Annotated in this window: 51 protein-coding genes (1 of these 51 running past the window's edge); 10 read left to right on the top strand and 41 right to left on the bottom strand. The window is 62.8% G+C overall.

Going from position 1 to position 57671, the window contains the following annotated elements:
- Positions 1-250, top strand: partial view of a GAF domain-containing protein gene (locus tag Q1M07_RS00370; RefSeq protein ID WP_300449199.1) — the 3' end only. It extends 674 nt beyond the left edge of the window; 250 of the gene's 924 nt are visible here — the last part of the coding sequence; its start codon lies beyond the left edge, outside the window; its stop codon occupies positions 248-250.
- Here the strand turns inward: Q1M07_RS00370 and Q1M07_RS00365 are convergent, their stop codons facing one another.
- The 6 genes from Q1M07_RS00365 to Q1M07_RS00340 form a co-directional block, all read right to left on the bottom strand.
- Entirely contained in the window at positions 251-1264 is a 1014-nt protein-coding gene (locus Q1M07_RS00365) for a septal ring lytic transglycosylase RlpA family protein (protein WP_300449198.1), read from the bottom strand.
- A 41-nt stretch (positions 1265-1305) separates the two neighbouring features.
- Positions 1306-2412, bottom strand: a complete 1107-nt coding sequence (rodA, locus tag Q1M07_RS00360; protein ID WP_300449197.1) for a rod shape-determining protein RodA — start codon at positions 2410-2412, stop codon at positions 1306-1308.
- Positions 2413-2415: 3 nt separating this feature from the next.
- Entirely contained in the window at positions 2416-4311 is a 1896-nt protein-coding gene (gene mrdA, locus Q1M07_RS00355; RefSeq protein WP_300449196.1) for a penicillin-binding protein 2, read from the bottom strand.
- Between the two features lie 89 nt (positions 4312-4400).
- Positions 4401-4922: a rod shape-determining protein MreD gene (gene mreD, locus Q1M07_RS00350; protein ID WP_300449195.1), complete on the bottom strand. Its 522-nt coding sequence runs from the start codon at positions 4920-4922 to the stop codon at positions 4401-4403.
- 4 nt (positions 4923-4926) lie between these two features.
- On the bottom strand, positions 4927-5859 hold the full coding sequence (mreC, locus tag Q1M07_RS00345; protein ID WP_300449194.1) for a rod shape-determining protein MreC: 933 nt from the start codon (positions 5857-5859) through the stop codon (positions 4927-4929).
- 48 nt (positions 5860-5907) lie between these two features.
- Positions 5908-6951 (bottom strand): rod shape-determining protein, encoded by a 1044-nt coding sequence (locus Q1M07_RS00340; RefSeq protein WP_300449193.1) that lies wholly within the window; start codon positions 6949-6951, stop codon positions 5908-5910.
- 104 nt (positions 6952-7055) lie between these two features.
- Here Q1M07_RS00340 and gatC point away from each other — a divergent pair, with 104 nt between their 5' ends.
- The 3 genes from gatC (at position 7056) to gatB (ending at position 10387) form a co-directional block, all read left to right on the top strand.
- Positions 7056-7352 (top strand): Asp-tRNA(Asn)/Glu-tRNA(Gln) amidotransferase subunit GatC, encoded by a 297-nt coding sequence (gatC, locus tag Q1M07_RS00335; RefSeq protein WP_300449192.1) that lies wholly within the window; start codon positions 7056-7058, stop codon positions 7350-7352.
- On the top strand, positions 7349-8833 hold the full coding sequence (gene gatA / locus Q1M07_RS00330) for an Asp-tRNA(Asn)/Glu-tRNA(Gln) amidotransferase subunit GatA (protein WP_300449191.1): 1485 nt from the start codon (positions 7349-7351) through the stop codon (positions 8831-8833). The genes gatC and gatA overlap by 4 nt, the downstream gene beginning before the upstream one ends.
- Positions 8834-8926: 93 nt before the next feature.
- Positions 8927-10387 carry an Asp-tRNA(Asn)/Glu-tRNA(Gln) amidotransferase subunit GatB gene (gene gatB / locus Q1M07_RS00325; RefSeq protein ID WP_300449190.1) on the top strand — a complete coding sequence of 487 codons (1461 nt, stop codon included), beginning with the start codon at positions 8927-8929 and terminating at the stop codon, positions 10385-10387.
- Positions 10388-10430: 43 nt separating this feature from the next.
- On the opposite strand, the gene Q1M07_RS00320 is transcribed toward gatB, so the two are convergent.
- Entirely contained in the window at positions 10431-11060 is a 630-nt protein-coding gene (locus tag Q1M07_RS00320; protein ID WP_300449189.1) for a hypothetical protein, read from the bottom strand.
- On the bottom strand, positions 11044-11703 hold the full coding sequence (gene pyrE, locus Q1M07_RS00315) for an orotate phosphoribosyltransferase (protein WP_300449188.1): 660 nt from the start codon (positions 11701-11703) through the stop codon (positions 11044-11046). The genes Q1M07_RS00320 and pyrE overlap by 17 nt, the downstream gene beginning before the upstream one ends.
- Before the next feature lie 43 nt (positions 11704-11746).
- Between pyrE and Q1M07_RS00310 the strand changes: the two genes are divergently transcribed.
- From Q1M07_RS00310 to Q1M07_RS00295, 4 genes are all read left to right on the top strand, one after another.
- Complete coding sequence (locus Q1M07_RS00310) at positions 11747-12547, top strand: exodeoxyribonuclease III (RefSeq protein ID WP_300449187.1); 801 nt, start codon at positions 11747-11749, stop codon at positions 12545-12547.
- Positions 12548-12685: 138 nt separating this feature from the next.
- Positions 12686-13006 carry a YqjD family protein gene (locus tag Q1M07_RS00305; protein ID WP_300449186.1) on the top strand — a complete coding sequence of 107 codons (321 nt, stop codon included), beginning with the start codon at positions 12686-12688 and terminating at the stop codon, positions 13004-13006.
- A gap of 15 nt (positions 13007-13021) precedes the next feature.
- Entirely contained in the window at positions 13022-13429 is a 408-nt protein-coding gene (locus Q1M07_RS00300; protein WP_300449185.1) for a phage holin family protein, read from the top strand.
- Positions 13410-13730 carry a YqjK-like family protein gene (locus Q1M07_RS00295; protein ID WP_300449184.1) on the top strand — a complete coding sequence of 107 codons (321 nt, stop codon included), beginning with the start codon at positions 13410-13412 and terminating at the stop codon, positions 13728-13730. Before Q1M07_RS00300 ends, Q1M07_RS00295 begins: the two co-directional genes overlap by 20 nt.
- A 58-nt stretch (positions 13731-13788) precedes the next feature.
- Here the strand turns inward: Q1M07_RS00295 and Q1M07_RS00290 are convergent, their stop codons facing one another.
- The 16 genes from Q1M07_RS00290 to Q1M07_RS00215 all read right to left on the bottom strand — a co-directional run bounded on the left by Q1M07_RS00290 (position 13789) and on the right by Q1M07_RS00215 (position 30887).
- Positions 13789-14520, bottom strand: a complete 732-nt coding sequence (locus tag Q1M07_RS00290; RefSeq protein ID WP_300449183.1) for a uracil-DNA glycosylase family protein — start codon at positions 14518-14520, stop codon at positions 13789-13791.
- Positions 14487-15746, bottom strand: a complete 1260-nt coding sequence (locus Q1M07_RS00285; protein WP_300449182.1) for an AmpG family muropeptide MFS transporter — start codon at positions 15744-15746, stop codon at positions 14487-14489. The genes Q1M07_RS00290 and Q1M07_RS00285 overlap by 34 nt, the downstream gene beginning before the upstream one ends.
- Positions 15746-16369: a methionine biosynthesis protein MetW gene (gene metW, locus Q1M07_RS00280; RefSeq protein WP_300449181.1), complete on the bottom strand. Its 624-nt coding sequence runs from the start codon at positions 16367-16369 to the stop codon at positions 15746-15748. The genes Q1M07_RS00285 and metW overlap by 1 nt, the downstream gene beginning before the upstream one ends.
- Positions 16366-17493: a homoserine O-acetyltransferase gene (locus Q1M07_RS00275; RefSeq protein WP_300449180.1), complete on the bottom strand. Its 1128-nt coding sequence runs from the start codon at positions 17491-17493 to the stop codon at positions 16366-16368. The genes metW and Q1M07_RS00275 overlap by 4 nt, the downstream gene beginning before the upstream one ends.
- The gene (gene ptsP, locus Q1M07_RS00270) at positions 17493-19235 is read right to left on the bottom strand and encodes a phosphoenolpyruvate--protein phosphotransferase (RefSeq protein WP_300449179.1); all 1743 of its coding nucleotides are present in this window, start codon (positions 19233-19235) and stop codon (positions 17493-17495) included. The genes Q1M07_RS00275 and ptsP overlap by 1 nt, the downstream gene beginning before the upstream one ends.
- Before the next feature lie 7 nt (positions 19236-19242).
- Positions 19243-19512: an HPr family phosphocarrier protein gene (locus tag Q1M07_RS00265; protein ID WP_300449178.1), complete on the bottom strand. Its 270-nt coding sequence runs from the start codon at positions 19510-19512 to the stop codon at positions 19243-19245.
- Positions 19513-19534: 22 nt separating this feature from the next.
- On the bottom strand, positions 19535-19927 hold the full coding sequence (locus Q1M07_RS00260) for a PTS fructose transporter subunit IIA (RefSeq protein ID WP_300449177.1): 393 nt from the start codon (positions 19925-19927) through the stop codon (positions 19535-19537).
- Between the two features lie 70 nt (positions 19928-19997).
- On the bottom strand, positions 19998-21035 hold the full coding sequence (locus Q1M07_RS00255; protein ID WP_300449176.1) for an FAD:protein FMN transferase: 1038 nt from the start codon (positions 21033-21035) through the stop codon (positions 19998-20000).
- Positions 21017-21970 (bottom strand): glutathione synthase, encoded by a 954-nt coding sequence (gshB, locus tag Q1M07_RS00250; RefSeq protein ID WP_300449175.1) that lies wholly within the window; start codon positions 21968-21970, stop codon positions 21017-21019. The genes Q1M07_RS00255 and gshB overlap by 19 nt, the downstream gene beginning before the upstream one ends.
- The gene (gene gshA / locus Q1M07_RS00245; protein WP_300449174.1) at positions 21961-23271 is read right to left on the bottom strand and encodes a glutamate--cysteine ligase; all 1311 of its coding nucleotides are present in this window, start codon (positions 23269-23271) and stop codon (positions 21961-21963) included. The genes gshB and gshA overlap by 10 nt, the downstream gene beginning before the upstream one ends.
- Before the next feature lie 95 nt (positions 23272-23366).
- Positions 23367-24599, bottom strand: coding sequence for a class I SAM-dependent methyltransferase (locus Q1M07_RS00240; protein ID WP_300449173.1), 1233 nt, complete (start codon positions 24597-24599; stop codon positions 23367-23369).
- 32 nt (positions 24600-24631) lie between these two features.
- The gene (locus Q1M07_RS00235) at positions 24632-25042 is read right to left on the bottom strand and encodes a CreA family protein (RefSeq protein ID WP_366983854.1); all 411 of its coding nucleotides are present in this window, start codon (positions 25040-25042) and stop codon (positions 24632-24634) included.
- A gap of 160 nt (positions 25043-25202) precedes the next feature.
- Positions 25203-27539, bottom strand: a complete 2337-nt coding sequence (locus Q1M07_RS00230) for a DNA topoisomerase IV subunit A (protein ID WP_300449172.1) — start codon at positions 27537-27539, stop codon at positions 25203-25205.
- A 2-nt stretch (positions 27540-27541) separates the two neighbouring features.
- Positions 27542-29491, bottom strand: coding sequence for a DNA topoisomerase IV subunit B (parE, locus tag Q1M07_RS00225; RefSeq protein WP_300449171.1), 1950 nt, complete (start codon positions 29489-29491; stop codon positions 27542-27544).
- Between the two features lie 233 nt (positions 29492-29724).
- The gene (locus Q1M07_RS00220; protein ID WP_300449170.1) at positions 29725-30282 is read right to left on the bottom strand and encodes a hypothetical protein; all 558 of its coding nucleotides are present in this window, start codon (positions 30280-30282) and stop codon (positions 29725-29727) included.
- Between the two features lie 44 nt (positions 30283-30326).
- Positions 30327-30887 carry a cob(I)yrinic acid a,c-diamide adenosyltransferase gene (locus Q1M07_RS00215; protein ID WP_300449169.1) on the bottom strand — a complete coding sequence of 187 codons (561 nt, stop codon included), beginning with the start codon at positions 30885-30887 and terminating at the stop codon, positions 30327-30329.
- 49 nt (positions 30888-30936) lie between these two features.
- Here Q1M07_RS00215 and hyi point away from each other — a divergent pair, with 49 nt between their 5' ends.
- Positions 30937-31791: a hydroxypyruvate isomerase gene (hyi, locus tag Q1M07_RS00210; protein ID WP_300449168.1), complete on the top strand. Its 855-nt coding sequence runs from the start codon at positions 30937-30939 to the stop codon at positions 31789-31791.
- Position 31792: 1 nt separating this feature from the next.
- Here hyi and Q1M07_RS00205 read toward each other — a convergent pair whose 3' ends face one another.
- Together Q1M07_RS00205 and aceK are read right to left on the bottom strand one after the other, a co-directional pair.
- Positions 31793-32692, bottom strand: coding sequence for an SdiA-regulated domain-containing protein (locus Q1M07_RS00205; protein WP_300449167.1), 900 nt, complete (start codon positions 32690-32692; stop codon positions 31793-31795).
- A gap of 18 nt (positions 32693-32710) precedes the next feature.
- Positions 32711-34477, bottom strand: coding sequence for a bifunctional isocitrate dehydrogenase kinase/phosphatase (gene aceK / locus Q1M07_RS00200; protein ID WP_300449166.1), 1767 nt, complete (start codon positions 34475-34477; stop codon positions 32711-32713).
- 351 nt (positions 34478-34828) lie between these two features.
- Here aceK and icd point away from each other — a divergent pair, with 351 nt between their 5' ends.
- A complete protein-coding gene (icd, locus tag Q1M07_RS00195; RefSeq protein WP_300449165.1) occupies positions 34829-36058 on the top strand; it encodes an NADP-dependent isocitrate dehydrogenase in 1230 nt (409 codons plus the stop codon).
- Positions 36059-36102: 44 nt separating this feature from the next.
- On the opposite strand, the gene Q1M07_RS00190 is transcribed toward icd, so the two are convergent.
- The 15 genes from Q1M07_RS00190 to Q1M07_RS00120 all read right to left on the bottom strand — a co-directional run bounded on the left by Q1M07_RS00190 (position 36103) and on the right by Q1M07_RS00120 (position 57572).
- Positions 36103-38469 carry a GspE/PulE family protein gene (locus Q1M07_RS00190; RefSeq protein ID WP_300449164.1) on the bottom strand — a complete coding sequence of 789 codons (2367 nt, stop codon included), beginning with the start codon at positions 38467-38469 and terminating at the stop codon, positions 36103-36105.
- A 14-nt stretch (positions 38470-38483) separates the two neighbouring features.
- A complete protein-coding gene (locus tag Q1M07_RS00185; RefSeq protein WP_300449163.1) occupies positions 38484-39251 on the bottom strand; it encodes a 3',5'-cyclic-nucleotide phosphodiesterase in 768 nt (255 codons plus the stop codon).
- A 94-nt stretch (positions 39252-39345) separates the two neighbouring features.
- The gene (locus Q1M07_RS00180) at positions 39346-40023 is read right to left on the bottom strand and encodes an FHA domain-containing protein (protein WP_300449162.1); all 678 of its coding nucleotides are present in this window, start codon (positions 40021-40023) and stop codon (positions 39346-39348) included.
- Between the two features lie 9 nt (positions 40024-40032).
- Entirely contained in the window at positions 40033-40869 is an 837-nt protein-coding gene (locus Q1M07_RS00175) for a Stp1/IreP family PP2C-type Ser/Thr phosphatase (RefSeq protein ID WP_300449161.1), read from the bottom strand.
- Positions 40870-40971: 102 nt separating this feature from the next.
- The gene (locus Q1M07_RS00170; RefSeq protein WP_300449160.1) at positions 40972-41931 is read right to left on the bottom strand and encodes an ornithine cyclodeaminase family protein; all 960 of its coding nucleotides are present in this window, start codon (positions 41929-41931) and stop codon (positions 40972-40974) included.
- A gap of 177 nt (positions 41932-42108) precedes the next feature.
- Positions 42109-43002 carry a succinate--CoA ligase subunit alpha gene (gene sucD, locus Q1M07_RS00165; protein ID WP_300449159.1) on the bottom strand — a complete coding sequence of 298 codons (894 nt, stop codon included), beginning with the start codon at positions 43000-43002 and terminating at the stop codon, positions 42109-42111.
- A gap of 9 nt (positions 43003-43011) precedes the next feature.
- Entirely contained in the window at positions 43012-44172 is a 1161-nt protein-coding gene (gene sucC, locus Q1M07_RS00160; RefSeq protein ID WP_300449158.1) for an ADP-forming succinate--CoA ligase subunit beta, read from the bottom strand.
- 56 nt (positions 44173-44228) lie between these two features.
- On the bottom strand, positions 44229-44780 hold the full coding sequence (locus Q1M07_RS00155; RefSeq protein WP_300449157.1) for a DUF2889 domain-containing protein: 552 nt from the start codon (positions 44778-44780) through the stop codon (positions 44229-44231).
- Positions 44781-44874: 94 nt separating this feature from the next.
- Positions 44875-47307: a tetratricopeptide repeat protein gene (locus Q1M07_RS00150; RefSeq protein ID WP_300449156.1), complete on the bottom strand. Its 2433-nt coding sequence runs from the start codon at positions 47305-47307 to the stop codon at positions 44875-44877.
- Between the two features lie 164 nt (positions 47308-47471).
- On the bottom strand, positions 47472-49901 hold the full coding sequence (locus Q1M07_RS00145) for a response regulator (RefSeq protein ID WP_300449155.1): 2430 nt from the start codon (positions 49899-49901) through the stop codon (positions 47472-47474).
- A 321-nt stretch (positions 49902-50222) separates the two neighbouring features.
- Positions 50223-53048, bottom strand: coding sequence for an ATP-binding protein (locus Q1M07_RS00140; protein ID WP_300449154.1), 2826 nt, complete (start codon positions 53046-53048; stop codon positions 50223-50225).
- 59 nt (positions 53049-53107) lie between these two features.
- Positions 53108-54817, bottom strand: coding sequence for an ABC transporter substrate-binding protein (locus tag Q1M07_RS00135; RefSeq protein WP_300449153.1), 1710 nt, complete (start codon positions 54815-54817; stop codon positions 53108-53110).
- Positions 54818-54975: 158 nt separating this feature from the next.
- The gene (locus Q1M07_RS00130; protein ID WP_366983849.1) at positions 54976-55731 is read right to left on the bottom strand and encodes a class III cytochrome C family protein; all 756 of its coding nucleotides are present in this window, start codon (positions 55729-55731) and stop codon (positions 54976-54978) included.
- Between the two features lie 8 nt (positions 55732-55739).
- On the bottom strand, positions 55740-56315 hold the full coding sequence (locus Q1M07_RS00125; protein ID WP_300449151.1) for a hypothetical protein: 576 nt from the start codon (positions 56313-56315) through the stop codon (positions 55740-55742).
- Positions 56316-56318: 3 nt separating this feature from the next.
- Positions 56319-57572 carry a 2Fe-2S iron-sulfur cluster-binding protein gene (locus Q1M07_RS00120; protein WP_300449150.1) on the bottom strand — a complete coding sequence of 418 codons (1254 nt, stop codon included), beginning with the start codon at positions 57570-57572 and terminating at the stop codon, positions 56319-56321.
- Positions 57573-57671 lie beyond the last annotated feature (99 nt).

Below are 57671 nucleotides of genomic sequence, written 5' to 3'. Positions count from 1 at the left end.
ACAACTGCAGGAACTCCTCGGCGTTCTGCAGAGCGAGCTGCATTCAGCTGGTGACGGGGACGACATGCGCGAGCTGTGCCGGCTACTGGTCGGGAAGGAGCGCAGCGAAGCCGTCCTCAGCGAGATCATCAATGGCGAGGGCAAAGCGATCCCGGTCGAGTTCACGGGCCAGATCGTCGAGCTCCAAAAAGGCAAAGCGATCGTCCAGGGAGTCTTCCGGCCACTGGATTCGGCGACCAGCGGCGCCTGATCAGCGCGTTACGAAAGTCGGCTTGTAGCCCAGCGCCAGGCGAATCCGCTCGGCCACTTTTTCGGCCTCGACACGACTCGGGTAAGGGCCCAGATGAACACGGTGCATGCCGCCACCGGCATGGATCAGAATTCCCTCGCTGAGCCACTCCAGTTCGCGCGTCAGATGGGAACGCAAACTTTCGGCGTTCTCGACACTGGCGAAAGCGCCGAGTTGCAGGAAGACTCCCCGCGCGGCAGCCGATGACGACGCTGCCGCGGGCGTTGACGTCGATTCCCGCGCTGCAGACGGCGCGGCCGCCTTGTCAAGTCCCAGCTGCGTTGCCAGAAGCCCTATCTCGTCGCGCTCCGTCGACGCACCGACAGTCTTGAGCGAACCGGCGAGCGGCGCCAACTGGGCGTAGCTCATCGTCGATCCTCCTTCCGGCAAGATCGACTCGACGTCGACCAGGGCGCTGCCATTGTCCACGTAGCCGAGGCGATAGGCAGCGAGGTAGGAGAGGTCGATGACGCGATCGGCGTGGAAAGGGCCACGGTCGGTGACACGCACAACCACGGACTTGCCGTTGCCGACGTTGGTCACCCGCGCGTACGAGGGGATGGCCAAAGTCGGGTGAGCGGCGGTCATCGAGAACATGTCGTAGGGCTCGCCGATCGACGTCTTCTGGCCATGGAATTTCTTCCCGTACCAACTCGCCACGCCGCGCTCCCGATGTGGTCTGAGGCTGGTCTGCGGTTCATAGGCCTTGCCCAGAACGATATATGGACGATTGGCGAAGCGGTGCAGCGGCTCCAATCTCGGCTGGGCATCGGGAATTTCGTCCAAGTTGTCGGGAATCTGGTCGCCCGGTCCGTCGTCCTTGTAATAGGCGCCGCCGCGTTTTTGAACGACCGTCGACTTTCTGGCCGTCTTGCCGACGGTGGGTGGCGCCTCTGCCGTCCGCGCCGACGGTTCCGGCGGCCTCGGCGGCTGGCCGCCGCAGGCGACGAGCAAGCTGGCAGACAGCCACGCCACCCCGCAGCGCCAGTGAGCGGCGAAACGCGCTTGCCGGTGCCTCATTGCCTGACCAGCATGCGATGCGTCTGGATGCTCATCAGGATCCCGATGCCGATCGACAGCGTTACCAGTGCGGTTCCACCGTAACTCATGAACGGCAGGGGAACGCCGACCACGGGCAGAATGCCACTCACCATCCCCATGTTGACAAAAGCGTAGGTAAACAGGCTCAGGGTGATCGATCCGGCCATCACGCGGGCGAAAAGCGTCGAAGCATTGGCGGTGATCATCAGGCCACGACCGACCAGCAGAAGGTACAGCATGACCAGGACGGCGTTGCCGAGCAAACCGCGCTCTTCGGCAAAAACGGCAAAGATGAAGTCGGTGTGCCGCTCGGGGATGAACTCGAGGTGCGTCTGGGTACCGGCCAGCCAGCCCTTGCCGAAACTACCACCGGACCCTATGGCAATGGTCGACTGAATGATGTGATAGCCCGAACCCAGCGGATCGCTGCTCGGATCGATCAAGGTCAGAATGCGTTTGCGCTGATAGTCGTGCAGCAGGGTCCACACGAAAGGCGCCGCGGCAGCGGCAGCGCCGGCGAGTCCGATGATCACCCGCCATGGCAGGCCGGCAAAAAAAAGGACGTAGAAGCCGGCCGCGCCGACGAGAATCGCCGTTCCAAGGTCAGGTTGCTTGGCGATCAGCGCAAACGGCAGCAGGAGCAACAGGCCGGCGACTACATAGTGGCGAAACGTCAACAGCGCCTCGTGCTTATGAAAGTACCAGGCAAGCATCAGCGGCACGCCGAGTTTCAGGAGTTCGGACGGCTGGATGCGCGTGAAACCGAGCGACAACCAGCGCCGCGCACCATTCACCTTGACCCCGAAAATGAAGACGAGAATCAGCAGGATCACGCCGAGGATGTAGAGCGGGACACCGAAGCGCATCAGTTTCTGCGGCGGCAACTGCGCCACAGCCCACATCGCGCAAAGCCCCACCGCCATGTTCAGCGCTTGCCCCAGGACGCGATTGCTGGCATCGTAAGTGGCGCTATAGACCGTCGCCAGCCCGGTGGCCATCAATGCTGCAGTCACCAGCAGCAAGGGCACGTCCAGATGTTCGACCAGACGCTTTCGAGCACGCAGCAGAAACGAATGGAGCATCGGCTAATCGTCCTCCACATCGTCTTCGGGAGCGGCGCCCTTGGGCAGTTTACCCAGCAGGTAGTAATCGAAAACCATGCGCGCGATCGGCGCCGCCGACTGGGCACCGAAGCCGCCGTTTTCGACCAGCACGGCAAGCGCTATTTTCGGCTGATCGACCGGCGCGAAAGCGATGAACAGCGCATGATCACGCAACTCCTTCTTCACCCTCGAAGCCTTGTAGTCGGCGCCCTTGAGGCTGAAAACCTGCGCCGTTCCGGTCTTGCCGCCGGATACATAGCCAGCACCGGCAAAGGCGCGCGCGCCAGTACCCTGGGTATTGACTCCAACCATTGCCTTCTTGATCACCTCTACATGCTGACGCTTCCACGGCAGAACACGTAACGGCTCGGGCTCGATCATCGTTTTCTCGCCGCTACGGCTATCCGTAATGTAGCGCACAAGGTGCGGGCGAAACATCACGCCGTTGTTGGCGACGGTGGCCATCGCCTGCGCCAGCTGAATCGGCGTGTACGCGTTGTAGCCCTGACCGATGCCGATCGACACCGTTTCGCCGGCGAACCACTTCTGTTGCTCGGGTCGCCTGAAACGGCGCTTCTTCCATTCGGGCGAAGGCAGGACTCCCTCCGATTCGCCCTCGATGTCCACCCCGGTGCGCTGTCCGAAACCCAGCTGGCCCATGAAACGTGCGATGCTGTCGATCCCCATGTCGTTGGCCAGCACGTAGTAGTAGGTATCGCAGGAATGGACGATCGACTTGTACATGTCGACCTGTCCGTGGCCGCCTTTCTTGTCGTCGCGAAACTGATGTCCACCGAAGTTGAAGAAGCCGGGGTCGGAGATCGTTTGTCCGGGTGTGCGCTTGCCGGTCTCGAGTGCCGCCAGCGCCATGAATGGTTTGAAGGTCGAGCCCGGCGGATACGCCCCGTTGAGTGCGCGGTTGAGCAAGGGTCTGTCGGGCGAGTTGTTGAGTGCATCCCAGTCGTCGGTGCGAATGCCGTCGATGAAGAGATTGGGGTCGAAAGTGGGCGTGGACACGAGCGCCAGGATGCCACCGGTCGACGGCTCGATCGCCACCAAGGCGCCGCGACGGTCGCCGAATGCCTTTTCGGCCATCTCCTGCAAACGACTGTCGAGCGTCAACGTCAAGTTGTTGCCCTGCACCGGTGCTGTCCGCGAGAGGTTCCTGATCGCCCTGCCGCCGGCGTCGATCTCGACCTGCTCGTAGCCCGTCTCGCCGTGCAACTCGAATTCATACTTCTGCTCGATACCGGTCTTGCCAATGTGGTCGGTGCCCTTGTAGTTTGCTGCCTGCTCGCTTTCTTCGATGACTTCCATGTCACGCTTGTTGATTCGGCTGATATAACCGATGGCGTGCGACGCTACCGCGCCAAGCGGGTACTGGCGGAAGAGGCGCGCCTTGACCTCGACGCCGGGAAAACGGTAACGATGAGCGGCAAAGCGGGCCACTTCTTCCTCACTGAGGCGCGAGCGAATCGGCAGGCTTTCGAACGTCTTGCTCTCTTCGAGCAACCGGCGGAAACGTTTGCGATCCTTGGGCTGGATTTCGATCACCTTGCTCAGGCCATCGATCGTGGCATCGAGATCGTCGACCTTGGACGGCGTGATCTCGAGCGTAAAGGCCGAGTAGTTGCGCGCCAGGACGACTCCCTTGCTGTCGACGATCACCCCCCGATTGGGAACGATGGGAACGAGTGAGATCCGATTGTCCTCGGCGCGCGTCGTGTAATAGTCGTGCTGAACGACCTGCAGGTGGAAAAAGCGGCTGACGAGCAGGACGAACGCAGCGACCACCGCGACTCCGGCCAGCGCGACCCGGAAGCGGAAACGGTCGAGTTCCCGATCCGGTGCGTTGAGCGACGATTGACCAGCGCGCAAGCCTGGACCCTCAAGGACGGCAAGGCACCGGCGACCGCCGATACGAAACCCGCCGCCGAAGTCGGCCGGCGCGAAGCAGGTTTAGCGGACTACAGAGGCCGATTGGCATCGCGATCCACCGGTTGGTGCTGCGGCAGCAGGAGAAGGAAGGTCAGCAAGGGCCACAACAGTGCGGCCAGCAAGGGTCCGAGAAAGTAGACCAAGCCTGGAAAATCGGCACCGACCAGGGTGCGCACGCAAAGCTGAACAAACTGCACCAGCAGCAGCAAGGGAAAGACGTGCAAGGCTTGCTGTCCGAGCGGAAACCACAGAATTCGCCTTGACAGTGACGACCCGCCGTAAGCCGCGAGAACATAGGCCAGTGCGTGCTGCCCAAGCAGACTGGCGTCGGCAACGTCCATCGCCAGACCGAACAGAAAGGCCAGACCCATGCCCACGCGGCGCGGCTCGCGAACGCTCCAGAAAACGATCACCAGGGCCAGCCAGTCGGGCACGCCGGGCGACGCGACCGTGGGCAGAAAATTCAGCAGCAGTGCGATCAGCAGGCTGACACCGATGAACCACGGCCGAACCGGCAGCAGGATACGCGACGATGAGTAACTGGTCTGCACTTGCTCAATCCCTTTTTATGCGCTTCTTCTTCGCCGGCCCCGACTTCGCCCCGGGCTTGGCATCCCGACGCGCGGCCTCGCGCGCCAGTTCCTCGGGCAAGGCAAGAGCCGGGCGCGGCTCGAGGACCATGACTTCGCTGAAATTCTCGACGCCGGCGAGCGGCATACAGAAGATCCTGGCGAACGAGTAGGAGGTGTCGCGTTCGATGTGCACCACCTTGGCGACCGGGAAACCGGGCAGGAAAACGCCATCGAGACCTGATGTCACCAGGACATCGCCATTCTGGACGTCGGCGTTGGCCGGCAGAAAACGTAACTCGAGTTGTCCGTTCCCGAGACCGAAGACGACCGAACGCAAACCGGTACGCACGATCTGCACCGGGACCGCCTGTTCCTTGTCGGTAATCAGGGTCACTTCGGCGACGAAGGGGTATACCCGAGTCACCTGGCCGACGATACCGGCATCATCGATGACCGGCTGCCCGGCGACCACCTTGTCCTGCTGACCTTTGTCGACGACGATGCGCCGCGAGTACGGATCACGCGCCGCGTAAAGAATCTGTGCCACTTGGCCGCTTGCCTGCTGGCGTTCTTTGACGCCAAGCAGTTTGCGCAAGCGCTCGTTCTCGACCTCGAGTTGCCGGGTTCGAAGCAAGGTGGTGACGTTGTCGAGCCGACCACGCTTCAACTGGGCATTTTCTTCCTGCAGGCGCGCCAGGCTGACAAAGTAGTCAGTAGCATTGTCGATCACCTGTGCCGGCAGGTGAGCGAACTGCTGCGCCGGGTGGGTAAACATCGACAAGGCCTGGCGCAGCACTTCCAGGGTCTGCAGACGCGCATCGACAATCAGCAGCACAGCCGACAGAGCGACGTAGAACGAGAGCAATGCCACGGGTGCCGGCCCGCGCTTGAAGAACGGTGGCGGCTGGTGATCCATCAGTCAGACATCGAAGCTGGCGACGCGCGGCGAAGGCGCCGCTCGAGGTCAATCGGACGCGAAAATGCTGCCCAGATTGTCCATCTTCTCGAGGGCCAGACCGCAGCCTCGCGCGACACAGGTCAGCGGCTCCTCGGCGACAATCACCGGCAGGCCGGTCTCCTCCATTAGCAAACGGTCGATATCACGCAGCAGTGCTCCGCCACCGGTCAGCACCATCCCCTTGTCGGCAATGTCGGCTCCGAGTTCGGGCGGCGTCTTCTCGAGCGCCGACTTGACCGCCGAAACCACGCTGTTCAGCGGCTCGGTCAGCGCTTCGAGGATCTCGTTCGACGAAATGGTGAACTTGCGTGGGATGCCCTCCGCCTTGTTGATTCCCGAAACTTCCATCTCGCGCACTTCGGCCCCCGGAAAGGCAGAACCAATCTTCTTCTTGATGTTTTCCGCCGTGTTTTCACCGATCAGCATGCCGTAATTGCGGCTGATGTAGTTCATGATCGCCTCGTCGAGCTTGTCGCCACCGACGCGCACCGAACCAGCGTAGACCATTCCGCCGAGAGAAATGACGCCGACTTCGGTCGTCCCGCCGCCGATGTCGACCACCATCGAGCCGGTCGGCTCGGCAACCGGCAGGCCGGCACCGATCGCTGCCGCCATCGGCTCCTCGATCAGGAACACCTGGCTCGCGCCGGCGCCGATGGCCGATTCGCGGATGGCGCGGCGCTCGACCTGAGTGGAACCCGAAGGCACGCAAATGATGATGCGCGGCGAAGGCGACAGCAGCTTGGAGTCATGGACCTTCTTGATGAATTGCTTGAGCATCTGCTCGGTCACGGTGAAGTCGGCGATCACGCCATCTTTCATCGGCCGAATGACGGTGATCGCCCCGGGCGCCTTGCCGAGCATCTCCTTGGCCGCCTTGCCGACGGCCTGGATCGTCTTCTTGGAACTCGGCCCGCCTTCGGTACGAATGGCGACCACCGAAGGCTCGTCGAGCACGATACCCTTCGATCGCACGTAGATCAGCGTGTTGGCGGTACCGAGATCGATCGCCAGATCGTTCGAAAAATAACTGCGCAGGAAACTGAACATGCTTGCCAAATCCGTGTTGGCCCCGAACCGAGGGGCTGCGGTGGGAAAAACTTTTATGATACCTTATATGGCTCTCCGTTTAACACCTCAGTGATTTGGCCACCATGTCGCTCACCCCAGAACAGGTCCATCGCGTCGCCCACCTGGCGCGGATCGAACTCAGCGAAGCCGAGGCACACGACACGCTCTGCCACCTGAACGAGATTTTCGCCCTGATCGAAACGATGCAGGCGGTCGATACCCAGGGTGTCGAGCCGATGGCACATGCGCAGGATGTCGCGCAACGCCTGCGTCCCGACCGTGTCAGCGAAACTGATCAACTTGAACAGCGGACCACCTTTCAGGCCGTGGCACCGGAAACCGAGGCGGGCCTCTATCTCGTGCCGAAGGTTATCGAATGATCGAACGCAACCTCACTGATCTCGCACGCGCGCTGGCCACGAAGCGGATTTCCAGCGTCGAGCTGACTCGACTGTATCTCGACCGCATCAGCCGCCACAATCCGCAACTCAATGCCTTCATCACCGTCGACCCGGCCGCCAGCCTGGCTCAGGCACGTGCCGCCGACGAGCGACTGGCGCGTGGCGATGGCGGCCCGCTGACCGGAATCCCGCTGGCACACAAGGACATCTTTTGCGCCAAGGACTGGCTCACCACCTGCGGGTCGAAAATGCTGAGCAACTTCGTCAGCCCCTACGATGCGACGGTGATCGCCCGCTTCAAGGCGGCGGGCGCGGTGTTGCTCGGCAAGACGAACATGGATGAGTTCGCCATGGGTTCGTCGAACGAAACGTCGTTCTATGGAGCGGTCAGAAACCCCTGGCAGCCGGAATGTGTTCCTGGCGGCTCCTCCGGCGGCTCAGCGGCCGCCGTCGCCGCCCGTCTCGCACCAGCGGCGACCGGTACCGATACCGGCGGCTCGATCCGGCAACCGGCCGCGCTATGCGGCCTGACGGGGATGAAGCCCACTTATGGCGTCGTTTCCCGCTACGGAATGATTGCTTTTGCCTCTTCACTCGACCAGGCGGGCCCTCTGGGTCGTTCGGCAGCCGATTGCGCCATACTGCTCAACGCCATGGCCGGCTTCGACGAACGCGATTCGACCAGCCTCGACCGGCCGACCGAGGACTACAGCCGGGCAATCAACACCGCCTCCGGCGCGCGGCCCCTGGCCGGACTGAAGATCGGTCTGCCAGCGGAGTTCTTTGGCGACGGTTGTCATCCGGAAGTGATGAAGCAGGTCGATGCCGCGCTCGCCGAGTACCGCTCACTGGGTGCCGATACGGTCGCCATCCGCCTGCCGAACATGTCGCTTTCGGTCGCCGCGTACTACGTGATCGCACCGGCCGAAGCCAGTTCCAATCTGGCGCGCTTCGATGGTGTTCGCTACGGCCATCGAGCCAGCGATTATCGTGATCTCGACGACATGTATTGCAAGACTCGCGCTCAAGGGTTTGGCGCCGAGGTCAAGCGGCGCATCCTGATCGGCACGTATGTCCTGTCGCATGGCTACTACGACGCCTACTACCTGCAGGCGCAGCGCATTCGCCGCCTGATTGCGAACGACTTCGTCGAGGCCTTCCGGCAATGCGACGTGATTGCCGGGCCGACGAGCCCCAGCACCGCTTTCCGACTCGGGGAAAAAGCGGCTGATCCGGTGCAGATGTACCTCTCGGACATTTACACTATTGCCGTCAACCTGGCCGGCCTGCCGGGAATTTCGATTCCCTGCGGCTTAGCCGGCGAGCTGCCGGTCGGACTGCAACTGATCGGCAACTATTTCGACGAGGCCAGACTGCTCGACGTGGCACACCGTTATCAGCAAGCCAGCGACTGGCACCTGAAATCGCCGACCGGTTTCGGCGAGTGCTCGGCCACGTGATCCGGCGGAGTCTCGTCAGCACCGCTCCCGTGCCCGCTCGTACCGGCGTGCACCGGCCGGCATAGTCTGTCCTTGAATAGCGAGAAAGCCGCGATGAAACAATGGGAAGTCGTCATCGGCATCGAGACGCACGCGCAATTGTCTACCCAATCCAAGATATTCTCGGGTAGTCCGACGGCCTTCGGCGCCGTACCGAACGTTCAGGCCAACGCGGTCGACATTGCGCTGCCCGGCGTCCTGCCGGTTCTCAACCGGGCGGCGGTCGAGTGCGCCATCCGCTTCGGCCTTGCCGTCGATGCCGAAATCGCTCCACGATCGGTCTTTGCGCGCAAGAACTACTTTTACCCCGATCTGCCGAAGGGTTATCAGATCAGCCAATACGAACTGCCGGTGGTCATCGGCGGCCGGCTGGCGATTCAGGTAGCAGAAACGGAGAAGGTCGTTCACCTGACGCGAGCCCACCTCGAGGAAGATGCCGGCAAGTCGCTGCATGAGGAATTGGGTCCTCAGTTCCGCGGCAAGTCGGGCATCGATCTCAACCGTGCCGGAACCCCTTTGCTGGAAATCGTCAGCGAACCCGACATGCGCTCGGCGGCCGAAGCCGTCGCTTACGCACGAGCCTTGCATGCCCTGGTGCGCTGGATCGGGATCTGCGACGGCAATATGCAGGAGGGCTCGTTCCGCTGCGACGCCAACGTCTCGGTACGCCCGCGCGGCCGGACCGCCTTCGGAACCCGACGCGAAATCAAGAATCTGAACTCGTTTCGCTTCATGCAGCAGGCGATCGACTACGAGGTACAGTGGCAGATCGCGACGCTCGAAGAGGGCGGCCACATCGAGCAAGCGACAGTGCTGTTCGACCCGCTGAGCGGCGAAACACGAGCCATGCGCAGCAAGGAAGACGCGCACGACTATCGCTATTTCCCCGATCCCGATCTCTTGCCGCTGGTCATCGATCAGCCGTGGATCGACCGGGTACGCCTGCAAATGCCCGTGTTGCCGGCCGCCAAACGCGATCAGTTGGTCTCCGATTACGGTCTCTCGGCCTACGACGCGAGGATTTTGACGGCATCGCTCGACTCCGCGCGCTACTACGAAGCTGTCGTCGCCGCTGCCGGCAGCGCGAATGCCAAGCTCTGCGCCAACTGGGTAATGGTCGACCTGGCCGCCCGCCTCAACAGGGAGGACTACGACATTGGCCAGTCGCCGGTCTCGGCGCAACAACTCGGTGGCCTGATAGCGCGCATCGGCGACGGGACGATTTCGAACAGCCTCGCGAAGAAGGTTTTCGATGCCCTGTGGAACGGCGAAGGCGAGTCAGCCGACGAGATCATTGCCCGGCAGGGTCTGCAGCAGATCACGGACCAGGACGCCCTGGAAACGCTGATCGACGAGGTCGTCTCCGCCAACCCGGCGATGGTCACCGAATACCGGGCGGGCAAGGAAAAGGCGTTCAACGCGCTTATCGGTCAAGCCATGAAAGCGACCCGGGGCAAGGCCAACCCACAGCGGATCAGCGAACTGTTGCGGCGAAAACTGACCTCAACTTCCTAGCCGCTGTGCGCCAGGATATCCGCCGCCCGCGGCGCAGGCTGACTCAGGGACGCGCCGTGGGCCGCCTGGAGAGTTCGCGGTAACGGCGCAAATCCTCGTCGTACTTCGCGCGCATTGTTTCCTGGTCGCGCTTCTTCGATTCGATCACCGACTCCTGCGCGCCGATCTCGAAATCGGCATCGCGCAAGCCCTTGGCCACCTCCGCCGGCAACTGCCGATTCCGGTAGAACTCCGCCTCGTCCTCGTACTTCTTGCGCTGTCGGCGAATTTCGACGATGCGGTCTTCGGCCGCCTTGATCGCCGCCGCCAGGTCGCGCTCGGCGCGGCCGCGCATCAATTCGATGTCCTTCTCACTGGAGTAGGTGTTGAGCAGCGCCAGATCCTTCCGCTTCTGCTCGTTGAGCACGCGCTCCTGCTCCTTGCGCCGTTGTTCCTCCGCTGCTCGCTGAGCACGCTGCTCGGCGGTCAGCGGCGCGTCCACCTGGCGCGCCGTGCGGCCGGAATCACCCAGTTCCCGATAGGCACGCCCATAACAGGCAGACGGCAAAATATCGCCGCACAGTTGTTTGCCCGACTCATCGTGACAGCAGAAAATCCGCGGGCCAGCGCTGCTCGCTCCGGCAGCGGCCAAGCTGAGCAGCAAGAGAAGAAGGGCTTCAGGTGTTCGGCGCAACGCCGTACTCCCGCCGATAGCGTGCCACCGAAGCGGCCCTCGCGCGCAGTTCGTCGCTCGGCGCGCCTTCCTGGTGCAGAAAAGCCAGCAGATCGTCGAGCGTGGCGACGGCAAGAACCGGCATACCGTAGTCGCGCCTAACCTCTTGCACGGCGGACAGCTCGCCGCTCCCCCTTTCCATGCGATCGAGAGCGATCACCACACCGCAGGGCGTCGCCCCGGCGGCGCGAATCAGTTCGACCGATTCGCGAACCGATGTTCCGGCCGAGATCACGTCGTCGACGATCAAAACCCGTCCCGACAGCGGTGCGCCCACCACCGTGCCGCCTTCGCCATGGTCCTTAGCCTCCTTGCGATTGAACGAGTAGGGCAGATTGCGCCCGCTCCTTGCCAAGGCGACAGCGGTTGCCGCGACCAGCGGGATCCCTTTGTAGGCCGGGCCGAACAGTGCGTCGAAGGCAATCCCGCTGGCGCAGATCGCCTTGGCGTAGAATTCGGCCAATCGGTCCAGCGACCGGCCATCGGCGAAGCCACCGGTATCAAAAAAATAAGGTGACAAACGCCCCGCCTTGGTTCGGAAAGCACCAAAGCGAAGTACGTCCTGCGCGACCGCAAACGCAATAAATTCCTGACGAAAGTCCATAAAAACCGTTTCTCGACCCTGATTATCTCAAGGATAGTCTTCTATGTTACGCATCATTACCTGCAACCTCAATGGTATTCGATCGGCATGGCGAAAGGGCTTCCTGCCGTGGCTCCTCGCGCAGAAGGCCGATGTCGTCTGCCTACAGGAACTGAAGGCTCAGGCAGCCGACCTGACCGATGAAATGAGCGCCCCCGACGGCCTCCACACCTACTACCGCTGTGCCGACAGGCGAGGATACAGTGGTGTTGGACTGTGGTGCCGAAGGAAACCCGACCGGGTGATCGACGTTCTGGAAAGCGCTGAGTTCGACCGCGAAGGGCGTTATCTGCGCGCCGATTTCGGCCCCCTCTCGGTCATCTCGCTCTATCTGCCGTCAGGCTCCAGCTCGGAACAACGGCAGGAAGCCAAGTTTCGATTCATGGAGTTTATGTACCCGCATCTCGTCGGACTGGCGAACAGCGGACGCGAGTTGGTCGTCTGCGCTGACTGGAACATCGCCCATCGAGAAATCGACCTCAAGAACTGGCGAAGCAACGGACGGAATTCGGGATTTCTGCCTGAAGAACGCGCCTGGGTAAGCCGGCTGCTCGAAGCGGGTGGCTGGCACGACGTGTACCGCAAGCTGCATCCGGACAGCACCGAGGAATCCTACACCTGGTGGTCGAATCGTGGTCAGGCGTGGGCCAAGAACGTCGGCTGGCGACTCGACTACCAGTTGGCAAGCGCAGGCATGGCCGACAAGGCCAGACGTGCCGCCGTCTACAAGGCGCAACGCTTCAGCGACCATGCTCCGCTGACCATCGACTACGATTACGCGCTGCCGGCCGACAATAGCGACTGAGCGCCTTTCGTCATGAGCCTTTTCATCGTTTGCATTGATCTCGACTCGGGATTTCTATAATCTGAGCGTCTCCTGGAAGTCGTCTTTCCTGTTGCATCGCCGCTCTTCCCGTCATCATCTTCCATTGTGAGGTCCGTCATGTCCGAAGTTTCCGAACTCTCCAACGCCAACAAGCAAAAACTCGTCTCCGACATGAAGGTCGTGGTCGCCGACGCCGAGGAAATCCTGCGCGCCACCGCTGGAGTTGCCGGCGAGAAGATGGGCGACCTGCGCGAACGTATTGGCGAACGCTTGCGCGACGCCAAACTGCGCCTGGCCGATGCCGAAGCGGCGCTGGTCGACCGAACCAAGGCGGCGGCGCGCGCGACCGATGATTTTGTGCACGAGAATCCGTGGCGCGCCGTTGGCGTGGCCGCGGCGGTCGGCCTGCTTCTCGGTGTAATCATCGGTCGCCGCTAGATTGCCAACGATTTGATGAGCGAACCTCGCGGCAGTGGCGGCGGCCTGTTCGCCGCCGCCAAGAACAGCGCCGCAACGCTGCTCTCTGCCGGACGAACGCGGCTCGAACTCCTCGGTATCGAACTCAAGGAGGAAAAGCTGCGGGCTATCCGCCTGTTGCTCGTCTCGCAACTCCTCGCCTTTTGCTTGGCGCTCGGCACGATTATCGGCGTAGCCTTGCTCGTCGTCGTGTTCTGGGACGATCGCGTCGCCGTACTGGGCGGTTTCTGCGCCTTCTTCTTTGCCATAGCCGGCGTGGCCTACTCACTCCTGCGACGCGCCATTGTGAGCCGGGACCACATGTTCTCGGCCAGCCTGGCGGAGATCGGCAACGACCTCGACGAACTGCAGGCGGTTGCCCGCGATGAAACAAGAGGAAATTGATCTGGCCGTCCGGCGTGGCCGGCTGCTCGAACGGATCAGCATGCAGCGCGGGACGCTTGGCCAGCAACTACAGCCCGTGGGCGACGCCCTGCGCACGGTCGATCGCGGCCTCGCTGGCGTGCGTAGAGGACGCGACTACCTCGGGCAACACCCGGAAATTGTCGTCGCCGGTGCCGCCGCGCTGGTCGTGTTGCAGCCGAAGCGCCTCTGGCGATGGACAAGACGCGGTTTCTTCTTTTGGCGTACTTGGCGCCTGCTGCGCCGACAACTCCACGCGCTTGGCCTGGCCTCGCCACCGTAGCCGGCCAAAGCGACCGCGACCGTCGTTCCACAGGACGCTGGCGAGCCGCCCGACTCTACTACTCCCAGACCCCCAACGCGCAGAGTTGTTTGGTCGCCGCTTCAGCCCAGCCGCGGTTGGCCAGCGGGCTTGCCGGACTGGGATGCAAAACGCGGCCGATTATTGGCTTTTTGCCGGCCAGCGCGGACCGGGCACGCGCTTCGGCGAAGCCGCCCAGGCCGATCACCCACTCCGGCTGCATCGCGTCGACCACGGCTTGCAGATGCGCGTCACAGACGGCTTGGAGCGGCGCCGCCTCGGCGGACGGCAGCTTGTCCGGCGTCAGGTTGCGCGCGCCATCGAAAAAAGCCAGCGGACAATAGTTGGCAACGAAATGCTCGGCAAAAAACGCGTCGGCCGTTCCAAAACGCTCCCGAAACAGTCCCCACAGGCGTCGCCCACTGACTTCGGAGCGCGCACAGGCAAAGCCTTCGATCGGCCGCGCAGGATTTTCCAAGACGGGCCGTCTGACGGCGCAGGCGATTCCCAACCAGTCGCGAACCGCCGCGATTTCGCCGAAAGGCACACCGGACTGAAGCATTCCGAAAGGGCCGGGGTTCATGCCGAGAAACAGGACTCGCCGACCGCTTGCCGCATAGCGCCGCAAATACGTTTCGTGCGCCGCCCAGGCATAGGTCAGCGGGTTGTAGACGTGGCTCACCGGCGGCGCGAAGCGGAGAGTGGCAAGTCGGGCAGACAACGCTTGGGCAGCGTCGATCAGTGCGGCGGCGACGGAGGCGTCTCGTTCCATGGCGCAACCTTCAGAAGCAGCAGCATGCCGGGGACGGCAAGCAGGAAACAGAGCAGGAAAAAACTGACCCAGCCGACCGATTCGACCAGCGCGCCGGCACTGGCGTTGATGAACGTTCGTGGAACCGCGGCCAGGCTGGTAAACAGGGCGAACTGAGTCGCCGTGAACGCCGGATTGGTCGCGCGCGCGATAAACGCGGTGAAAGCCGCCGTACCGAGTCCGACCCCCAGATACTCGGCCGAGATCACCCCAGCCAGCGCTGCCCGGTCCAAACTGTCGATGGTCGGCTGGGCGCCACGCCACGCCAGCCAGGCGAAACCGAGGATGGTCACCCACTGGACCAGGCCGAACAGCCATAGCCCGCGGTTGATTCCCAAGCGAACCATCCACAGTCCGCCGAGCAGGCCACCGAAAACCGCTGGCCAGAGGCCGGCGTGCTTGGCGATTACGCCGATGTCGGTCTTGCTGTAGCCAAGATCGAGATAGAACGGCGTCGACAGCGCCGTCGCCAACGAATCGCCGAGCTTGTACAGGAAAATAAAACCCAGCACCAGTAGCGCCCCGCGCCAGCCTTGGCGGCCGATGAACTCGCGAAAAGGCTCGACGACCGCCTGGCGCAGGTTCTTGGGTGCGCCGACCGGCGGTGGTTCGCCAACCGCCAGCACCATCACCATGCCCGGCAGCATGAATGCGGCGGTAATCCAGAAAACCTGCGACCAGGGAAGCAGATCGGCCAGGATCAAGGACAGCGACCCGGGTACCAGGCCAGCAATCCGGTACGCATTGACGTGCACCGAATTGCCGAGACCCAGTTCCTCGTCGCTAAGTATTTCGCGCCGAAAGGCGTCCAGTGCCACGTCCTGCGTTGCCGACAGAAAAGCCAGGAGCACGGACAGCCAGACTACCGGCGTCAGATGGCTGGCCGGCGAGAAACCGCCGAGCAAGCCGATCGAAACCAGCAGACCGATTTGTGACAGCAGCGTCCAGCCCCGCCGGCGACCGAGCGGCAGGTGGTAGCGATCAAGCAGCGGCGACCAGAGAAACTTCCACGTATAGGGAAACTGGATCAAGGCAAAGAAGCCGATGGTCTTGAGATCGACGCCGTCGCTGCGCAACCAGGCCGGCAGCAGATTGAGCAGCAGGTACAGCGGCAAACCCGAGCTGAAGCCGGTAAACACACAGATCAGCATCCGCCGGGTAAGCAGCAGACGCAGTGCGCCGGGCATCAGGCTTCTCGCCCCAGCCGATAGAATGCGAGACTGCCGTTCAGGTTGGGATCATCGGACACTTCGTGTCCTGCCTCATCGAAGGCCAGGCGTTCGCGGATCTCGATGCCGAGTCGGGCGCAGAGTTGCTCGAAATCGACGATCGTAAAGAAACGCACGTTCGGCGTATCGAACCAGTCGTAAGGCAGGTCTTCCGAAACCGGCATATGCCCCTCAGCGATCGCAACGCGATTGGTGCGGTAGGCAAAATTGGGGAAGCTGACCACCGCCTCCTCGGCCACCCGCAACATCTCGCCCAGAATGCGCTCGGTGGCGTGCATCGTCTGCAACGCTTGCGAAATGATCACGTGATTGAAAGACTGGTCCTCAAAACCGGAAAGCCCGCATTCGATGTCCATCTGGATCACGTCCACACCGTTGCGGATACAACCGAGAACGCTGTCGTGATCGATCTCGACGCCGTAGCCGGAAACGTCGCGCGTCTCGTTCAGGTATCGCAGAAGCCGTCCGTCGCCGCAGCCGAGGTCGAGTACGCGTTCGCCCGGCGGAATCCAGTTCGCGATGACGGCGAAGTCGAAGCGCTCTCGCTGCTCGGCCCGGATTCTCCTTTCTTGCTCGGTCATACGCTGATGTTCTCCAGGTAGGCGCGAAGGAGAGCATGATAGTGCTGGTCGTCGAGCAGAAAGGAGTCATGCCCCGCGTCACAGTCGATCTCCGCGTAAACGACGTGCAGTCGGTTGTGCAGCAGAGCAAAGACGATCTCTCGCGAACGCGACGGCGCGAAGCGCCAGTCGGTCGAGAAACTGGCGACGAAGAAACTGGCACGCGCACGCGCGAAAGCCGCAGCCAGATTGCCGTCGTAACCATAGGCCGGGTCGAAGTAGTCGAGCGCCTTGGTCATCATCAGATAGGTATTGGCATCGAAAAAGCCGGCAAACTTGTTCCCTTGGTAGCGCAGGTAGGACTCGATCTCGAAATCGACGTCATAGCTGAACTTGTGCTCGCCGTGACGTAGTTGTCGGCCAAATTTTTCGGCCATCTGACTATCCGAAAGATAGGTGATGTGGCCAACCATTCGCGCCAGACGTAAACCTCGGGTCGGAACGACACCGTAGTCGGCGTAGTAACCGCCATGGAAATCGGGATCTGAGAGGATCGCCTGCCGGGCGACCTCGTTGAAAGCGATGTTCTGCGCCGACAGTTTGGGCGCCGAAGCGATCACCACGGCGTGGCGGATACGATCAGGATACTGCAGAGACCACTCGATGGCCTGCATGCCGCCGAGGCTGCCGCCGATCACCGCCGCCCAAGTCCGGATTTCCAGGTGGTCGGCCAATCTGGCCTGTGCCGCCACCCAGTCTTCGACCGTGACCAGTGGAAAGTCGGCCCCGTAGCGCTTTCCGGTTTGCGGGTTGATCGACAGCGGTCCGGTCGAACCGTAGCAGCCACCGAGATTGTTCACCCCGACAACGAAGAACTTTCGCGTATCGAGCGGCTTGCCCGGACCGACCAGGTTGTCCCACCAGCCGACGCTCTCGGGATCGTCGGCATACACGCCGGCAACGTGATGGCTGCCGGAAAGGGCGTGGCAGACAAGAACCGCATTCGAGTGCTCGGCATTGAGCGTGCCGTAGGTTTCGAAAGCCAGCGAGAACCCCGGCAAAGAAGCGCCACTCTTGAGAGTCAACGGCTCGTCGAAGTCCACGCTGCGCGGCACGACAACGCCGACGGAATTACTTGGTGACATCAGGCGTTCAGCTTCTCGAGTTGCTCACGGATCTTGGTTGGCTCCTCGTGGCGGAGCAGGCGACGAACAATGGGCGCCAGTTCGGCGCAGTTGCTCTGCATGATTCGCTGCTTGACCAGCAGAACATGCGCCGGATGCATCGAGAACTGGCGCAAACCCATGCCGAGCAGCAGGCGCGTCAGCGATGGGTCGCCGGCCAACTCGCCACAGATCGAAACCGGGATGTTGACCTTTTCGGCGCTTGCGATGGTATGCGCCAGCAGCATCAGCACCGCCGGGTGCAGCGGATCATAGAGGTGCGCCACCTGCTCGTCACTCCGATCGATCGCCAGTGTGTACTGGATCAGGTCGTTGGTGCCGATCGACAGAAAATTGACACGCCGTAGGAACAGGCCGACGGCCAGCGCCGCCGCCGGGATCTCGATCATCGCGCCGACCGGCGTCGCTTCGTCGAAGCCGACCCGCTCGCTGCGCAGGCTCGACTTGGCACGCTCGATCGCGGCCAAGGTCTGGTCGATCTCGTGCGCTTGCGAAAGCATGGGAATCAAGAGCTTGATCTTGCCGTACTTGGATGCTCGCAGGATCGCCCGCAACTGCGTCTGGAACATCTTGGGCTCGGCGAGCGACAGGCGGATAGCCCGCAAGCCGAGCGCCGGATTGCTTTGCAGCCGGTCCCCCTGAACTTTCTCCGGATGCAGGTCCTTGTCGTAACCGAGATCGAAAGTCCGTATGGTGACAGGCCTCCCGCCCATCCCCTTGACCACCGCCCGGTAGGCTTCGAACTGCTCGTCCTCGGTCGGCATGTCGCCGCGGTCGAGAAAGAGAAACTCGGTGCGAAACAGACCGATACCTTCGGCACCGCCGTCGAGCGCGTTGGCCACATCGCCCGGCAGCTCGATATTGGCATGCAGGTCGATATCGACGCCATCCAACGTCACCGACCTGGCGGTCTTGAGACGCCGGAGCTTGCTGCGCTCGAGCTCGATCTGGCTCTTGCGGAGGCGGTACTCCTCGAGCACGCGCACGTCCGGGTTGACGATCAGCACGCCGCGTGTCCCGTCGACGATCAGGACTTCCTTGTCGCGGATCAGCTGCCGCGCGTTGACCAGACCGAGGACTGCCGGAATGCGCAGGCTACGGGCAAGAATCGCCGTGTGCGAGGTAGACCCGCCGACATCGGTGACGAAGGCGGCGAAATGGTGCTCTTTGTAGGCAATCACATCGGCCGGCGAGAGATCGTGCGCCACGACGATCAGATTTTCTTCCTTGATCCCCTTGCCCGTTCTGAGCGACATCCGGCCGGGCTGGCCAACGAGTTCCTTGATCACGCGCTCGACGACTTGGCGTACGTCGTAACTGCGCTCGCGCAGATACTGGTCGTCGAAACGTTCGAACTGGCCGACCAGGATCTCCATTTGCTGCACCAGCGCCCATTCGGCGTTGCAGCGACGCTCGCGGATCAGTTGCTTGGGGGTCTCGGCCAGTTCCGGATCGGAAAGGATCATCGTATGCAGGTCGATAAACGCTCCGAACTCCGTCGAGGCGTGCTGCATGCGCTCCTTGAGGTTGGCAAATTCCTCGCGTACGCGCGCCACCGCCGCTTCGAAACGAGCCACCTCCCTGTCGACCAAGCGAGGAGCGATGACCAGATGCGACACCTCAAGTGTCGCGTGCGACATGAGATGCGCCTGGCCGATCGCGATGCCGCCGGAGACAGGCAGCCCATGCAGCGTAAAGCTCATGATGTCCTCACTCGGCCTCGCCGAAGCGGTCGGCGATCAGTGCGACGATCGCCTCACTGGCCGCCTGCTCGTCTTCCCCGACGGTTTCGACGACCACCACCGAGCCCTTGCCCGCCGCCAGCATCATGACACCCATGATGCTCTTGGCGTTGATCCGGCGCTCGCCCTTCTCCATCCAGACTTCGCTCGAGAAACGGCTGGCCAGCTGCGTCAGCTTGGCCGAGGCGCGGGCATGCAAGCCGAGTTTGTTGAGGATCGGTGCTTCAGCACGTACCATGCCGCATTCCCTTCATCGGATTCTAGATCACCGCCGGCAGCTTGATGACGCCATCGTGGGCGCCGCTGATCGCTTTCTGCAACATCGTTTCCATCCCTCGTTCGCGGTAGGTCAGGGCGCGCAACAGCATTGGCAGACTGGCTCCGGCAACACCCTCGACACGCCCCGGCTCGAGCAGCTTGAGTGCCAAGTTGGCCGGCGTCGCGCCAAAGATGTCGGTCATCACCAGGACTCCTTCGCCACCATCGACCTCCTTCAGCAGCAGGCGCGCCAGCGACAGGATGTCGAGCGGATCGTCCTGCGCGGCGACGCCGAGTTGCGCGACCAGCGGCGGGCGTTTGTTCAGAACATGACACACGTTCTGAATCAGGCTTTCACCGAAAGTGCCGTGCGTCACCAGCAAAATACCGATCATTACTTTCACCCCTTGTCACAGGCCGCCATTCTAAGGGATTCCATGTCCTGCGGCAGCATAGGCGCACACTTCAGGGAACGATTTCGAGCGCCGCCGGCTGAGCTCCGACGTAGGTCAACCGGCGCTGCATGGCATTGCTGACCTGCAGGTGGCCCTGCTCGTCGACCCTCAGCACATGCTCGACCTGCAGGCGACGTGCCAGGCGCGGCCAGTCGCCGCCAGCAATGAACAACGGCTTCGAGGCGACGTCGGACAGCGTCCCGGCGGCAGCGCGTGGCGTGATCAACACGCTGAGCGCCTGCGTATGTGCTACCGGCCAAGCACTGCGCGGGTCGAGCACGTGGCAGTAGCGCCGGCCATCGACCTCGAAATAACGCTGATAGTCACCGGACGTACCGATGGCTTCACCGTCGTCGAGCTCGAGCGTGGCCAGCGGGCCCGGCTGCCGCGGATGCTGAATGCCGACCCGCCAGGGCTGGCCATTCCTGCTGCCGAGTGCCATGACATTGCCGCCAATGTTGAGCAACGCATTGTTCACCCCTTGCGCTTTGAGAATCGCCGCCGCGCGGTCAAGCGCGACACCTTTCAGGTAACCTCCGAAGTCCAGCGCCACGTCACGTTTTCGGCTGGCAACCGAAAATCCGTCTACCTGCAGGTCGGCGATACTCGGACGTGCCGCGCGCCAGGCAGCGATGGCGCCGGCATCGGGCAGGAGGGCTGGCAGCTCGTCGGCGTGAAACCCCCACAGGCTCACCAGACGGCCGATTCCCGGGTCGAAGAGCTGCTCGCTGGCCAGCGCCAGGCGCTGGGCATCGGCGAGCAGTGCGGCCATTTCCGCCGTCACGACCTGCGGCCGGCCGGCCGCCAACGCGGCGTTGAGCTCACTGAGCTCGGAAGGCTGCCAGGCGTGGTAGCTGCGATGCAGGCGGTCGAACTCCCGCAGCACGGCGGCGGCTGCCGGGCGTGCCGCTGTTTCGGGCAAGCCGGCAATCAGGACTTCGACTCGGGTACCAAAAACGAAGGCTTCCTGATGATAAAGCGGCGCCGGACGACAGGCGGCGAGCAGGCCGACAAGAAGGATCAGAAGGCCTAGACGGCTCGCGTGCACGCACGCTCCAGCGCGGCAACGAACACCTCGGCAGCATCGAAGCCCGTCTGCTCGGCGATTTCGACCAGGCAGGTCGGGCTGGTGACGTTGATCTCGGTCAGCCAGTCGCCGATCACGTCGAGACCGACCAGCAGCAGCCCGCGCGCGGCCAGCACAGGGGCCAGCGTATCAGCGATCTCCCGGTCGCGCGCCGTCAACCGGCGCGCCACACCGCTGCCACCGGCAGCCAGATTGCCGCGCGTCTCGCCGGCTTTTGGGATGCGCGCCAGACACCACGGTACGACCTCGCCGCCGATCAGCAGGATGCGCTTGTCGCCATCGACGATCTCCGGAATATAACGCTGCGCCATGATCGTGCGCGTGCCGTGGCGGGTGAGCGTTTCGACGATGACGTTGCGGTTCGGATCCTCGTCCCGGACGCGAAAGATCTGGCTGCCACCCATGCCGTCGAGCGGCTTCAAAATCGTGTCGCGTTCGCGGTCGATGAAGGAATGGATCAGTGCCGCGTCGCGCGCCACCACGGTCGGCGCCGCAAAGCGGGAAAACTCGGCGATCGCCAGTTTTTCAGAGTGATCGCGTAGCGCCTGCGGTCGATTGAAGACGCGCGCGCCCTCCGCCTCGGCCCGTCCAAGCAACCAGGTCGTGGTGACGTATTCGACGTCGAACGGCGGATCCTTGCGCATCAGGACGGCGCCGAAATCGCGCAGGGCGACGACGTGGCGATCGATCTCGACGAACCAGTCGTGGTCGTCGGCAAGCATCTCCAGATGCACCGCTTCGGCACACACGCCGTGCAGGGCCGACAGATGAATCGCTCCCTGCTGCACGGCCCAGATCGCATGGCCACGCGCCTGCGCGGCACGCATCAGTGCGATGCTCGTATCCTTGTACGCCTTGAGCGACTCGAGCGGGTCTACGACAAAAGCTATGCGCATGCCAGTTGTTCCTTCACAGGTGCCGTACGTTCGAGTTCCAGCGACGCGGCCAGATGCGCCAGACGTGCGACCACGCCGTAAGCGTAGAAGCGGTTCGGCGCCGCGTCGGGAGTCTGGCACTGGTCGGGCAGCGAACAACTGGTCTCGAAGGCCAGCCGCTCGAAATGCATTCCCGGTGCGTTCAGGTTTTCGTCGCGGCCGCGGCCGCTATGCACGCGGTAGAAACCACCGACCACGAAGCGGTCGATCATGTAAACCACCGGCTCGGCGACACCCTCCTCCTTGCCGCTGCCGACCACCTCGTAGCTATGTACGCCTTCCTGGATGATCACCTGCGACACCGACAGGCCTTCCTTGATCACCGACATCTTGTTGCGCTGCCGGCGATTGAGGCCAGTCACCTGGGACGCGTCCTTGACCGTCATGACGCCCATGCCGTAGGTGCCGGCATCCGCCTTGACGACGACGTAGGGCGTCTCGTCGATGCCGTACTGCCGGTACTTCTCGCGGATCAGCTCGAGCACCGCATCGACGTTGGCCGCTAGGCAGTCCTCACCCTGCCGCTCATGGAAGTTGACGCTGTCGCAGACCGAAAAATAGGGGTTGATTCGCCACGGATCGATGCCCACCAATCTGGCGAAATCGCCCGCCACTTCGTCGTAGGCAGCGAAGTGATTGGATTTGCGACGCACCGCCCAGCCGGCGTGCAATGGGGGCAGCAGCACCTGCTCGTCGAGATGGCGCAGGATCTCCGGAATGCCGGCCGACAGATCGTTGTTGAGCAATATGGCACAAGGCTCGAAGCCCTTGAGCCCGAGCCGTTGGCGGTTGCGCAACAGCGGCTCGAGAAGCAGCGTCGTGCCATCCGGCAGCTCGACCGGTGTCGGCTGATCGATCTCCGGCAGCAGCGAACCGATGCGGACTTCGAGGCCGGTCAGGCGCAGGATGGCGGCGATCTGCGCCACGTTCTGCAGATAAAACAGGTTACGCGTGTGGTTCTCGGGAATCAGCAGCAGCCTCCTGGCATCCGGACAAATGCGGTCGACCAGGGTAAGTGCCGCCTGGACGCAAAGTGGCCGGAAACTCTGGTCGAGATTGTTGAAGCCGCCGGGAAAGAGATTCATGTCGACCGGCGCCAGCTTGAAGCCCGCATTACGCAGATCGACCGACCCGTAGAAGGGTGGCGTATGCTCTTGCCACTGGGCGCGCAACCAGCACTCGATCTCGGACATGGCATCCAGAAAACAGCGCTCGATCTCGAGCAGTGGACCACTGAAGGCCGTGGTAAGACGTGGAACCATGAGCTTGTCTCCTCCACTCCGACAGCAGTGTTGCCGGGAGTGTGCGGTGATGAAGCCTGCCGGGACGGCGAGGCGCGGCTGTTCAGCGAACCGGGCTATTGTACCCCGCTGCGCGGCAGGAAGACGCGGCACGACTCGGGTAGCGGCGTCTGCTCCAGGCTGCGCTGGGTGAACAGAAAACGGCCGTCGCAGACGAAGCCGAGGTCGGCCCAGTCGACGGCATTCAGCGCTGCCGCCAGAGCCTGCACGTCGGTCGCCGGATCGCGCGGGAAGATCGCCAGCACCGATCCGTCGTAATGCGGGCAGGCGTGGACGAAGAACGGCTGCGGCCGGCGCGTCTTGTTATTTACGTACACACGTGCCTGCGCCGATTGATGATAGCCACGTCCCCAATGCCACCAGTTGGACTCGTCGAAAGGCCGAATACGACGCGCGATCAGCCTCGCCTTGTGCGCCAACAAGGCGGCCGGTGGCGGTTCGCCAGGTTCACACCAGAGCATTCGTCGCGTCCTTCCGCTGGCCACGGTCGCCGAGCAGACGAAGTCACGACTGCCGTAATGGTCGTTGGCGTACAGATCGTCGGCTCCGGACACCGCGCCAACCCTCACGAAAGCCAGATCGGCCAGGTGCAGAGCATAATCGCCACGAGTAAATAGCAAATGACCGCCGCTTTCGACGAAGTGCCGCTCTTCCCAGCGCAAGCGGCGCAAACCGGCGATTCCGTCGGCGACGCCGAGCGTCGCGAAGCGCGTCAGGCGCGAGAAGTTCCCGTGTTCGAAACGCCAGATGGCGCAGTTCGGCGTTGCACCGTCGAACACGCGTGAATCGCCAAGCTCGATGAAATCGGTGATCGTCCCCGTGGCGTGCAAGAGCCGGTTGAGCGGCACAGCCGAGGTCGCCTTGACGAAATCGCGCGGCGTGATGAAGATGAGTTCCGCGCTTGGCGCGAGGTGACGCAGGCACTTCTCCATGAAGAACAGGTAGAGGTTGGCGCGTCCATCGAGAACGCTGCGCCTGACGCGCTGGCGTGTCCCCGGCTGGATGTCCTGGTAACGCACATAGGGCGGATTGCCGATGATCGTCACGAAGGACTCGTGCTCGGGCAGATCGAAGAAATCCATCACCCGCGCGCCTGGCGGCGCATGCCGCGGATCGATCTCGATGCCGACCGCGAACGGAAAATGCCGCAAGAAGGCGCCGTCGCCGCAGGCCGGTTCGAGCACCCGGCCGCAGTGGCGAACCAGCGAGAGCATGGTATCGACGATCTGCGGCGGGGTGAACACCTGGCCGAAGCGGCCGACATCGCACTCGGCCGCTACCTGCGGCATGGGCGGCTCGACCGTTGGCCAGCCGAGCACCGTCAGCGCCCCCCCCAGGGCATCACCGGAACCGTCGACAGGCTGTTCGTCGGCGCGCCGTCGATCAGCTTGCGGCTGATCGCCAAATAGACGAGCGTCTTGTTGGTTTCGTCCCAGAGTCTGATGACCCGGGTTTCCTTGAACATGATCGACGTGTCGTCGGAGAATACCGTGGCTTCCTTGGGCAGCTTGGCCGGCAAGATGATTGGCCCGGTCTGCCGACAGGCCAGCGAAAACTGCGACGGATCCTGTGCCAGACCGAAGGATCCGCTGACGCCGCCGGTTCTCGCCTGGCTGACGTGACAGGTCACACCCGACACCTTGGGGTCGGCGAAACTCTCGACGCAAATCCGGTGATTGGCCCCGAGCAGTTTCCACTCGGTGGTCACGCAGCCGATCGGCTCGGCCGGCACCGGCTCTCCCCACAGAGCCAGCGCAAGGAAAGCACTTGCACTTGCACTCGCCCAAACAATCCGTTTCCTGCCATTTATCACGCGTTTCTCCCAGACAGTCGACCCCGAGGCGCGAAGCCGACACGGCGTTCGCTCAAGGAACAGGTGGTTTCGCCGCCGATCACTCCGGGCACGCTTCCAGCGTCACCTGGCTGATCTGACCGACGGGTGACCCGCGGCGCGCCCGCTGAGCCAGATGGCGGTCCTCGGAAAGCAGGGTCTTGACCCGGTTGCGAGCCGTTCCGCGGATCATCACTCGTGTCCCCCGTACCGCCACGACCGCGCGCAGCGTCTCGCCATCGCGCAGTCCGATGATCTGGACACCCTTGCCGCTCGCCAAACGCTTCATCTGCTCAAGCGGAAAAACGAGCAGTCTTCCGTCTTCTGACAAAGCGGCAAGGTGATCGCGACCGGCAATCGGCACGGGAGGCAGGATGCTCGCCCCGTCTTCGATGCTCAGAAACGCCTTGCCCGCTCTCTGTCGCGACAGCAAATCACCGTAGGTACAGATAAAGCCGTAACCCGAGGTCTTGGCGACCAGCAATTCATCCTCCGGACGACCAGTGATGACGTGCGCGATCTTGCCGCTTCCCAGGTCCACGAACGACGACAGCGGCGCTCCCAAACCACGGCCGTCGGGAAGACTGGCGATCGCCACGGTAAACGCCCGTCCTTCGGTCGACAGGATCACCAGGGAGTCGACCGAACGGCACTCCTGCGCCGAACCCGCACGGTCGCCGTCCTTGAAGACGACGCTGGAGAGATCCAGGCCATGGCCCTGTCTGACACGTGCCCACCCCTTCTCGGAAATGATGACGGTCACCGGCTCGTCGGCAACGCTGGCGACTTCCGAGCGCGCCGCGGTCGCCGCGGCAAGAATGATCGTGCGCCGCGCGTCACCGTGCTTCTCGACGTCGGCGCGAATCTCGCGGATCACCTGTCGGCGCAACAGGGCGTCGCTGCCGAGAAGCTTCAGCAAACCCTCGCGCTCGCCGCGCAGCTTCTCGAGCTCCTGCTCGATGCGTAGCCCTTCGAGGCGTGCCAACTGACGCAGACGGATTTCGAGGATGTCCTCGGCCTGACGGTCAGACAACGTGAAGCGGGCAATCAGTGCCGCCTTCGCATCGTCGGAGTGGCGAATGATGCGAATCACCTCGTCGATGTTGAGGAAGACGATGTGGCGGCCTTCCAGGATATGAATGCGGTCGTCGGCCTTCTGCAGACGGAACTCGGTACGACGGTGCACGGTACGGATGCGGAAGGTGCACCACTCGCCGATCAGGTCGGTCAACGACTTCTGGCGCGGCCGGCCGTCGATGCCGACCGCCACCAGGTTGATCGGTGCCGACGTCTCGAGACTGGTATGAGCCAGCAACAGCGCGACGAAGTCGTTGCGGTCGATGCGCGAACTGGTCGGTTCGAAGACCAGCCGAATGTCGTCGTCCTTGCCTGACTCGTCACGCGCCCGGTCGAGCTGCGAGGCCATCAATGCCTTGAGCTGCGCCGCGTGCTGTTCGACGACTTTCTTGCCCGGCCGGGGTTGCGGGTTGAGCAGGGCACCGATCTCGAACAGCACTTTGGCCGTCGAAACCCCTGGCGGCAATTCCCGGAACACCACCTGCCAGGCACCGCGTGCCATCTCCTCGAATTCGTAGCGCGCGCGCACACGCAGGCTGCCGCGTCCACTGGCGTAAGCGGCGGCGATGTCAGCCGGCGAAGAAATGATCTGGCCGCCGCCAGGATAGTCGGGACCGGGAATGTGCTCCATGAGCTCGGTGAGGCCGGCCGCCGGGTGCTCGATCTTGTGGATCGCGGCGGCAGCCACCTCGCGCAGGTTGTGCGAGGGGATTTCGGTGGCCATGCCGACGGCAATCCCGGAAGCCCCGTTGAGCAGCGCGAAAGGCAGTCGCGCCGGCAGGAAAGCCGGTTCGTCGAAAGAGCCGTCGTAGTTCGGCTGAAAATCGACGGTCCCTTCGCCAAGTTCGTTGAGCAGCAATTCGGCGATCGCCGTCAAACGCGCCTCGGTGTAGCGCATCGCCGCCGCGTTGTCGCCGTCGCGCGAGCCGAAGTTGCCCTGGCCATCGACCAGCGGATAACGCAGCATGAAGGACTGGGCAACGCGCACCATCGCGTCGTAGGCCGAGGTGTCACCGTGCGGGTGATACTTGCCGATCACGTCGCCCACGACGCGCGCCGATTTCACCGGCTTGGCGGTAGCCGACAAGCCCAACTCGCGCATCGCGAACAGGACACGGCGTTGCACCGGCTTCAGCCCGTCCTTGACATCCGGCAGCGCACGGCCTTTGACCACGGCGACGGCGTACTCGAGGTAGTCGCGTGCCGCCGAATCGTGCAGCAGGATGCTGTCGTCGTCTTCGGCCAGCGGCGCCGTCGGCGCGGCAGGCGGTGCCGGCGGTGGCGAGTCGGCGAAGAGGTCGGGAGTCGGGTCGTTCTTCAAGATCAAATCTCCGCGCCGATCATGGCGCCGTTCTCTTCCATCCACGCCCGCCGGCCAGCCGACTCGCTCTTGCCCATCAACATGTTCATCACCGGCTTCGCGGCTTCGGCACCCGGCAGGCGTATGCGCATCAGACGGCGCGTATCGGGCGACATGGTCGTCTCCCACAGTTGCTCGGGATTCATTTCGCCCAGCCCCTTGAAGCGCGAAATCGATATCGCTTCCGGCTTGACCCCTTCCAAGCGCAGGCGATCGATCGACGCTTCGCGCTCGGCGTTGTCCAGCGCGTAGATCTTGCGCGGCGGGCGGTTCTTCCCCTGGCCGGGCACGTCCAGCCGATAGAGCGGAGGTTGCGCGAAGTACAGATGGCCGCGCGCGATCAGCCGCGGGAAATGGCGGTAGAACAGCGTGCACAGCAGGACACGGATGTGCGAACCATCGACATCGGCGTCCGTCATGATCACCACCTTGCCGTAGCGCAGATTGGCCAACACCGAATCGGGCGCGCCCGCCGCATGTGGATCGATGCCGAGCGCAACGGCGATATCATGCACTTCACGGTTGGCAAACAGGCTTCCGGGTTCGATTTCCCAGGTATTCAAGACCTTGCCGCGAAGCGGCAGGATCGCCTGCAACTCCTTGTCGCGCCCGGCTTTCGCCGAGCCGCCAGCGGAATCGCCCTCGACGAGAAAGATTTCGTTGCGGCTCACGTCTTCGCTCTGGCAATCGGAGAGCTTGCCGGGCAGGATCGCGACAGCCGACTGCTTGCGCTTCTCGACCTTTTGACCAGCCCGGCTGCGCGCCTGTGCGGCGCGGATAGCCAGTTCGGCAATTCGCTTGGCGGCGTCCGGGTGCTCGTTGAGCCACAACTCGAGCGGATCGCGCAGCATGCGTCCGACGAGCGCCACGGCATCGCGCGAATTGAGGCGCTCCTTGGTCTGGCCCTGAAACGACGGATCGAGCAGGCGTACGGCGAGAACGAAGCTGGCGCGCGAGAAAACATCCTCGGCCGCCAGTTTGACCCCCTTGGGCAACAGCGCATGGTGCTCGGCAAAACTCCGGATGGCGTCCAGGGTCGCTTGCCGCAGGCCGGCCTCGTGCGTGCCGCCAGCGGTCGTCGGAATAAGGTTGACATAAGACTCGCGTGCCAGGCTCCCTTCGGCCGTCCAGCAGATCGCCCAGGCGGCGCCCGAGCCGGCCGGGAAAGTGTCGTCGCCCTTGGCGGCGTACTTCTCGCCACTGAAGATCGGCGCCACGGCCTCGCCGTCGAGTTGCTCGGCCAGATACTGCCGCATGCCGTCGGCGAAGCACCAGTCGCTCGTCGATCCGTCCTCGACGCTCAGTGAGACCTGCAGACCGGGCAACAGCAACGCCTTGCTGCGCAGCAGACGTTCGAGCTGCGCCAGCGGGATCGTCGACGTATCGAAGAAGGTCGGGTCTGGCCAGGCGCGCAGCCGCGTGCCGGTCGTTTTTTTCGGAGCATCGCCGACACGCTGCAGCGGTTCGACGACGGCACCTGCGGCGAAAGCCATCCGATGCCGCGCACCGTCGCGAACGACCTCGACTTCCAGCCTGGTCGACAAAGCGTTGGTCACCGAAACGCCAACGCCGTGCAAGCCGCCTGAGAAGCGGTATGCCGAGTCGACGACCTCTTTGTTGAACTTGCCGCCGGCGTGCAGACGGGTGAACACCACTTCGACCGTCGGCACCTTTTCAAGCGGATGCATCTCGACCGGAATGCCTCGGCCGTCGTCCTGCACCGTCACTGACTGATCGCGGTGCAGGATCACGCTGATCCGCTTGCAGTGGCCGCCGAGCGCTTCGTCGGCCGCGTTGTCGATCGCTTCCTGGATGATGTGCAAAGGGCAATCGGTACGCGTATACATCCCAGGGCGATGGCGCACCGGCTCGAGTCCCTTGAGGACGGCAATCGATTCGGCGGTATAGCTCACGGTCTTGATCTCTCCAGCAGGCTGCCCAGCGCCTGAAAACGGCGGCCACAGAGCACACCTTGCCTACCCAGGACGGCTACGCGAGCGACACCGGGGCGGCGACGCCCTGGCGGCATGGCGGCGAGCCGCGGAGTTTACTACCGATCTGGCGCCCGTTGGGGCTGTTTGGGCGAAGGACGGGGAGTCCTACGTTCAGGCCAGTGGCAGAGCTTGGCGTGACCTCCGCAGAGCGCCTAGACCGAATCCGCCAACCAAGCGTCGCGCGGCAGGTCGGGAACGCCTGGGCTGATCAGAAAGCGCGTCATCGCCTGCGGATTCATGAGGCCGATGCCGCCCTGTGCGAGGTGATAACTGATGACCGGACGTTCGAAGAGACTCGTCAGGTTCATCAGCCGCTCGGCCAATGCCGCCTTACGCACTCCCTCGGCGCGGGTATGAAGCACATGGCCGCCGGTAAAGAAGAAATCAATGCGCGCCCTGACGTGCTCGCCATCGGTGGCGCCCGTGAAAGGCATCCCGACCTGCTCGGGCGTCAGCGCAGTCAATGTCAGATTCTGAGACGTCGGCACGTAAGCGTTCAGGTCACGACTGGCTTCGATCTCGACGCAAGCGATCGAGCCTGGCGAGAAGACCTCCGTCTGGCCGGCCGAACCGACGATCAGTGGCTTGCCCGCAAAGATCTGACTGCTGCGCTTGAGGCTCTCGAGAATCTGTTCGACGCTCGCCGCGTCGGTCTGCAAAAAGCGTCTGGCGCGGCTAGCAGTGGTAATGACGGTAATGCTGATCGCCATGGCGATGCTCCTCAAGAACGGTGAGTGGGTCTCACCGAGCGCAGTCAGTCGGGCCCACGGTTCTTCCCCTGCACCCATAACACGTCGCCGCGCCCCGTCGCCCGGTTCAACGAACGGCCCACGACAAACAACAGATCCGACAGTCTATTCAGATACTTGCGAGAAAACTCGGAGACCGTTTCGGTACTCGCCAAATGGACGATCTGACGCTCGGCGCGACGGCACACGGTGCGCGCCACATGCGCTACGGCGGCGGCGCGCGTGCCGCCAGGCAGGATGAAGTCCTTGAGCGGCGCAAGATCCGCGTTGAACCGTTCGACCAGCGTCTCGAGCCGCATGACCTGCGCCTCGTTGATCGTCTTGCTTCCTGGAATGCACAACTCGCCGCCGAGATCGAACAGGTCATGCTGAATGCCGGTCAAGGCCTGCCGGATGTCGTCCGGCAATTCCTCAGTCAACAGCAGACCGATCGTCGAGTTGAGTTCGTCGACCTGGCCCATGGTCTCGACCCGCAGGCTGTCCTTGCCGACTCGCGAACCGTCGCCCAAGCCGGTCGTGCCAGCGTCACCGGTACGCGTGACAATTTTCGAAAGGCGATTGCCCATGCTCGTTTTCCTGGTCAGAATATAAGGAATTATAGCCGAAGGAGGGTCCGTGCCCGGCCGATCTCTGCAGCTCAGCGCCAACCTCAGCTTTCTCTTCACCGACTCGCCGTTTGCGGACCGCTTCGCGCGTGCCGCGCGGGCCGGATTCCGTGGCGTCGAGTACCTGTTTCCCTACGCCTGCGAGGCAGAAGAGCTTGTTCGACTGCTCATCGAAAACGGGTTGCGGCAGGTTCTGCACAACCTGCCGGCGGGCGACTGGGCAGGCGGCGAGCGCGGTATCGCCTGTCTGCCTGGCCGCGAGGCCGAGTTCCGCGACGGTGTCGAACTGGGGATCGACTACGCGCGCCGTCTCGGCTGTACGCAACTCAACTGTCTCGCCGGAGTGGCACCCGCCGAAGTACCGGAAGCGGAGATCCGAGCGACGTTCGCCGCCAACCTCCGGCATGCCTCGCAACGCCTGGCGGCGAACGGTATCCGCCTGCTCATCGAACCGATCAACAGCCGTGTCGACATCCCAGGTTTCTGGCTCGACACACCGACGAAAGCCCTGGCGTTGATCGACGAAATCGCATCCGACAACCTCTGGTTGCAATACGACATTTACCACGCGCAGGTCATGGAAGGCGACCTGGCAAGGACGATCGAGACCCACATCGGGCGCATTGCGCACTTCCAGCTGGCGGACAATCCGGGACGTCACGAGCCGGGAACCGGTGAAATCAACTACCGTTTCCTTTTCCGTCTTCTCGAGCGGCTCGGCTACGAAGGCTGGTTGGGTTGCGAATACCAACCGCTATTGGCAGGTGCGGGCACCGAGAGCGGCCTGGGCTGGGCAGAGGAGTGGCTTCACCAGCCGGCGACGGGCCGAGATGTTGCGCGGCCAACGCTGGCTTGTCGGTCCTAGACTATGGATCGACTGGCGCCTTGCGAAACACGTAGAACAGATTGTGTTCGCTGACCACGTACAGATTACCGGCCTCATCGAGAGCGAGTCCCTCGGCCTGAGGGATAGAGTGCTCGAGACCGTTCAGGCCGCGCAGCAGGGTAATGAAACTGTGCGGCTGATAGGTCTCGTTCAATTCCACCAGCAGATGCGACTCCTGCGATAGCGCCAGGATGTAGCCGCTGCGTGGATCGACGGTGAGCGCCGCCAGATCGGTCATGTAGCCGCCGAGATCCTGCAGTTCCTGCAACTCGCCGGTGACGCGGCAGCCGTCCGAAGGCAGGCCGTAGAGCATCACCGGGTACTTCTCCTTGCCCAACAGCAGGCGCCGGTGGCGAGGATCCCAGGCCAAACCTTCGAAGCCCTTGTTCGGTTCCTCCGCGTGGCCGAGATCGACCTGCTGGATGAAATGCTCGGCGCGCAACTCTTGAGTTCCGGGGTCGATGCGGAAGATCGACAGCCGATGCTGGCGTTCGTCGGTGATCGCCATGCAGCCGCCTTCCAACACCGCGACGCCCTCGAGATCGGACGCGCCACGTACCGGTATACGGCGCAACACCCCGCCTTCACGTGACAACTCGATGAGCAGCGGCTGCTTGCTGCTGACGGTGAACAGCGTTCCGGTCGCCGGGTTATAGGCCAGGTCGGAGAATTCCTCCTTCTCATAGCCCGTCACGCCGACCTGTAGCACCGTCCGGTAGCCGGGCAACCAAAGGCTGGCGGCGCGCTCTTCGGAGGTACGGCGCGACTCTTCCAGCCACAACAGCGCGCGCGCATCCAGGCGCAGGTGATGCGCACCAAGGCCGAGGACGAGAATCAGGAGGCTGGCCAGCCAGAAACGACTGCGGCGCGACAGGCGCATGACGAGTGGGATGAACCGTCAGGCAACGCCGGCCGGGGCGACATCAAACCTTCGGCAAAACCGCAATTCTTCGGGGTAGGGGAAAAAATCCTCGACATGGCCGGCGCGGATTTTCTCCTGCGCGCTCTGCCAGAACTTCACGCTCAGCAAGGCTCGATGGTACTTGAGGAAAGCCGAGCGCACTTTCGGCGAACCGAGCAGGAAGCTGGCGAACTCTTCCGGAAAGACATCGTGCCGGGCGACGGAATACCAGGGCTCACTGGCCATTTCCATTTCCGGGTACGGCGCCTCGGGAATGACTCGAAAGTTGGTATCGGTCATCAGCTCGATTTCGTCGTAGTCGTAGAAAACGACTCTGTTGTAGCGCGTGACGCCGAAGTTCTTCCACAGCATGTCGCCCGGAAAGATATTGGCACAGGCGAGTTCCTTGATGGCGTTGCCGTATTCGAGAACGGCGTGGTCTATCTGCTCCGGCGTCGCCGTGTCGAGGTAGATATTGAGCGGCGTCAGCCGACGTTCGATGTAGAGGTGCTTGATCACCAGATCGTCGGCCTCCTCCTCGATCAATGACGGCGCCAGCGTCTTCAGCGCCTCGAGCAGTTCGACCGAGAAACGCTTGCGCGGCAGCGCGACCTGCGAAAACTCGAGTGTGTCGGCCATGCGGCCAACCCGGTCAACCTGCTTGACGAGCAGGTACTTGCGCTTGACGGTCGCCCGGTCCATCTCCTTCGAAGCACCAAAGACATCCTTGATGAGTTTGAAGACGTAGGGATACGAGGGCAGCGTGAAAACCAGCATGACCAAACCGGCGATTCCCGGTGCGATGACGAACTGGTCTTCGGAATGCCGCAGGTGCTGCTTGAGATCTCGAAAGAACAGGGTCTTGCCTTGCTTGCCGAGACCCAGCATGGTGTACAGCTCGGAAGCCGGTTTGTTCGGCATGATGCTGCGCAGGAACTGCACATAGGCTGACGGCACCTCCATATCGACCATGAAATAGGCACGCGACAGCGAAAACAGGACGCTGATCAGCCAACTGTCAAGCAGTATCGTATCGAGCACCAGTTTGCCCTCCGGCGAGTGTAGAACCGGCACGGCGAAGGCGTACTCGTGGTGGCCGTTGATCGCCTTGCCGAAAATGTAGGCGCCCTTGTTGCGATAGAAGGCAGAGTGCAGAACCTGGATCTGGGCGTTGGCCTCCGCGGCCGGCCAACTGCCGAAGCGCGCCTTGACGCTGCGCAGGACATAGTCGATGTCGCGATCGAGACTTTCGAAAGGTCGCCGCCAGCCGAAGTCGATGATGATCTGCTTGATCGTCGTACGCAGGCCGTGCTGCGCCGGATAGTAACTGCGATACGACGGCGGATCCGACTGGATATATTCGGTGGACACGGCCGGCCGGGCAAAGATGTAGTCGTTGTGGAAATACGTGCGATGCAGGATCTTCGAGCAGACCGAATTGAAGAAGGTTTCGGCAAGTTCCGGTTGCTTGTGGTTGATCAGTTGCCCGATGTAGAACAACTTGACCTGCTGCCAGGTAGCGTCGTCGATCGCGGCAGCGCCGAACTCCGCCGACAGCAGGTCGGCGGTTTCACGAACGCGGTCATCGTAGGACCGGATGCGCTCCCGGACGGCATCATGAACGCCCCGCCAGTCGCCGGCCTCGAAGAGCTCTTTAGCCCGCTGGCCATAGCTTCGAATCAGACGGTAATGCCGATTGAAGCCATCGATCATGGCCTCGACAATACGTTGGGCGAGCAAGTTTTCGATCGTCGAAATGTCCATGGTGAGCGCTCAGGCAATGCGATGCGAAAGGATTTTAGCATCCTCCGGGGATGGCTATCCGGCTCGTCACTGCCACTCCGGCAGCCGCCTCGCGAAGCTCTGGTTGTCGCGCCAGACGTTCCACCCGGAGGCTGGACCAGGCAAGGGCGAAAGCCCGAGAATTACTGCAGAACACATGAATTTACGACATAATCGCGGGTGGTGCCGCAGGGAAATCTGGCTTCGCACGAGCTTCCTTCGGGCCCAGGTAAGCAGCATCGTCCGATCTGCAGCTTCTGAGCCGGCGCGTGGCGCTGCAGGGCACCGGCGCCGGCACCCGTATCGGCGACAACCACACAATTAGGAGTTGGCATGAGCGAAAGTCTGATCAAGGTTCCGCAAGGCGGCGCGAAAATCATCCCGGGGCAAGCGATCCCGGACAACCCGATCATCCCTTACATCGAAGGCGACGGTATCGGCATAGACATCACGCCGGTGATGATCAAGGTCGTCGACGCCGCCGTCGCCAAGGCCTACGGCGGCAGCAAGAAGATCTACTGGATGGAAGTCTACGCTGGCGAGAAATCGACGCAGATGTACGGCTCCGATGTCTGGTTGTCGACCGAGACGCTCGATACGCTGAAGGAGTATTCGGTTTCGATCAAGGGCCCGATGACGACACCGGTCGGCGGCGGCATCCGGTCGCTGAACGTCGCACTGCGCCAGGAACTCGACCTCTACCAGTGCGTCCGGCCGATTCAGTATTTTCGTGGTGTCCCTTCGCCGCTCAAGGATCCGGCGAAAACCAACATGGTCATTTTCCGTGAAAACACGGAAGACATTTACGCTGGCATCGAGTGGCTGGCTGGCTCCGATGGCTGCAACAAGGTCATCAAGTTCCTGCAGGAAGAGATGGGTGTCACCAAGATCCGTTTTCCGGCGAGTTCCGGCATCGGCATCAAGCCGATTTCGCGGGAAGGTACCGAGCGTCTGGTGCGGGCGGCCATCAAGTATGCGATCACCAACAAGCGGCGCTCGGTGACCATCGTGCACAAGGGCAACATCATGAAGTTCACCGAAGGCTCCTTCCGCGACTGGGCCTATGCGCTGGCGAAGAGCGAATTCGGCGGTGTCGAGATCGATGGCGGACCATGGCTCAAGCTGCCGAACGGTATCGTCATCAAGGACTCAATCGCCGACGCCTTCCTGCAGCAAATCCTGCTCCGCCCGGCCGAATACGATGTCATCTGCACCACCAACCTGAACGGCGATTACATCTCCGACGCGCTGGCCGCTCAGGTGGGCGGTATTGGCATCGCACCTGGCGCCAACATTTCCGACCAGTACGCCTGTTTTGAGGCGACGCACGGTACGGCGCCGAAGTATGCCGGGCTGGACAAGGTCAATCCGGGTTCGCTGATCCTCTCGGCCGAAATGATGCTGCGCCACCTGGGCTGGGTCGAAGCGGCCGACCTGATCATCAAGTCGATGGAAGCGGCGATCGGCGACAAGGTCGTGACCTACGATTTCGCCCGCCTGATGGAGGGCGCCACCGAGGTGTCCTGCTCGGCATTCGGCGATGCAATGATCGAACGCATGTAAGTCTCGAGCCAGGCCCCCGGCGCGGGGGCCTGGCCTGTTCCGCCCTACTTGACGCAGACGATACGTACCTGCTTGAGGTCGGTGAGGCCGGCCAGAACTTTTTCGATACCGTCCATGCGTAGCGTACGCATGCCTTCGTTGAGCGCAGTGGCTAGCAGGTCAGCCGCACGCGCACGCTCCTGAATCTGCTTCTTGAGAAGATCGCTGCCGGTCAGCAGTTCGTGTAGGCCGACCCGTCCCTTGTAACCACTTCCGGCACAGGCTGGACAGCCTTTGGCGCGGTAGAGCGTGAACTTGCCGCCGCTGGCGTAGCGCTTCAGCCATTCCTGTTTCACCCGCTCGGCGGCGGACAGCGGATCCTCCTGCCACGTCGTCGTATGCTTCATTTCCGCACTGTACTCGACCAGCAGGTGGTCGATCTCTTCCTCTGCCGGTTGGTACTCCTCCCGGCACGACAGGCACAAGCGCTTAGCGAGACGCTGGGCCAGAACGCCGAGTAGCGCATCGGCGAAGTTGAACGGGTCCATGCCCATGTCGAGCAGGCGGTTGATCGACTCGGGCGCGCTGTTGGTATGCAGCGTCGCCAGGACCAAGTGGCCGGTGAGTGACGCTTCGATGCCGATCGAAACGGTTTCCCGGTCACGCATTTCGCCAACCATGATGACATCCGGGTCAGCGCGCAAAAAGGCGCGCATTACCGTGGCGAAGTCGAGCCCGGCCTTCTTGTTAACCTGCACCTGCCGCAGACCCTTCTGACTAATCTCGACCGGATCCTCGGCGGTCCAGATCTTGGTTTCCGGACGGTTGAGGTAACTCAGGATCGAGTGCAGCGTAGTCGTCTTTCCCGAACCGGTTGGGCCGCAGACGAAAAACAAGCCGTAGGGTTTGTCGACCACGGCCTTCAGGCGTTCGAGGTTGTGTGGTGTGACGCCGAGCTGATCGAGCGGGATCGGCTCGCCGGCGGCGAGAATGCGCAGCACCACGTCTTCCATGCCGCCAGCGGTCGGCAACGTCGCAACTCGCAACTCGATGTCCAGCGGCCCCCACTTCTTGAACTGAATCTTGCCATCCTGCGGCCGGCGCTTCTCCGAGATGTCGAGATCGGACATGATCTTGAGGCGGGCGATCAAGGCGTTGCGGTAGGCCGCGGGAACCTCGATGTAAGGCGTCAGCGAACCATCACGACGCAAGCGGACCAGGGTCTTGGCCTTGCCCGGCCGCGGTTCGATGTGGATATCGGAAGCCCCTTGCTGACAAGCATCGACGATGATCTTGTTGACCAGACGAACCAGTTCATTGTCGGCGGCCGCACTGAGCACCTCGGAATGGCTTCCGCCGCCATCGCCCAGTTCGTCGTCGTCGAGACCGGACAACAGATCGCCCACCGAATCGAGATCGGCCGTCGCCGCGAAGAAGCGGTCGACAGCGAGCGAGAATTCGCGCCGGGTGGTCACACGATAAACAATCCGGCTCTTCGGAAAAACGTTGTTGACAGTCCGCGAACTCCTGACCCGCTCGGGATCGATGGCCACCACGACGACCCCTTCCGCCGCCTCTTCGATCGGTAGCCACTGATTGGCCTCGACGTAGTCGCGCTTGAGATTCTTCAGCAGATCGACCGGTTTCACACGATCAGGCTGGAAAGGCTCATAGGGAACCGCGAAATAGGTCGACAGCGCGGCACCAATGGCCGGCAGCGGAACCTGGAACTCGCTACACAGCACGTGTTCGATGTCGGCGTTCTTGCGGCGTGCCGAGCGCTGGGCCAGATCGAACTCGGCGGCCGAAATGATCGCCTCGCTGACCAGGGCATCGTAGCGCGTCCGCCGAAGCTCGGGAGTCTTCTGGCGCTGCGCGAAAGCGACGGCCAAGGTCTGCGCGAGGGCCTGGATACCCTCCTCGGCGACCGCCGGAAACGGTGCGTCTGAACGACTGTTGATCAGTTGTACGACGCCCAGCAACTCGTTGCTCTGGACGTTGACGATCGGCGCCACCAGCATCTGCTTGGAACGATAACCGGTACGCCGGTCGATCTCCTTGAGAAAACGCAAGCTCGGACTGTGGCTCGCGAGTTCGCGATCATCGTACACATCGCGGATATTGAGCATCTTGCCGGTCGCGGCGACATAGCCGGCAATACTCTTTTCGGAAATCGGCAGCCGAATGTCCTTATGCGAGGCGAGCCCGGTCTTCAGTTTCGAGACGATGCTCTGCCGGTCGTCGCTGAGCAGATAAATGGTCAGCCGATCGCTGTGAAAGAGTTCGCAAATGTCCTCCGACATCTCGAGCAGGATCTCGTCGGCGTTATTTGTGGCGTGGATCTTGTTCGTCACACGCTGAAGATTCTTGAAGAAACCCAGGCGCCGACTCATGTCGCCCAGGCTGCTGTCGATCGGCCAGTTGGCTGCCATTCCTTGTCTCGCGCTCAAAACTCGAAAATCTGGTTGTGCTGCAGCATGCGCGGCTTGAAGCGGCCGGCGCAGCGTTCGATTTCCAACATCGTCAGTTCGCTCTGGCCGGGTTTCAGATGACTGACATAGACCTCGGCCTCCCTTTCGAGCTTCGCCAGTTCCTCGGCCAGCATGCTCGGACAGAGATGCTTGGAGACATCCGCCAAGCGCCGTTCATGGTTGGGGAAGGCGGTTTCGATCAGCAGGTAGCGCAAGTTGGCGATGCGGTTGACCACCGGCCAGAAGGAGTCATTGACCGTCGTGTCGCCAGTGAAAACCAGGCTGGCAACCCCGGAATCGAGCTGGTAACCGACCGCCGGAACGGTATGCTCAGCGGGCAGCGCCGTGACCGTCCTCGAACCGATACGGACCGATTCGCCAAGCGCCATCGCCTGATAGTGAATCAGCGCCTTCTCCGGGCTCGGGATGACGCGAAAATCGGGCCAGATAACCCAGTTGAAGATGTGTTCGCCGATGATCGCCAGCGTCGCCGCCGTCGCATGCACGGTCAGGGGCCGGTCGCGCAGGTCGCTGACCGAATCAACCAGCAGCGGTAGCGAGGCAATGTGATCCAAGTGCGAGTGAGTCAGGAAGACGTGGTCGATGAGCGCCAGTTCGCCCAGCGAAAGGTCGGCTACCCCCGTTCCGGCATCGATCAGCAGGTCATCGTCGACCAGCATCGAGGTGGTCCGCAAATGGCTCCCGCCAATGCCTCCGCTGCAGCCGAGCACCCTGACTTTCATGACGGCTGCACGGCCAGTGCCGATGTTTCGCTCGGCTGGCGGCCAAACGGCCGAATGCTCGGCACGGCCTCCTGACAATGAGCTGGCAAATTCATCACGTCTTCAGGAAAAACTCCATCTTCACGCCAGCCAACTCGATCACGTCGTGGTCCTCCAGACGATGCGCCTGCGCATCGAGCGACTTGCCATTGAGGACAGGGAAGCTGGCTCCCTCGACGTGCGTCAGGAAGTATCCCTGCGGTCGCCGGGCAATCACCGCGACTTGCACGCCGGGTTTGCCAAGCGTCGTCAGCGTCTTGGTCAACTGCAATTCACGGCCGGCGTTCGAGCCGCTGAGCAACTGGATAGCCGCGACAGCCGGCGCCCCCTTGCCTGCCAGCGCTCGACCGGCACCGACCGGATCGCTCGCCTTGACGGCTTCGGGCACTGGCATCGACTCGAACAGCATGTTTTTTGCGTAGTCCGTCGTCTCTCCCGGCGTCACGGGAGCGGCAAGGTATTTCATCTTGTACTTGCCCAGCTCGATGACATCGCCGTCCTTCAGGAAATGCTTCCTTACCGCCTGTCCATTGACCATCGTACCGTTCGTACTGTTCAAGTCCTCGAGGAAGGAATCGTTGAGGATCGTCACCACCGCCGCGTGCTCGCCACTAATCGCCATGTTGTCGATCTGAATGTCGTTGGTCGCTTTGCGGCCGATGCTCATGCGATCCTTGAGCAGCGGGATCTCCTTGAGCACCAGACCATCCATGCTAAGTATCAGCTTTGCCATCGTGTTTCCTCATCCTTGTCTGAACCATGACCAGAGCTTCGCCCAGCCCCCCCTGGCGGCAGGGAAGCGGCGCAAGACTTTGACTACAATGACCGAAATATTGTCGTCGCCGCCATGATCGTTGGCCATCTGAATCAGTTGCCCGGCGGCACTCTCGAGATTGGCGCCGAACATCTCCAATGCGTGCTGGATATCGGCGTCATCGACCATGTCGTGCAGGCCGTCGGAACAGAGCAGATACACATCGCCCGGCCGTACCTGGTGAACATGGATCTCCGCTTCGACTTCGGGGTCCACGCCGACGGCACGCGTCACCAGGTTCCGGTTGGCCGCGTAGCGCGCCTCCTGGATCGAAATCAGGCCGCTGTCGATCTGCTCCTGGAGCAGCGAGTGATCGCGCGTCATCGCCACGAACTCCTCGCCACGCAGCCGATACAGGCGCGAATCGCCAACGTGCGCGACGATCATCTGGTTGTCGCAAAAAACAGCGGCGACCAGCGTGGTACCCATGCCACCGAACTGCGACTGACTCGCCGAAGCGAGATAGATCGCCGAGTTCACCGCCGAGATTTGCTCGACCAAACAGCGCAGGGCGAACGGCTGCCCCGTTCGACCATCCTTCTGGTGACCGGCAGTCACCTCGAAAGCCGCCGTCAGACCGGAGGACAGAAGCTTCGTCGCCATGCTGCTGGCCACTTCGCCGGCGTTGTAGCCGCCCATCCCGTCGGCCAGGATCGCCAGCCCGTGGCTGGCGTCGGCCATCGCGGAATCTTCGTTCTGAACCCGCACCAGTCCGGGGTCGGAACGAACGACGATATCCAGCGCGCCCAAAAGACTGTTTGCCACGTCTTCTCCACATGACCGCCCGCCTGCCGCCCGATGCGCGCCCCCCGCAAGCGAGAAAGGCCGACCGGTCAAAAACTTCCGATGGAAGGTATTGTGCCCACACTAGCCACCGTACGGCAATTCGACACCCACTCCGCACTCGCGCGCCAGTTCCTCGAGGCGAACGGCGACCGCCAGATCCTGCACGGCCATGCCCTGCGACTCAAACAGCGTGATCTCCTCACGCGTCGAACGCCCGGCCTGGCGACCGCTGACCACGTCTCCCAGTTCGAGCAACTGACGCGCCTGCAAACGTCCTTTCTCGAGCCAGGGCAACAGATCGCCCGCTTCACGCAGCGCCGTTTCGATGCTGTCGACAACGATCGGCGAACAGCGTTTGAGAACGTCTTCGCCAAGTTCGCGGCGAATCAGGGAATTCGAACCGGCCGCATTGACGTGTGTGCCCGGAGACAGCCAGTCGGCGTCGAACAGCGGTGTCGCCGCCGTGGTCACGGTGCTGACGATATCGCTGCCACGCACGACCTCTTCGGCCGACGTTGCCGCAACGACCTCGATCCCGAGACGCTCGGAGAGCCGCGAACAAAATGCGGCCAATCGATCGTGACGACGCGCAAGAACCTTCACCCGCCGTAACGGACGCACCGCCGCGATCGCCTCGATATGCCCCGCCGCCTGCCAACCAGCGCCGAACACTCCCGCCACCTCGGCGTCGGTGCGGGCCAAGCAGCGGGTGGCGACGGCCGATGCGGCCGCGGTCCGCATCATCCCCAGCCGGTCGGCTTCGATGACCGCACGCAGGCGGCCGGATGAGGCGCTGTAGAGGTGAACCAGGAAACGCACGCCGGAGCGGTTGCTGGTGTAAGCCTTGTAGCCGATCGCATCGAGCCGCGGCAACGCTCCCTGTAGAATGTGCAGGGTCGTCTGCGGCAAGCGTGTGCGCTGCCGTGGCACGTCGCAAGCCTGCCCGGACGACAGATCGCGATGCGCCGACTCGACGGCTTCGATCACCAGCGGCATCGTCAGCAAGTGCTCGACATCTTTTTCGTTCAGAAACAGGGCCATATTTCCTCGACTCGAGAGCAAACGATCGCCACGGCTCGGCCTAGGCGGGCCGGGGGACAACTCAGCAGACCGTCTGGTCAACGATTTTACCGGCAAATCGGACCAGCCGAAGACAAACGCAAAAAAGGCAGACCGCGGTCTGCCCTTTCTGCTGCACCGGCAGGCAACTACGCTGGACTAGATCAGCGCCTTGATCAGCTTGCCCATCTCCGACGGATCGCGCGTCACCGTGAAACCGCATTCCTCCATGATGGCGAGTTTGGCGTCGGCGGTATCCGCACCACCGGAAATCAGCGCGCCGGCGTGCCCCATTCGCTTGCCGGCCGGAGCCGTGACGCCGGCAATGAAACCGACGACCGGCTTCTTCATGTTGGCCTTGCACCATACGGCGGCGTCCGCTTCATCGGGACCACCGATCTCGCCGATCATGATCACCGCATCGGTGTCCGGATCGTCGTTGAACAGGCGCATGATATCGATATGCTTCAGGCCGTTGATCGGGTCGCCGCCGGTACCCACCGCCGACGACTGGCCAAGACCGATTTCGGTGAGCTGGCCGACGGCTTCATAGGTCAGCGTACCGGAACGCGAGACGACCCCGATGCGCCCCTTGCGGTGGATGTGACCCGGCATGATGCCGATCTTGACTTCGTCCGGCGTGATCAGGCCCGGACAGTTGGGGCCGAGCAGCAAGGTCTTCTTGCCGCCTGCCGCTTCCTTGCGCAACATCTTGTTGCGCACGATCAGCATGTCGCGCACGGGAATGCCTTCGGTGATGCAAACGACCAGATCGAGGTCGGCTTCGACGGCTTCCCAGATCGCCGCGGCGGCGCCTGGTGGCGGTACGTAGATCACGGAAACCGTGGCGCCGGTTTCGGCGGCGGCATCCTTCACCGAGCCGAAGATCGGAATACCGAAAATGCTCTCGCCGGCTTTCTTGGGATTCACGCCAGCGACGAAGCAGTTCTTGCCGTTGGCGTACTCCTGGCACTTCTCGGTGTGGAACTGGCCGGTCTTGCCGGTGATCCCTTGCGTGATGATCTTGGTGTCTTTGTTGATCAGAATCGACATGGTGGCTCCTTAACTAACCGCAGCAACGATCTTGGTGGCGGCTTCGGCCATTGAATCCGCAGTGATGATCGGCAAGCCGGACTCGCTGAGGATCTTCTTGCCGATATCTTCGTTGGTTCCCTTCATGCGCACCACCAGCGGCACCGAGAGATGCGTCTCCCGGGCGGCCGCGACGACGCCGGTGGCGATCGTGTCGCAGCGCATGATGCCGCCGAAGATGTTGACCAGAATCCCCTTCACCTTGGGATTCCTGAGCATGATCTGGAAGGCCTCGGTGACCTTTTCGGTCGTTGCCCCGCCGCCGACGTCGAGGAAGTTGGCCGGCTCGGCACCGAACAGCTTGATGGTATCCATGGTCGCCATCGCCAAACCGGCACCGTTGACCAGACAACCAATGTTACCGTCGAGCGAGATGTACGAGAGATCGAACTTGGACGCTTCGAGTTCGTCGGGATCCTCTTCGTCGAGGTCGCGGTAGGCGACGATCTCGGGTTGTCGGTAGAGCGAATTGGAATCGAAGTTGAACTTGGCGTCGAGCGCCTTGATGTCGCCGTTGCCTTCGAGAATCAGCGGATTGATCTCGGCCAGCGAGGCGTCGGTTTCCATGTAGCACTGATACAGACCTTTGAAGGTCGCCACGGCCTTGGCGACGGATTCGGCCGGAACGCCGATGCCGGTCGCCAATTCGGTCGCCTGGGCGTCGGTCAGCCCGTCTGCCGGGTCGATGAAGACCTTGAGGATCTTTTCCGGCGTCTTGTGGGCCACTTCCTCGATATCCATGCCGCCCTCGGACGAAGCCATCATCGCCACTTTTTGCGACGCGCGGTCGGTCAGTGCGGCAACGTAGTACTCCTTGCGGATGTCGGCGCCCTCTTCGACCAGCAGTCGACGCACTTTCTGGCCGGCCGGGCCGGTCTGGTGGGTGACGAGCTGCATGCCCAGAATCTGGCTCGCATATTGACGAACCTCGTCAAGCGACTTGGCCACCTTGACGCCACCGCCTTTTCCACGGCCACCGGCATGGATCTGGGCCTTTACCACCCAGACCTTGCCGCCCAGGGTTTCGGCGGCTTTGACCGCATCATCGACGGTCGGACAGAACATCCCGCGCGGAACCACGACGCCGAACTTCTTCAGGAGTTCCTTGCCCTGATATTCGTGAATTTTCATGCGCTTTCCTTGCTTGAGTTAGGTTGCAAAACGTAACGAACCACAGGCAGAACGTCCTACCCGGGCTTCTGGCCACGGTACCAGCGTGGGTAATAGCGCTGGACTGCGTCCGAATGCGATTCCAGCGCGTGACAGCGGTCGAGCTGATAGGGCTTCTGACCGCTATCGTCGTTGTCGCGCACGTCACTGGCGAAAGTCTGCAGCGCCGCGGTCGGCAGGAAGGTCGCCAGCTCGCTGAGGTGCGAGCAGCCGCGCGTGCTACGGAAGAGGGTCTTGACCGCCGTCCGGAAGCCATGAAAAAGGTTGAGGCCGACCAACTGCAAGTAATCCGGGGTAATCCGATCGCAATAGCCGGTGTAGGGCATGGCATCGGTACAGGCAGCGGCCTCGAGGATGTTCATCTGGTGGTCGATGGTCACCCGCAGCCACATGTCATGCACCGCCTCGCCCGGCCGGCGCAAACCCGACGAGAGCGGATAGTCGTGATCCTTGACGTCGGTAAGTCGCGCCTCGATGTCCCAATAGCCGTCCTGGCGCTTGTACCCGTAGAGTTGCACGCGGCGGACATGCATGCGGGTGCGTTCGGCGGTGGGTGGGGGCAGCGGCATGGAGGATCCTGAGGGTTTGCGGGCCTGTCGAGGCTTCGCAGCTGGCAAGGAATTTTACATCAAAAACCCTCGGCGCTCTTGGCGAAATTCATAATTATGGACCTCGCTCGGTCGTTTCGAAGGCTGTCGCCAGGCATTGCTCGAACGATCTCACGACCTCGACATCGCCGTCGACCGATGGCGCAGCGGCCAGGACGAGCGAGCGCCGGGCCGCCCGGCGAGCCGGCTGGCGACACTCCGCGGCAAGGCGTGCGGCAATGGCGACGTACTCGTCAACCGAGGAAGCGATGGTGTCGGTCAAGCCCGCTTTGCGCAGCAGGCCGGCGGCCAGCCGCTGTCGCATCTGAGCGCCTTCGAGGGTGACGATCGGCAAGCCGCGATGAATGGCCTGCCAAGCCGTCGTGTAGCCGGAAAACGCCGGACAGTCGAGATAGACGTCGCACACGTCGAGCAGCGTGATGAACTTTCCCGGCGACAGCCAGGGAATCGCCAACAGACGCTGGCCCGGGTCGACGCCATGCCTGCGGAACGCCGATGCCAGCCGGGCGACGATCAGATCGGTCGCCCAAGGACACACCGGGTCCCTCAGCAGAACGAAAACGCTCTCTTCGGCGGCCGCTATCCGGGCGTAGATGTCGTCGTCCAACGGATCGAACTTGATGGCCCGTTGCGCAATCACGAAACGGGAGCCCTGCCGGCCGCGCAGGATCGCCTCGACGTCGGGAATCGCCTCGCCAAGGATCGGCGGCGACGACGTGCAGCAACCGGTACCGGGCAAGCGAACCAGTCGCTCCCGATAGTGGGCGTCAGCCCCCGGAGCTTCCAGCAGTTCCCCGGACAGAAACAGATCGATCGTTGCCAGACCGGTGCTGATCGGGTGTCCCCAGCCGGCCGCCTGCACAGGCGCCAGCCGATGGGCGGCGAGGAAGTACGAGATCGACGACATGCCGATCTCGGGGTAGAAAATCACGTCGGGACGGTCCTCTGCCGCCGCCGCCAGCCAGCCGGCGGCATCGACGATCGTATGGCGGTCGCGCCATCCCTCGACCTGGGCGCGGGCAAAAGCGGTTTCTTCGTCCTCGACGTTGCCGAGGTGATAGACGAAGACCTCGAAGCGCGTCCGATCGAGATGCTGCAGGAGGCCGCGCAACACGATGTTCCATACCGAATGCCAACGCACGTGATGCGAGACGATCAACAGGCGAATCCGCTGACGCGTCGGACGCGGCGCCAGGACGGGCGGAGGCAGCCATTGGCTCAGCAGATCGGCATAGCGCGCGAGCAGAGCGACATGGTTTCCTTCGCGATACGCCAGGAAGAACGGCTGCTGCGCCCCCGCCAGGTCGTCGAGCGAGGCCACCCGATCGCCGCCCGCGTCGAGCCAGGCGGCAAGATCGTCGAGGGCGCTGGCGAATTGTCGCGGCACGGCCAGCGCTTCTTCCGCCGTCTGCACGATGACCGGCAGAACCGCGGTTGCCACAGCCAGCCGCGCACTCACCCGTTCGGGCTGCACCCTGAGCGCCTGCCGGTAGCAGTTCTTGGCCTCTTCCGCACGCCCCAGTTCCTGGAGAACGCCACCGAGTCGCTCCAGGACAGCGGCGTTACCGGGATCCGTTTGCAGGGTCGCGCGATAGCAGGCCTCGGCTTCGGCGAAGCGGCTTTGCTCGACAAGCAGTCGTCCCAGATTGGCACTCGCGCTCGCCAGCCCCGGGCGCAATTCGAGGCAGCGGCGATAGCATTCTTCCGCCTCAATGGAACTGCCCATTTCCTGCAGCACGTTGCCCAGGCTCTCGAGCGCCGGCAGCCAGGCGGGATCGAACTGCAAGGCCGTGACAAAGCAGCCCCTGGCCTCGGCGAGGCGAGCGGACCTGAGCAGCACGTTGCCCAGACAGTAGTGCGCCACCACCGCCTGCGGCGCGTGCTCCAGGGCGCGACGGCACAGCCGCTCCGCTTCGTCCAGCCGACCGGTCTCGCCCAAGGTGAGGGCCAGTGAAACGAGTCCGTCGAGGAAATCGGGAGCACCAGCCAGAGTGCGGCGCAGATACGCTTCGGCCTCGTCGAACTTGCCAAGCATGCGTAGCGTATCGCCGAGATTGAACAGCGCCGCCGGATTTTCGGGCTGCAGGGCAAGCGCCCGGCGGAAACTGTCCGTCGCTTCCGTCAGCCCCCCGTGCGCAAGGAAAGCTCGACCGAGGCCGGTGTGGGCGTCGAAATCCTCGGGCGACAGCCGTGTCGCCTGCTGCCACGCGGCAAGACCGTCCTTACCCTGAGCCTGCCTGGCGGCGCCGAGCAGTCCCCAGAGGAAGCCCGCAGGCGGCGACTGTTCGAGGAGAAGCACGAGCGCGGACTCCAGCTCGGCGAAACGGCCCGCCTTGAACATGGCGACCAAGCGGCCGGCGTCGGCCGGTACCGGCGAGACGCCGAAGTCACGGCGCGGCAGCTTCCTGGTCAAATCGCCTGGCAGGCAGCAGTTCTTGTACTTCTTGCCACTGCCACACGGACAGGGGTCGTTGCGACCGGGTTTCATCGGCCTACGCTCGCCGCACGGCCATCCCGAGACAGCCGTCGGCGGCGGTTTTCACCATCAAACGCGGTCACTCTGCGCTGTCGACGCGACGGGATTCCGCCGAACGCTGGCGCGTCCTGGGCCTGCCGGTGCGCGATTCGCACGCCCGCCTTGCCACGCCTCTTTCATGCCGCCTCCCGAAACGCCGCCTCAATCGCCGTGTAGTCGTAACGATCGGCATGGTGGCGCAAGATTTTGGCCATCGCGGCGTCCGCTTCCGCGACGCGGCCAATCAAGGCCTCGATGCGCGCGATGTCGAGGACGACCAGAGCCTCCGTGAATTGCCGCCGCAGGTCTTCCGGCAGCGCCGCGAGGGCCGTGGGATCCAGCGTTAGCGGCGTTTGGCGCGCCGCGTCGCTCGCGTGACAAAGGTAACGCACGCCGAGCTGCCGGCTCAGACACTCGAAGATCTCTGTCGGACGATAGGGTTTGTGCAGGATGTCGTCCATGCCGGCGGCCAGAATCTCGCGCCGCTCTTCGGCAAACACGGATGCGGTAACCGCGACGATCTTGACCTCGCGACCGCCTGGCAAGGCGCGGATACGGCGGGTTGCCTCGAGGCCGTTCATTTTCGGCATCCGCAAGTCCATCCAGATGAGCTGCGGCCGCCAGTGCTGGAATGATTCGACGCCCCGAAGGCCGTTCTCCGCGCATTGCACCTGGAAGCCCACTTCCTCGAGCAAGCGGCTCAACAGCAAGGCACTTTCGGGCTGGTCCTCGACGATCAGAATCCGGTAGGCCGTCTGGTCGGGCGCCAGGCACATGACATCCCCCCCTTCATCCTGCTCGGCCGCGACCTCCGACTCGCTGGCCGGTTCGGCGGGGAGTTCGACCCGGAAACAACTCCCGCGTCCGGGCTGGCTGCTGACACCGATCCGACCGCCCATCAGTTCGACGAACTGACGAGTGATCGCCAAACCCAGACCGGTGCCCTGCTGGGCAGCCGGTTGTCCCACCTGCACGAACGGATCGAAAATCCGCGCTTGATCGCCCGACGCGATGCCGGGACCGCTGTCCTCCACTTCGATCGTCAGACGAGGTCCATTCGGGCCCGGCAGAGTGTCGAGCCGCAGGGTGACCGAACCCTGCGGAGTAAACTTAATCGCATTGCCCAGCAGGTTGACCAGCACCTGCCGCAGCCGGGTCTCATCGCCCCGCACATAGCGTATCGTCCGCGCGGAGCGCTCCAGCCGCAAATCGACGCCTTTCTCGACGGCGCGCTGATCCATCATGCCGACCACATCATTGACCAGCGTGTCGAGATCGAACGCCACCGACTCCAACTGAACACGGCCAGCCTCGATTTTGGCCATGTCGAGAATGTCGTTGATCAACCCGAGCAGGTGCGAGCCGCCGCGGTTGATGATGTCGAGATGCTCCCGGTCGCGGCCGGCCATGCGCGCGTCGCGCCGCATCAGCGAAGAAAAGCCGAGAATCACGTTGAGCGGCGTGCGCAGTTCATGGCTCATGTTGGCGAGAAACAGGCTTTTTGCCCGATTGGCCATCTCGGCGGCTTCCTTGGCCTGCGCCAGTTCCCCCGTCCGCTGTTCGACCAGTTCCTCCAGATGATCCCGGTAGGCGACCAGTTCCGCCTCCGCCCGCTTGCGTTCGGTAATATCCTCGACGATGCCTTCCAGAAAGCGGGGAGATCCGGTTTCGTCGTCGAGCGTCGCCAGGTAGAGGTTGGCGACGAACTCCGTGCCGTCGCGGCGGCGGTAGCTGTTGGTACGTTGCTTGACGCGGCCAGTGCGCCGCAGTTCGTCGACGATAAGCCGATGCTCCTCCGGGCGGACGAACAGATCGGCGCCGAAACCGTCGATTTCGCCTGCCATGGCATCGGTGGACGGGTAGCCGAAGAGGGTCGCCATGGCCGAATTGACCTCGAGAAAGCGACCCTCCGGCGTCGAGCGAAAGATGCCCACCGGCGCATTCCAGACGATGGAACGATACTTCTGCTCGCTTTCCCTGAGCGCCGCCTCGGCGCTCAGCCGCTCGGCAACTTCGACCTTGAGTTCGGAGTTGGCCCGCGTCAGGTCGGCGGTGCGCTCGGCGACCAGACCTTCGAGCCGTTGATTGAGTTCCACCAGTGCCGCCTCGGCACGTTCCCGTTCGACGATCTCGGCCTGCAAGGCACGGTTCTGGGCTTCGATACAAGCCTGCAGGCGATACAGCCGGAGCTGCGCATCGATGCGCGCCAGCACCTCCTCGGCCTTGTACGGCTTTGTGACGAAATCGACGCCGCCGACAGTAAAGGCCTGGACCTTGTTGATCGTTTCGTCGGCCGCGCTGAGAAAGATCACCGGCACGGCGGCGGTGCGTTCGTTGGCCTTCAGGCGCCGGCAGACCTCATAGCCGTCGATGCCGGGCATATTTACGTCAAGCAGAACCAGATCCGGCGGCTCGGCGTCGGCGACGGCCAGGGCGGCTTCGCCGCTGATCACCGGGTGAACGCGAAAACCCTGCTCGAGCAACAAACCGGCCAGCAAACGCAAGCTCCCGCGGTTGTCGTCGACGACCAGGATGCTGGCCGGAAGCTCGACCGGTGTTGAGTTCATCTCATCACCCTGGTCCGACCCGGCACCGGAAGCCGAGCACCGGTGGCGCGCGGCGCCGCGCGCACGCTTGCGCTGGGTACCGGAGTCGAGGTTTGCTTAGCACCTGTGGGCGAGTACCGCCAGATCACGTCCATTTCTTCCAGTCATGGCATTCCGTCTCCGTCCGGATCAGTTTGAGCCGCCGCCGCTTTTCATACCGGCTCGGCGGCCTGCCCGTCGCCGATGGCGCACGGGCGGCGATGCCAACGCTACCGGCGGAAGGATACGTGCCGTCATCAGGCGCCGTCAACACGGTCCACAAGTTCGAGCGTCGCGCCTTTCCTAGCCGCTGCTGTCCGTGGTCGAAGAGACCGAGGGCTGGCGAATCAGGGAAATGATTGCCGGGTATTCGAAATCTCTTGCCAGGCTGGCCAGAACTTCGGCAACGGCCGGTTCGTACCGTCTGATCTCGGCGATCAGTTCATCGACCCCTTTCATGTCGGCTCGCGCAGCCGCTCTTTCGAGGCGCCCGAGTAGCGACGGGTCGAGCCGGGCAAGGGCATCCGCCGATAGTTCGCAGGCTTGCCCGGCGGCGCCTTCGCCTTCGCTCGCCGAGTCGGCATAAACATAGTGGACGTTCAGGAAGCGCCCGATGGTGGCGAACAACTCTTCGCTGTGGACCGGTTTGCTCAGAAAACCATCGCATCCCGCGGCCAGGGCCGCCTCCCTGTCTTCCGCGTAAGCCCCCGCCGTCAGCGCGATGACGATCGTGTTTTTCCCCTGCTCCGACGCCTTGATCCGGCGCGTCGCTTCGAGGCCATCCAACACCGGCATGCGGACATCCATCCAGATCAAGTGCGGTTGCCATTGTTCCCACAGTTCCATCACCTCGCCACCGTGGCAGGCCTGCTTGGTCTCCATCCCCAGCGAACTGAGCTGACGCACCAACAAGCGACGGTTGTTGAGGTTGTCGTCGGCCACCACCATGCGCAACTGTTCCTGGCCGGGAGCCAGGCCGACGACCCGTCGTTCCGGCAAGTCCGCCGCGGCGGCCTCGGGGACATCCTCGACGGCCCTGAACTCGAAGCTGAACACACTGCCTTGCGCGACGACGCTGTGCACACGGATTTCTCCGCCCAGCATCCTGGCATTCTGCTGGCTGATCGCCAGGCCGAGACCGGTTCCCTCCTGCGAGGCGACGCCCGTCACGGTTTGCGAAAACGGCTGAAACAGCAGGCCGATTTCATTGGGAGCGATGCCCGGACCGGTATCTTCGACCCGAACGGTGAGAACCAGCGGCGGCGAACGATCATCCCGCGTGGCGGCGACCGTCAGCTTGACGCGTCCCTTGGTGGTGAACTTGATGGCGTTGCCAACCAGGTTGACGATGACCTGGCGCACCCTGACGCGATCGCTGCGGATACACTGCGGCACACCCTCCGACCAGGCGAACTCGAGGCTCAACGCTTTGTCGAGCGCCCGCAAGCGGAACAGATCTTCGACTTCGGCGAGCAACTGCCGGAGGTCGAAAGCGGTCTCGTTGAGCGTCACCTTGCCCGCCTCGATCTTCGACAATTCCAGGATGTCGTCGATCAGGGTCAAGAGAGACTTGCCGCTGTGATGGATGATGGCCAGGTTCTCCTGCTGCGCGAGGGTCAGCGGCTGCTCATGCAAGGCCGCCTCGCGCTGCATCAGTTCGGAAAACCCGAGAATGCTGTTCAGGGGAGTGCGCAATTCATGGCTCATGTTGGCCAGGAAAACGCTCTTCGCGCGGTTGGCTCCTTCCGCCTGCTCCTTGGCGGCTCCCAGTTCGTTGACCAGTCGCCGCAAGTCCACGATCATCTGCGCGAACGCGACGCCCAGCGTATCGCGCGGAGATTGCGCTTGAATGGTGACTTCGCTCGAGAGATTGCCGGCGGCGAGCTTGTTGGCCACATCCGCCATGTTTTGCAGGTAGACGATCATTTCCCGGAAAGCGTCGGCCAACACGCCGACCTCGTCCTTGGACCTGACACTGATCCGCTGATCGACCTCGCCTTTGGCGATTCCGGTCGCCACCCGGCTCAATTCCGCCACCGGCCGGGCGACGCTTCTCGCCGCCCGGAAACCGATCACGGTCGTGATGGCAATCACCGCCAGAATGACCATGAGAAACAGATTGCCCAGACGTCTGGCGTTTTCCAACGCCTCGGATTCGGCCATTTCGGAAATCAGAACCCAGTTGATCCCCAGGATGTGCAGCGGCTGATAGGCGCTGAGAACCTCGTGCTCCCAGTAGCCTGCGATGCGCTCGACGCCGGCTTCACCCCGCAACGCCAGATTGACGGTGGGCGTGTCCACCGTCTTCACCAAGCTGGTCGGCTCGCTGCTGAAGAGCGAATCCGAGCGCATACGCTTGTCCGGACCCACGAGGTAGGTCTCGCCAGTGGTACCCAGACCGGTGGCATCCTGCATCAGCTCGTTGACCGTCGCCAGCGGTAAACGGACGATCAGGGCACCGACCGGCTGGCCATTGCTGAAAATCCGGGCACCGATGAAATTGACCGTCGTGTTGCCGGCCGGCGGATACCTGGAGTAGTCGGTCATTCTGATCTCGGCCGGGTTGGCGGCGCCCTGCAACTCGCGGAAGAGCTGCGCCGCCGCCGAGTCGCCATAGGCGCCACGCAGCAGGTTGCTGGCAAAATCGTCCTGCTTGGCGTAGCTGTAAATGACGTCGCCGTCTTCATTGACGAGCAGGATATCGTCGTAGCCCTTGGCGCGCGCGGTCTCGGCAAAAAATGCATGGCGCTCCAGATGCAGGAAATCGTAATGCGTGTAGTTCTGCGAAATGACCAGCTCGCGGTGACCCAGGTAGCCCAGTTCCCGTATTCGACTCAGGCCCTGGCTCTTGACCGCGGTCTGCAAGGTCTGGGTAGCGTAGACCACCAGGGATTGGGCCGACAGCAGCTGAATGTCGCTCGCGATGTTGCGAAAACGACTTTCGGTAAGCTGGGCCTTCATCTTGCGGATCGCTTCCAGCCGACTGAAAGCGTCTTTGCGCAGGAAGTTGTGCGCCTGGTAGAAGGAGAGCGATCCGGCGGCGATCAAAGGCAGCAGGGACATGGTCAGCAGCAAGAGCGTGAGCTTCGAACGCAACTGTCGCGTACGAAAACCGAAGCCGGATTTCATGCTGTGGATGGCAGGCCGGAGTCTATCGATGGCTCCCAATGCCGTTCCCTGACCGAATCTCACTTCGCCGCTTGACTGTTCCCCTCGGGCTCGGGCTTCTGCTTGATGCCGATCCGTGCGGCGTAATGAAAATATCCGGTCACGGGACTCATTTCGCCGCGCACGATCGGCCAGTCGACGTAGTCCGCGCGATAAGGCATCGGATGGACGAGATCATAGATGAAGAACGACGGCGTGCGCTCCGCGATCTCCCGCTGCAGGGCGACGTATTTCTTGAAGCGCTTTGCGGTGTCGGTCGTCGTCAGCGCGTCCTCGATTTCCTTGTCGAGTTTGGGGTCGAGCAACCACTCGTTCTGCATCCAGCTTCCGGTCGTCTTGGAATGGTACCTTTGGTAGAGCATCTGTCCGGCTTCCGGGATGTCGGCGCCGACATAGACGATCAGAATGTGCGGACTGGTGTTCATGTTGGCCGTCGCCTTGATGGCCTCTTTCCAGCTGACCTTGACCGGTCGCACGGTGATCCCGAGTTCGGCCATGTTGGCCTTGAAGACCATGGCGAACCTCTCCTCGAAAGCGGCTTCGGCGACCCAATAGATATCGATCGGATGGCTGTCCAGGTCCTTGGCGTACTTGCTTTTGGCCAGGGCTTCCCGGGCCTTCGCCATGTCCCGTCGATAGGTGAACACGTCCGGGTCGTGTCCGGCCAGATTGCTGGGGACCGGACCGTGCGCCTGCTTGATGCCGGGCCAGGTCAATGCCAGCAACGCGTCGTAATCGATGGCGTAAGCCATCGCCTTGCGGAGGAAAATGTCGTCGGTCGGCGCAAGGCGGTTGTGAACCGCAAAATACAAGGACTTCAGGGTCGGCATCAGGCCGATCTGAATTCCCTTCGTCTTGGATTGGGCCTCGAGGTATTCCCGGTTTTCGAGGTGATGGCCAAACTCGGTCTGCCCGTTGACCAGCATCCGGCCGGCGATCTCGGGCGGCGTCGGAACCGCCATCATGCGGAACAGGCTGGGAGCGTCAGGAACGAATTTCCCCCACCAGCCGGCGTTCTTCTCGAGCAGAATGTATTCGTCGGCCGCCATCTCCTGCACCCGATAGGGACCGGAGCCCGCCGAGTGGGTCTTCAGCCAGTTCAGGCCGTAGTCCCCTTGCGCCCCGAAGTCGCCGACCGACGCGGCGTGTTGTTTCACCAACTTCTCGTCGAGGATGTAGAGCCGGATCAGGCTGGGCAGGAACAGGGCGGAGGGTTTCTCCAGCAGGAACTCGACGGTCGATTCGTCGACCGCCCGGGCGCTGACCACATTGGCATACAGCGGCGAAAAACCCTTCTTGATCGCCTTGATGCGGTTCAGGCTGTAGACCACATCGCCGGCGCCCAGCGGATTGCCGGAATGGAAGCGAACGTCCTTGCGCAGCTTGAAGGTCCACCTCAAGCCGTTGGGAGAGGTCGTCCACGATTCGGCCAACCAGGGATCGACGCCGCCGGCAGCATTTGGAAAGACCAGGGAATCGTAGATGTTCACCAGGGCCACCGAACTGGACAGAGAGTTCCCGACCGCCGGGTCTATCCATGCCGGCCAATCGTAAAACGCCCGCATGATGCTGGCCGACTGCCGAGCCGGGGCCTTCACCTCCGATGTCGCTGCTTCGGCCCGGACGGCCTTTTCAGGTTCCTTCACCCGGACTCGTTCGGGCGGCTGGGATTCGCCGCAGCCAAACAGCAAGGCCGCCAGAAGGGCGGCCGCCAGCAGACGCTTGCGCATTCGAAGGTCCCTTTCAGGCGAAAGGAAAAAACAATCACCTTCTTCTTATATACAAAAACCGCTTCCCACGCAAGGTCGAATGCGGACGGGTCGAATGCGGACGGGATGGCCATCGGAAGCCCCCGGGCAGGCACCCGAGGCCACCTCGCCGCGGCGCTTCAATCGTCGTCCGCTTGGCGACCGTGCTTTCCCTTACGCTGGTCGCGCCGCTTGTCTCCCCGTTCGCCGTCACCTCCCTTGATCTGGTGCTTGTCGGCGCTACGGTGGCACTCGACACACTGCTCGAAGTTACGGATGCCTTCCTCGATGTGCTCGCGACGGATCTTCGCCGGTGTGTGTTCGTGGCAACCGTAGCAGGTATAACGGCGGTAATCGTTGTTCGTATGGCAGGTCACGCAGCGCGTGTTGTGGTCGCGGTCGAGGACGAAGTACTTGCCGTGATCGAAGCTTGCCGGCACCCATTTGTCCTGGCTGTGGCATTGCTGGCAGTTACCGCTGATCTGCTGGTGTAGCGCATCGCCGGGCGCTTTGTGGCAAGCCTGGCACTGGCCGAGCGTCTCTTTCTTGAGCAAAGCATGGTCGAAGCGCCCGGAAGATCGGAAGCGCTTCACTCCGGCATGGTCGCTGTGACAGGCGACGCAGTCCTCGCTGACGAGTTGCTGGTGGAAGGGAGTGGTGGTCAGCGGTTTGGCGAGCGGCCGCCCGAGGGTCGTCAGACGACCGATATCGGCCGGCTTGTGGCATCCGATGCAGCGCTCGGAGTCGGCACCCCTGAGCGCGGCGTGGCAGGCAAAGCAGTCGGCGTCCAGTTGCCGGTGGCCGGGGATCAGCTTGCCGGGTGCCAGCATCAGGTGCGGATAGACGAAGGCCAGAATCGCGAGAACGATCAGATTGCCGGCCAGCACGATCTTCACGAAGCGGCTCATAGCCAGCCCCAAAAGAGAAAGATGCTCACGATGTGGCCGATCGAAAGGACCGCGAAAACGACGAAGATTGGAATATGCACCTTGCGCCACTGGCTCATCGCATCGAGCGTCACGGCGTCCCAGAAAACCGCCTGCTCGGCTTCCGGCCGCGAAAGACCGCGTAGCTGAAAGCGCTCGCGCCGCCCCTGCACATGTTGGCGCGCGCGCTCCAGCAACAATTTGCCGACCATGCCGCTGATGACGTTGACGCCCATGGCCACCGTCGCCAGCCAGGGCAGGATGGCGTCGAAATGGATGCCGGCGTGCAGCAGCACCATCAGCGAGCCGAGCCAGGCGCTGACCTCATGCAGATTGAGCAGCGATTTCGGGTTGCCCGCCCGAATGTACTTGCGCTTGCGCAAGGAGTAGACCAGCGAACCGATGATCAGGATCGTTCCCGGAATTCCCAGATAGCGGCCGACCCAGACCAGATTCAGGCGATGCAGCAGGTAATCGCCGGTCAGCGTCGCCGCGGCCAGCAGGCCGAGCAGAAAGGTGAAGGGCAGGACATGCTGGCGCCAGAGCGAACTCATCGTTCACACCTCCAGGGTAACGCTGGTCTTGGGCTCGCACACGCAGAGCAGGCAACTGCCCGGGTCGGGATCGTAATCGGGCGTCTGACGGTAGACCACCTCGCCCGCGCGGATCGTCGTCTGACAGGTGCCGCAGCCGCCGGCCCGGCAACCGGAATCGACCGCGACGCCGTTCGTCTCGGCGAACTCGAGCAGGCTGCCGGCGCCGGGTCGCCACGCAAACTGCCGCCCCGAGCGGGCAAAAGTGACGACGATGTCGGCCGCTTCGACCGCGCGGCGTGGCGCCGGGACGGCGCCAAGGCCTGCCGCGGCTGGCCGCGGCTTGACCGACGCCGGACCGAAAGCCTCGAAATGGATGCGCGAATCGGGCACACCCCATTCCTCGAGTGCCGGCACCAGGCTCTCCATCAGCGACGCCGGACCACAAATGTAGAAGTGATAGGGTTTGAGCGGCAAGGTCAGGCGCAGCAGGCTGAGGTCGATGCGACCTCGGTGCGAAGACTCGTGCGGCAACTGATCCGCCGGCTCCGGATCGCTGTAGCAGAGGTGCAGATGAAAGTTCGGGTGGGCGGCCGCGAGTTCCTTCAAGGCGGCCCCCATCACCAGTTCGCAGCCGTGGCGCAAGCCGTAGAAGAGCCAGATCTCGCGCCCCGGCTGTTCCGCCAGGCACCAGTTGAGCATGCTCAACAGCGGCGTGATGCCGATCCCGCCGCCGATCAGGACCACCGGCGAGTCGCTGCGATCCAGATAAAAGTGCCCGGCCGGTGCGCGCACCTGCAGCCGGCTGCCGACCCGCACCTGATCGTGGAAGAAATTCGACGAACGTCCGAGCGGCAGCCGCTTGATCGACACCCGGTAGGCCTCCGGCCGTGGCGCATCGGAAAGCGAGTAGCAGCGCACGACCTGTTCGCTGTCGCCGCTCACCTTCGGCAGTTCGAGGCGAAAGGTCAGAAACTGTCCGGGCAGAAAAGGCGGCAGCGCCTCCCCATCCTCGGGCACGAGGTAGAACGAGCAGACCGACTGCGCGGCATCCTCGACGACCTTGCGGTCCACCCTGAACGTCCGGTAGCCCGTCCAGGCGGCGGCTCCGACGTCGTTCGGTTCCGGCGGCGCGGCTGGGCCCGCCAGGTCGGCGGCGAGCGAACCGCGCAAGGACTGGTAGTTCCGCCAATGGTGCCAGAAGCCGATCGCCAGAAAAATCGCCACTTGCAGCACGATCGCCGAGACGATCCAGAGGAGCAGGGAGAGCGAAGTCATCTCAGCGGCCTGCGAAAGCCGAAATCACCCTGCCGATGCCGGTCGCCGGGCGCGCCGCCTGGGATTCCCGAAACAACTTGCTTGCCCCTCCTGATCGAG

Source organism: Accumulibacter sp., from assembly GCF_029255285.1.
Taxonomy (GTDB): Bacteria; Pseudomonadota; Gammaproteobacteria; order Burkholderiales; family Rhodocyclaceae; genus Accumulibacter.
Note: the sequence above shows the minus strand (reverse complement) of the source record. Positions and strands in the feature narration are given on the sequence as shown.

Coding starts and splice junctions, on each gene's coding strand:
- Q1M07_RS00265 (WP_300449178.1), bottom strand. CDS start 19,512: ATGGTACGTGCTGAAGCACCGATCCTCAACAAACTCGGCTTGCATGCC.
- Q1M07_RS00140 (WP_300449154.1), bottom strand. CDS start 53,048: ATGAAATCCGGCTTCGGTTTTCGTACGCGACAGTTGCGTTCGAAGCTC.
- Q1M07_RS00310 (WP_300449187.1), top strand. CDS start 11,747: ATGTTACGCATCATTACCTGCAACCTCAATGGTATTCGATCGGCATGG.
- Q1M07_RS00285 (WP_300449182.1), bottom strand. CDS start 15,746: ATGCCCGGCGCACTGCGTCTGCTGCTTACCCGGCGGATGCTGATCTGT.
- Q1M07_RS00220 (WP_300449170.1), bottom strand. CDS start 30,282: ATGGCGATCAGCATTACCGTCATTACCACTGCTAGCCGCGCCAGACGC.
- Q1M07_RS00190 (WP_300449164.1), bottom strand. CDS start 38,469: ATGGCAGCCAACTGGCCGATCGACAGCAGCCTGGGCGACATGAGTCGG.
- icd (WP_300449165.1), top strand. CDS start 34,829: ATGAGCGAAAGTCTGATCAAGGTTCCGCAAGGCGGCGCGAAAATCATC.
- Q1M07_RS00295 (WP_300449184.1), top strand. CDS start 13,410: ATGAAACAAGAGGAAATTGATCTGGCCGTCCGGCGTGGCCGGCTGCTC.
- aceK (WP_300449166.1), bottom strand. CDS start 34,477: ATGGACATTTCGACGATCGAAAACTTGCTCGCCCAACGTATTGTCGAG.
- Q1M07_RS00340 (WP_300449193.1), bottom strand. CDS start 6,951: ATGTTCAGTTTCCTGCGCAGTTATTTTTCGAACGATCTGGCGATCGAT.
- mreC (WP_300449194.1), bottom strand. CDS start 5,859: ATGGATCACCAGCCGCCACCGTTCTTCAAGCGCGGGCCGGCACCCGTG.
- Q1M07_RS00215 (WP_300449169.1), bottom strand. CDS start 30,887: ATGGGCAATCGCCTTTCGAAAATTGTCACGCGTACCGGTGACGCTGGC.
- gshB (WP_300449175.1), bottom strand. CDS start 21,970: ATGCGCATAGCTTTTGTCGTAGACCCGCTCGAGTCGCTCAAGGCGTAC.
- Q1M07_RS00145 (WP_300449155.1), bottom strand. CDS start 49,901: ATGAACTCAACACCGGTCGAGCTTCCGGCCAGCATCCTGGTCGTCGAC.
- Q1M07_RS00300 (WP_300449185.1), top strand. CDS start 13,022: ATGAGCGAACCTCGCGGCAGTGGCGGCGGCCTGTTCGCCGCCGCCAAG.
- sucC (WP_300449158.1), bottom strand. CDS start 44,172: ATGAAAATTCACGAATATCAGGGCAAGGAACTCCTGAAGAAGTTCGGC.
- Q1M07_RS00155 (WP_300449157.1), bottom strand. CDS start 44,780: ATGCCGCTGCCCCCACCCACCGCCGAACGCACCCGCATGCATGTCCGC.
- Q1M07_RS00125 (WP_300449151.1), bottom strand. CDS start 56,315: ATGAGTTCGCTCTGGCGCCAGCATGTCCTGCCCTTCACCTTTCTGCTC.
- Q1M07_RS00290 (WP_300449183.1), bottom strand. CDS start 14,520: ATGGAACGAGACGCCTCCGTCGCCGCCGCACTGATCGACGCTGCCCAA.
- gatC (WP_300449192.1), top strand. CDS start 7,056: ATGTCGCTCACCCCAGAACAGGTCCATCGCGTCGCCCACCTGGCGCGG.
- Q1M07_RS00260 (WP_300449177.1), bottom strand. CDS start 19,927: ATGATCGGTATTTTGCTGGTGACGCACGGCACTTTCGGTGAAAGCCTG.
- Q1M07_RS00240 (WP_300449173.1), bottom strand. CDS start 24,599: ATGCCGCAGGTAGCGGCCGAGTGCGATGTCGGCCGCTTCGGCCAGGTG.
- metW (WP_300449181.1), bottom strand. CDS start 16,369: ATGACCGAGCAAGAAAGGAGAATCCGGGCCGAGCAGCGAGAGCGCTTC.
- Q1M07_RS00180 (WP_300449162.1), bottom strand. CDS start 40,023: ATGGCAAAGCTGATACTTAGCATGGATGGTCTGGTGCTCAAGGAGATC.
- Q1M07_RS00205 (WP_300449167.1), bottom strand. CDS start 32,692: ATGCGCCTGTCGCGCCGCAGTCGTTTCTGGCTGGCCAGCCTCCTGATT.
- gatA (WP_300449191.1), top strand. CDS start 7,349: ATGATCGAACGCAACCTCACTGATCTCGCACGCGCGCTGGCCACGAAG.
- Q1M07_RS00170 (WP_300449160.1), bottom strand. CDS start 41,931: ATGGCCCTGTTTCTGAACGAAAAAGATGTCGAGCACTTGCTGACGATG.
- Q1M07_RS00135 (WP_300449153.1), bottom strand. CDS start 54,817: ATGCGCAAGCGTCTGCTGGCGGCCGCCCTTCTGGCGGCCTTGCTGTTT.
- rodA (WP_300449197.1), bottom strand. CDS start 2,412: ATGCTCCATTCGTTTCTGCTGCGTGCTCGAAAGCGTCTGGTCGAACAT.
- Q1M07_RS00185 (WP_300449163.1), bottom strand. CDS start 39,251: ATGAAAGTCAGGGTGCTCGGCTGCAGCGGAGGCATTGGCGGGAGCCAT.
- gshA (WP_300449174.1), bottom strand. CDS start 23,271: ATGGTTCCACGTCTTACCACGGCCTTCAGTGGTCCACTGCTCGAGATC.
- ptsP (WP_300449179.1), bottom strand. CDS start 19,235: ATGAGCTTTACGCTGCATGGGCTGCCTGTCTCCGGCGGCATCGCGATC.
- Q1M07_RS00120 (WP_300449150.1), bottom strand. CDS start 57,572: ATGACTTCGCTCTCCCTGCTCCTCTGGATCGTCTCGGCGATCGTGCTG.
- pyrE (WP_300449188.1), bottom strand. CDS start 11,703: ATGGACTTTCGTCAGGAATTTATTGCGTTTGCGGTCGCGCAGGACGTA.
- Q1M07_RS00305 (WP_300449186.1), top strand. CDS start 12,686: ATGTCCGAAGTTTCCGAACTCTCCAACGCCAACAAGCAAAAACTCGTC.
- Q1M07_RS00150 (WP_300449156.1), bottom strand. CDS start 47,307: ATGAAACCCGGTCGCAACGACCCCTGTCCGTGTGGCAGTGGCAAGAAG.
- sucD (WP_300449159.1), bottom strand. CDS start 43,002: ATGTCGATTCTGATCAACAAAGACACCAAGATCATCACGCAAGGGATC.
- gatB (WP_300449190.1), top strand. CDS start 8,927: ATGAAACAATGGGAAGTCGTCATCGGCATCGAGACGCACGCGCAATTG.
- Q1M07_RS00275 (WP_300449180.1), bottom strand. CDS start 17,493: ATGTCACCAAGTAATTCCGTCGGCGTTGTCGTGCCGCGCAGCGTGGAC.